This window comes from Novipirellula herctigrandis (genome assembly GCA_007859835.1).
Taxonomy (GTDB): Bacteria; Planctomycetota; Planctomycetia; order Pirellulales; family Pirellulaceae; genus Novipirellula_A; species Novipirellula_A herctigrandis.
The window spans coordinates 2589257-2646927 of record SJPJ01000001.1 but is presented as its reverse complement, the minus strand read 5'-3'; the positions used below and the strand labels follow the sequence as shown (position 1 = coordinate 2646927).

The 57671-nt window shown below is 52.6% G+C and carries 43 protein-coding genes (1 of these 43 cut by a window edge); 18 read left to right on the top strand and 25 right to left on the bottom strand.

Features of this window, described 5'->3' with window-relative positions; genetic code table 11:
• Both CA13_RS09830 and CA13_RS09825 read right to left on the bottom strand, forming a co-directional pair.
• A protein-coding gene (locus CA13_RS09830; protein ID WP_146395937.1) for a sulfatase family protein crosses the window boundary here: on the bottom strand, positions 1–3 show its 5' portion. The gene continues 1422 nt to the left of window position 1, outside the view; the window shows 3 of its 1425 coding nt (coding positions 1–3); its start codon is at positions 1–3; its stop codon lies off the left edge, out of view.
• Between the two features lie 163 nt (positions 4–166).
• The gene (locus tag CA13_RS09825; RefSeq protein WP_146395935.1) at positions 167–3058 is read right to left on the bottom strand and encodes a sugar-binding domain-containing protein; all 2892 of its coding nucleotides are present in this window, start codon (positions 3056–3058) and stop codon (positions 167–169) included.
• Positions 3059–3683: 625 nt separating this feature from the next.
• On the opposite strand from CA13_RS09825, the gene CA13_RS09820 reads away from it, so the two are divergent.
• Together CA13_RS09820 and CA13_RS09815 are read left to right on the top strand one after the other, a co-directional pair.
• Positions 3684–4823, top strand: a complete 1140-nt coding sequence (locus CA13_RS09820; protein WP_146395933.1) for a GNAT family N-acetyltransferase — start codon at positions 3684–3686, stop codon at positions 4821–4823.
• Positions 4824–5030: 207 nt separating this feature from the next.
• Positions 5031–5915, top strand: a complete 885-nt coding sequence (locus CA13_RS09815; RefSeq protein WP_419194136.1) for a thiazole synthase — start codon at positions 5031–5033, stop codon at positions 5913–5915.
• Between the two features lie 191 nt (positions 5916–6106).
• Here CA13_RS09815 and CA13_RS09810 read toward each other — a convergent pair whose 3' ends face one another.
• The 7 genes from CA13_RS09810 to CA13_RS09785 all read right to left on the bottom strand — a co-directional run bounded on the left by CA13_RS09810 (position 6107) and on the right by CA13_RS09785 (position 15584).
• Positions 6107–8902, bottom strand: coding sequence for a serine/threonine-protein kinase (locus tag CA13_RS09810; RefSeq protein WP_146395931.1), 2796 nt, complete (start codon positions 8900–8902; stop codon positions 6107–6109).
• A gap of 144 nt (positions 8903–9046) precedes the next feature.
• The gene (locus tag CA13_RS09805) at positions 9047–10732 is read right to left on the bottom strand and encodes a 4Fe-4S dicluster domain-containing protein (protein ID WP_146395929.1); all 1686 of its coding nucleotides are present in this window, start codon (positions 10730–10732) and stop codon (positions 9047–9049) included.
• Between the two features lie 105 nt (positions 10733–10837).
• Positions 10838–12109 carry a diaminopimelate decarboxylase gene (gene lysA, locus CA13_RS09800; RefSeq protein WP_146395926.1) on the bottom strand — a complete coding sequence of 424 codons (1272 nt, stop codon included), beginning with the start codon at positions 12107–12109 and terminating at the stop codon, positions 10838–10840.
• Between the two features lie 66 nt (positions 12110–12175).
• A complete protein-coding gene (locus tag CA13_RS09795) occupies positions 12176–12832 on the bottom strand; it encodes a potassium channel family protein (protein ID WP_146395925.1) in 657 nt (218 codons plus the stop codon).
• A 56-nt stretch (positions 12833–12888) separates the two neighbouring features.
• The gene (locus CA13_RS09790; protein ID WP_146395923.1) at positions 12889–14211 is read right to left on the bottom strand and encodes a TrkH family potassium uptake protein; all 1323 of its coding nucleotides are present in this window, start codon (positions 14209–14211) and stop codon (positions 12889–12891) included.
• Between the two features lie 153 nt (positions 14212–14364).
• Entirely contained in the window at positions 14365–14559 is a 195-nt protein-coding gene (locus CA13_RS34965; protein ID WP_419194135.1) for a hypothetical protein, read from the bottom strand.
• Between the two features lie 38 nt (positions 14560–14597).
• Positions 14598–15584: an aldo/keto reductase gene (locus CA13_RS09785; protein ID WP_146395921.1), complete on the bottom strand. Its 987-nt coding sequence runs from the start codon at positions 15582–15584 to the stop codon at positions 14598–14600.
• A 262-nt stretch (positions 15585–15846) separates the two neighbouring features.
• On the opposite strand from CA13_RS09785, the gene CA13_RS09780 reads away from it, so the two are divergent.
• Positions 15847–16776, top strand: coding sequence for a glycosyltransferase family A protein (locus CA13_RS09780; protein WP_146395919.1), 930 nt, complete (start codon positions 15847–15849; stop codon positions 16774–16776).
• A 34-nt stretch (positions 16777–16810) separates the two neighbouring features.
• Here CA13_RS09780 and CA13_RS09775 read toward each other — a convergent pair whose 3' ends face one another.
• The 5 genes from CA13_RS09775 to rpsL form a co-directional block, all read right to left on the bottom strand.
• The gene (locus tag CA13_RS09775; RefSeq protein ID WP_146395917.1) at positions 16811–17119 is read right to left on the bottom strand and encodes a carbon storage regulator; all 309 of its coding nucleotides are present in this window, start codon (positions 17117–17119) and stop codon (positions 16811–16813) included.
• 354 nt (positions 17120–17473) lie between these two features.
• Positions 17474–18490: an S-methyl-5-thioribose-1-phosphate isomerase gene (gene mtnA / locus CA13_RS09770; RefSeq protein WP_146395915.1), complete on the bottom strand. Its 1017-nt coding sequence runs from the start codon at positions 18488–18490 to the stop codon at positions 17474–17476.
• Positions 18491–18521: 31 nt separating this feature from the next.
• Positions 18522–20615 carry an elongation factor G gene (gene fusA, locus CA13_RS09765; protein WP_146395913.1) on the bottom strand — a complete coding sequence of 698 codons (2094 nt, stop codon included), beginning with the start codon at positions 20613–20615 and terminating at the stop codon, positions 18522–18524.
• Between the two features lie 182 nt (positions 20616–20797).
• Positions 20798–21268 (bottom strand): 30S ribosomal protein S7, encoded by a 471-nt coding sequence (gene rpsG, locus CA13_RS09760; RefSeq protein WP_146395911.1) that lies wholly within the window; start codon positions 21266–21268, stop codon positions 20798–20800.
• A gap of 139 nt (positions 21269–21407) precedes the next feature.
• Positions 21408–21773 carry a 30S ribosomal protein S12 gene (gene rpsL, locus CA13_RS09755; RefSeq protein WP_145420219.1) on the bottom strand — a complete coding sequence of 122 codons (366 nt, stop codon included), beginning with the start codon at positions 21771–21773 and terminating at the stop codon, positions 21408–21410.
• A 327-nt stretch (positions 21774–22100) separates the two neighbouring features.
• Here rpsL and CA13_RS09750 point away from each other — a divergent pair, with 327 nt between their 5' ends.
• A complete protein-coding gene (locus tag CA13_RS09750) occupies positions 22101–23384 on the top strand; it encodes a hypothetical protein (protein ID WP_146395909.1) in 1284 nt (427 codons plus the stop codon).
• 170 nt (positions 23385–23554) lie between these two features.
• Here CA13_RS09750 and CA13_RS09745 read toward each other — a convergent pair whose 3' ends face one another.
• The 4 genes from CA13_RS09745 to CA13_RS09730 all read right to left on the bottom strand — a co-directional run bounded on the left by CA13_RS09745 (position 23555) and on the right by CA13_RS09730 (position 27730).
• The gene (locus CA13_RS09745; RefSeq protein ID WP_146395907.1) at positions 23555–24298 is read right to left on the bottom strand and encodes a hypothetical protein; all 744 of its coding nucleotides are present in this window, start codon (positions 24296–24298) and stop codon (positions 23555–23557) included.
• Positions 24295–25239 carry a formylmethanofuran--tetrahydromethanopterin N-formyltransferase gene (fhcD, locus tag CA13_RS09740; RefSeq protein WP_419195102.1) on the bottom strand — a complete coding sequence of 315 codons (945 nt, stop codon included), beginning with the start codon at positions 25237–25239 and terminating at the stop codon, positions 24295–24297. Before fhcD ends, CA13_RS09745 begins: the two co-directional genes overlap by 4 nt.
• On the bottom strand, positions 25218–26867 hold the full coding sequence (locus tag CA13_RS09735; protein WP_146395903.1) for a formylmethanofuran dehydrogenase subunit A: 1650 nt from the start codon (positions 26865–26867) through the stop codon (positions 25218–25220). The genes fhcD and CA13_RS09735 overlap by 22 nt, the downstream gene beginning before the upstream one ends.
• 113 nt (positions 26868–26980) lie before the next feature.
• A complete protein-coding gene (locus tag CA13_RS09730; protein WP_146395901.1) occupies positions 26981–27730 on the bottom strand; it encodes a hypothetical protein in 750 nt (249 codons plus the stop codon).
• Between the two features lie 114 nt (positions 27731–27844).
• On the opposite strand from CA13_RS09730, the gene panB reads away from it, so the two are divergent.
• The 3 genes from panB to CA13_RS09715 all read left to right on the top strand — a co-directional run bounded on the left by panB (position 27845) and on the right by CA13_RS09715 (position 30185).
• Positions 27845–28702 (top strand): 3-methyl-2-oxobutanoate hydroxymethyltransferase, encoded by an 858-nt coding sequence (gene panB / locus CA13_RS09725; RefSeq protein ID WP_146395899.1) that lies wholly within the window; start codon positions 27845–27847, stop codon positions 28700–28702.
• 120 nt (positions 28703–28822) lie between these two features.
• Entirely contained in the window at positions 28823–29530 is a 708-nt protein-coding gene (gene pgl / locus CA13_RS09720; RefSeq protein ID WP_419194134.1) for a 6-phosphogluconolactonase, read from the top strand.
• A gap of 10 nt (positions 29531–29540) precedes the next feature.
• On the top strand, positions 29541–30185 hold the full coding sequence (locus tag CA13_RS09715; RefSeq protein WP_146395897.1) for an RNA polymerase sigma factor: 645 nt from the start codon (positions 29541–29543) through the stop codon (positions 30183–30185).
• Positions 30186–30188: 3 nt separating this feature from the next.
• Here the strand turns inward: CA13_RS09715 and CA13_RS09710 are convergent, their stop codons facing one another.
• Positions 30189–33179, bottom strand: coding sequence for a hypothetical protein (locus tag CA13_RS09710; RefSeq protein ID WP_146395895.1), 2991 nt, complete (start codon positions 33177–33179; stop codon positions 30189–30191).
• A 493-nt stretch (positions 33180–33672) separates the two neighbouring features.
• Here CA13_RS09710 and CA13_RS09705 point away from each other — a divergent pair, with 493 nt between their 5' ends.
• The 4 genes from CA13_RS09705 (at position 33673) to CA13_RS09690 (ending at position 37981) form a co-directional block, all read left to right on the top strand.
• On the top strand, positions 33673–35505 hold the full coding sequence (locus CA13_RS09705; protein WP_146395893.1) for a UbiD family decarboxylase: 1833 nt from the start codon (positions 33673–33675) through the stop codon (positions 35503–35505).
• Between the two features lie 59 nt (positions 35506–35564).
• Positions 35565–36812 carry a peptidylprolyl isomerase gene (locus tag CA13_RS09700; RefSeq protein ID WP_419194133.1) on the top strand — a complete coding sequence of 416 codons (1248 nt, stop codon included), beginning with the start codon at positions 35565–35567 and terminating at the stop codon, positions 36810–36812.
• 105 nt (positions 36813–36917) lie between these two features.
• Positions 36918–37472 carry a hypothetical protein gene (locus CA13_RS09695; RefSeq protein ID WP_419194132.1) on the top strand — a complete coding sequence of 185 codons (555 nt, stop codon included), beginning with the start codon at positions 36918–36920 and terminating at the stop codon, positions 37470–37472.
• Positions 37473–37774: 302 nt separating this feature from the next.
• Positions 37775–37981 carry a hypothetical protein gene (locus CA13_RS09690; RefSeq protein WP_419194131.1) on the top strand — a complete coding sequence of 69 codons (207 nt, stop codon included), beginning with the start codon at positions 37775–37777 and terminating at the stop codon, positions 37979–37981.
• 4 nt (positions 37982–37985) lie between these two features.
• On the opposite strand, the gene CA13_RS09685 is transcribed toward CA13_RS09690, so the two are convergent.
• The gene (locus CA13_RS09685; RefSeq protein ID WP_146395890.1) at positions 37986–38891 is read right to left on the bottom strand and encodes an efflux RND transporter periplasmic adaptor subunit; all 906 of its coding nucleotides are present in this window, start codon (positions 38889–38891) and stop codon (positions 37986–37988) included.
• A 130-nt stretch (positions 38892–39021) separates the two neighbouring features.
• Between CA13_RS09685 and cutA the strand changes: the two genes are divergently transcribed.
• Entirely contained in the window at positions 39022–39348 is a 327-nt protein-coding gene (gene cutA / locus CA13_RS09680) for a divalent-cation tolerance protein CutA (RefSeq protein WP_146395888.1), read from the top strand.
• Between the two features lie 64 nt (positions 39349–39412).
• Here cutA and CA13_RS09675 read toward each other — a convergent pair whose 3' ends face one another.
• The 4 genes from CA13_RS09675 to CA13_RS09660 are packed head-to-tail and all read right to left on the bottom strand — an operon-like array spanning position 39413 to position 45640.
• On the bottom strand, positions 39413–43312 hold the full coding sequence (locus CA13_RS09675) for an FtsK/SpoIIIE domain-containing protein (protein ID WP_146395886.1): 3900 nt from the start codon (positions 43310–43312) through the stop codon (positions 39413–39415).
• Positions 43313–43341: 29 nt separating this feature from the next.
• Entirely contained in the window at positions 43342–43590 is a 249-nt protein-coding gene (locus CA13_RS09670) for a hypothetical protein (RefSeq protein WP_146395884.1), read from the bottom strand.
• Between the two features lie 26 nt (positions 43591–43616).
• Positions 43617–45011, bottom strand: a complete 1395-nt coding sequence (locus tag CA13_RS09665) for an anti-sigma factor family protein (RefSeq protein WP_146395882.1) — start codon at positions 45009–45011, stop codon at positions 43617–43619.
• A complete protein-coding gene (locus CA13_RS09660) occupies positions 45011–45640 on the bottom strand; it encodes an RNA polymerase sigma factor (RefSeq protein ID WP_146403555.1) in 630 nt (209 codons plus the stop codon). Before CA13_RS09660 ends, CA13_RS09665 begins: the two co-directional genes overlap by 1 nt.
• A 304-nt stretch (positions 45641–45944) precedes the next feature.
• Between CA13_RS09660 and CA13_RS09655 the strand changes: the two genes are divergently transcribed.
• From CA13_RS09655 to CA13_RS09640, 4 genes are all read left to right on the top strand, one after another.
• Positions 45945–49274, top strand: a complete 3330-nt coding sequence (locus tag CA13_RS09655) for a mechanosensitive ion channel domain-containing protein (protein ID WP_146395880.1) — start codon at positions 45945–45947, stop codon at positions 49272–49274.
• A gap of 247 nt (positions 49275–49521) precedes the next feature.
• The gene (locus tag CA13_RS09650) at positions 49522–51501 is read left to right on the top strand and encodes a hypothetical protein (RefSeq protein WP_146403553.1); all 1980 of its coding nucleotides are present in this window, start codon (positions 49522–49524) and stop codon (positions 51499–51501) included.
• Positions 51502–51600: 99 nt separating this feature from the next.
• The gene (locus tag CA13_RS09645; protein WP_419194130.1) at positions 51601–53019 is read left to right on the top strand and encodes an aminotransferase class III-fold pyridoxal phosphate-dependent enzyme; all 1419 of its coding nucleotides are present in this window, start codon (positions 51601–51603) and stop codon (positions 53017–53019) included.
• Positions 53020–53209: 190 nt separating this feature from the next.
• Complete coding sequence (locus CA13_RS09640) at positions 53210–55276, top strand: ATP-dependent DNA helicase (RefSeq protein WP_146395876.1); 2067 nt, start codon at positions 53210–53212, stop codon at positions 55274–55276.
• A 77-nt stretch (positions 55277–55353) separates the two neighbouring features.
• Here CA13_RS09640 and CA13_RS09635 read toward each other — a convergent pair whose 3' ends face one another.
• Positions 55354–55794 (bottom strand): YkgJ family cysteine cluster protein, encoded by a 441-nt coding sequence (locus CA13_RS09635; RefSeq protein WP_146395874.1) that lies wholly within the window; start codon positions 55792–55794, stop codon positions 55354–55356.
• A 6-nt stretch (positions 55795–55800) separates the two neighbouring features.
• Between CA13_RS09635 and CA13_RS09630 the strand changes: the two genes are divergently transcribed.
• Positions 55801–57096, top strand: coding sequence for a glycosyltransferase family 4 protein (locus CA13_RS09630; RefSeq protein WP_146395872.1), 1296 nt, complete (start codon positions 55801–55803; stop codon positions 57094–57096).
• Between the two features lie 377 nt (positions 57097–57473).
• Positions 57474–57671: RNA recognition motif domain-containing protein (locus CA13_RS09625; protein ID WP_419194129.1), on the top strand; the 198-nt coding region annotated here is incomplete at its 3' end.

The window sequence follows — 57671 nt, the reverse complement described above, 5'->3', positions numbered from 1 at the left end:
CATGCTATTTCGATTCGTATCAGGGATTGAAGCTTGGTAGAAACAAATCAGCGAGCCGTTGACTTGGGATCATGATTTAGAACGTATCCCAATGTGATTTTCTGGGAACCACGAAATGCGGTGGTCGGCAAATACGGTAATGACGGATCGGTTTTGTGCTTGCCGTTTAGTCGTTCGCAGATTGCGAAGTTGATCTACTCAGCAAGCGATGGATCGATGCGACATCCACACTTTTAGTTGGGGCAAAATTGTCACTCGCAGCGTATTTCAAAATACTTTGGCGTAATTGGCGTGCGACAGGCCGAGCCTCTAATTCGTTTTTCAAATCGATTGAACAGACTAGAAGTTTGCCGTCACCAACTTTCACTTCAAAGATCAATCCGAGTCGCTGTGGGCGGAACCAATCAGGCACGACTTGGACGATTGGCCTTACATCAGGTGGAAGCGAGTCAAGCTCAATGGGCTTCGATCGACTGACGAGTTCCCACCACTGCCAATTGCTGTGGAATTCGGTAGGGAACGCGGATAGCGCAGGATGTTTTGGATCGCACAATACGCCCAGCGTATGTGGCGATTGTCCACTGGTCCAAGCCGTGTTCCAGAAGATCGACGAAAAACCGATTTGCACCTTCGAATCCAAGTTTGCAGGGTCGACTAGCAAAACGACCTTTCCGCCGTTTTTAAGATGCGACTCGGTGGTTCCCTTTAGAGTGTCTACGACGAGAATGTCTTCGGTGGGTGGTGTATCGATTGCCGGCGGGTAAACCCAGAAATCCCAATCATTGCCATGTTCTTGCTTGCCGTCGCTTAGCCAAACTCGCAATGTCAGCTTCGCTGGCTCGCCGAGTTTCCCAAGCGGAAGTTCGATGCGCCCGAGCCTCGCGAGTTTCCCCGTAGGAATGTCGAGGGTCGGAAGCGAGCCTGATTCGATCATCTCGGCATCGCAACTCACGCTCCATTTGGGTTCGACTGCGCTTAGGTCATTCGGACCAAAATGAGAGACTTCGATGTCTGCAGCGAAGACTTCGTCGCTGGTCCATGTTCGCTTCGCCATTCTCGCAAGCGGAGTGATGGGACCACAAAAATGGCTGAATTCGCTCGCTGTCATATAGGGTTTTGAATCCCAGAAAGGATCAAGCATACCCACTAACGCAGTTCCTTGGCCTGGGAAATCGTGAAGGTCTAGTAGTTGGAAACCGCCAAAACCAGGGGTCCGCAAAGCCGACTCAATCTCTTCCTTGTAGCACAGCTTTTGTAGCATGCCTGATGCCATCAAAAAATCGTGGTCTTGGTCTGGCATTTGAGCTTCGGCGAGCAATTCGCGGAAGATTTCAAAGTTGCGCGGCTGCAGAGAACCAACGTACTTTTTCATTTCGTCAAAGTTGGGATACACGCACCATTGGCCAATTTCGTGACTAATAACCGGGATCTCAAACTGGTTCACAAAGTCTCGGTAGTCGACCATCGTGCTGGGCGGCAGACCGTTAATGCGACTGCGTAGTCCTTGTCCCCACTGCTGTATTCTTGGATCAGGTCTTACGTGAAATTCATTCTCGGCAATACTTGGCCATCCCGCACCGCTTGTGACGAGTTGCCGTTTCGTAAGGGATTTGAAGTGTTCCACCCAAGGTCCAAGGTACTTGCCCCCTCGTTGTGGTCCACCGGGTTCGTTACCCATGGCGAGCAATAAAAAGGACGGGTGGTTACCATATTCGGTAAGGACTCGTTCTCCTTCACGATACAGCCATTCGTCAATCGGTTTTCCAATACCGAGCGACGTGCTGCTGTTAGGCCACGTTGAACATTCCACTTGAAAGTAGAAACCCAATTCGTCGGCTGCAACAAACGCAGCCTCGGGCGGGCACCAAGAGTGAAACCGAATGTGATTGAGTCCATGGGCCTTGCAAATCCGAATGATCCGTTTCCAGGATTCAACATCCGTCGGCGGATATCCGGTTAGTGGGAAGATACAGCATTCGAGCGTTCCGCGGAGAAACAATGGACGCCCATTCAAAATGAACCGCGTGCCCTTGGTTGTGAGATGACGAATACCAAAGGAAATTTGTTTTGTTGCTACTGAAGATTTGTCGGATCTTAACGTCACTTCAAGCAGGCATTGTTGTGGATTGAATTCGTCCCATCGCTTTGCTTCACGACTAAACGGAATTGATGTTTCAATGTTTCCGTCTTGATTTACCGCCGTAACGTTCAGGGATCGTGTACCAAGGACTTCGTTTTGTTGAGTGACACGGAACGTGATTTTGCCATCACGTTTTTTCTCGCCTAAATTCTTAAGGTTCAAAGTGACTGTTGCGGAACGGCCGTCAATGGCAGGAAAGACCTGTACGTTGTGGATCGCTTGTCGAGGTTCTGCGCGTAGCTCAATCTTGCCGACAATGCCGTGCCAAGCACTTTGCGTATGATCGCTGACACTATGCGAATTGATTCCAACATCCAGCGGTTGCAGGGAGTTGTCGACGAGGATGGTCAGCGTGTGACGGCCGGGCGTGAGTTGGTTGGTCAAATCGTAGACGTGTGGCGTGGAGAGCGAATCGTCTTCGCCCCCAGGTTTTCCATCGACCCACACTTGAGTGCGCCAATGAGGACGCTCGAGGGACAGAGAGACTTGTTGGCCTTGCCACGTTTCCGGGATCTCGACGGTACGTTGGTAAAATGCCGAGCCAACATAATGCAGTTTGGGTTGCAGCCAAAACGGGATTTTGAATTGATCAGGAGCTTGATGTTTTTTGAACTCCGGTCGCTCCAATAAGGCTGGTTTGCCTTGCGCGATCCATTTCGTGTTTGGTCCAACAGGATTGCCTAAACCGCTATCCCGCAGTGTGCCGGGAAGCAGAACCGGTTGAAACCCAGCTTCATTGTGCGTCTGGTCTGAAAGGGGGGGCGTCTGGTCCGAGATGGGAGTGTATTGCCGATCGGGATCCATCCGTACGAACCAGCGGCCCGAGAGATCCATCTTCGTTTGGGCCTCTGCACCCGATGTGATAGTCAAGCATGTGATTAAGCTCGTAAAGAACACTTGCCAATAGTGAGTCGTCATGGTGTTGTTTGAGTATTTGGGAGGTTGTGTTGTCAATCGTGACTTTGGTGGGATTCTTTCGAAGGTACTTCAGCCCTTTGGGGGATCCGGAGTGATGGGACAATCGCTTCTTAGCCTATGCGAAGTGACGATTTCGTATTTGGATCAGTGAAGTAATTTCGGTGGGCGATATCTCGAACGCCTGTTACTCCTTAAACACAGAAGTTTGCAGTCCTCGTTTCCTGAGAATGCCTCTTGGCAAGGCCCGGAATGCCTCTTGGTGAGGCCCGGAATGCCTCTTGGTGAGGCCCGGAATGCCTCTTGGTGAGGTTAGTATGCTCCTTTGGGTGAATCGTAAAAGTGTCATACTCTCCGTTGACTTTTGCATGGCCGATCGATTCATCGAGTCGCCACCAAACCAACGCTTGAGTGCGTCTTATTGTAACGGAATTGACCTGCTTGGTGGCTAACCCCGAAAAGGGGTTCCGAATACGCCGATTGTACAACTTGCGTGACTCAACCGGGCGGTCATTGTGTGTGATTTGCTGCGATCGTGCCGTGTTCGGGTTATTGAGAGGGCTAGGTTTTCAGATGAACACTTTCATCGAACTCTGACTTCCATCGAACTCTGTTTTCTGGTCACAACATGTATCGCGTCGAACGGTTCTGCAATATCGAAGAGCTCTTGGAGGACCGCGACAAGTGGAATTTGCTTGCCCAAGGCATCCCCTTTCGGGAAACGTCTTGGCTACATGCTTGGTGGAAACAGTTTGCCGATGGCCAAGAGCCGTACGTCTTGGTTGCTCGGGATTCGCAAGGTGATGTTTGCGGCTTAATGCCATTCTATCGCAAGGCCACGTCGCCCAAAACGCTTCGCATTCTTGGTGACAACAATGTTTGCGGCGATTTTGTGTCGGTGCTTGCTAAGCCCGAAGATGCTAAAGCCATTGCTGAATCGATGGCCTCGTTTCTGATTCGCGAAGCCAATAGTAAGTCGAACGATTGGGAGACAATCGAGATTGGTGGTGTCAGCGAAGAGGACGTCGTGATGAAACATTTTGCATCGGTATTGAGATCGGGTGGTGCGATTGTTCATGCTCAATCACGTATGCATACATGGCTGTTTCAATGCCATGATACATGGGAAGATTGGCTCGGCAGCCTGAGTCGGCGAACCCGTCGAAAGTACAGTGAACTCTCGAAACGAGTTGGAACAATCGATGGACTTGAAGTGCATGTTGCAACGTCGCACGACCAAGTGACGGAGTGCTTAGATGGTTTGATCGAATTACACCAACGACGTTGGAACACGGTTGGGGAACCTGGGACCTACTCTGACGAGCGACTGCGTGACTTTGTGCATGATGTGGCCCGTGACATGTGCGACCGCGATCGATTGCATTTGCTAGAACTGCAACTCGACGGGAAATCAATTGGTAGCACATTGAACTTTATGGGGGGCAATGGCTGCATGTATGTGTATAGCACTGGCTACGATATTGATGCATCGAAACATGAACCAGGTCGCGTGCTAACGGCATTAAGTCTCAAGTTTGCTCACGACCATCGAATGACAGGCGTGGAATTTTTGCGAGGCGATGAGCCCTATAAGCAACGGATTGGTGCCGAACCCACACGATTGTTAGAATTGCGGATCGTCGCACCACGCTTATGGGCGAAGGTTTGCCATACGGCTTGGGCCGCTCAGTTCGAGCTAAAACAATGGGCACGACGAAAAGCGGGTCGTGACGTGATCGAAGTCGTTGAAATGGCTTTGACCTCCTAGTGCGAAATTTCCGCAAAATCCGGTGACTGCTCGAAAGCAAAATTGTCGCACAAAACCTAAAGTTCGCGTGAGTGCGGGTATACTCAAAATGGACGGGAGGTAAACCCGCCTCTTTCTGAATCGTCCTTGAATCTGGTATTCTCTGGGTTGGGTCAGCTCTTCGCTGACGCGATTTTTCCGCTACCTTTGAAACCCCAGACTTGTCACGTGTCGACACCAGCATCTGAAAACGAAATCCCTACCGATCCAGCCGCCGATAGCCCTCTTGTGGTTGGCGGGCATTCTTTTTCCAGTCGTCTTTTCGTTGGAACGGGGCGCTATGACACGATGGAACAAATGCGTGATTCGCTCGACGCTTCCGGAAGCGGGTGCGTGACGGTGGCTGTTCGCCGTGAAAGGCTTTATGACCGCCTCGGCCAAAACATCCTCGACTTTATCGATCTTGATCGTTACGTGTTGCTCCCCAATACCGCGGGCTGCTTCACGGCCGATGATGCGATTCGTACCGCCAAATTGGGCCGCGAAATTTTGCGAACACTTGGTAACCCTGGTTCCGATTGGGTCAAGCTCGAAGTGCTTGGTGATAGTAAGACATTGTTGCCTGATCCTGTGGAAACGATCACTGCCTGCAAAGAACTTACTGCCGAAGGTTTCAAGGTCCTCTGCTATACCAACGATTGCCCCGTCACGGCCCAGCGACTCAAGGCGGCTGGCGCAACAAGTGTGATGCCCGCGGGCAGCCCGATCGGTAGTGGTCAAGGGATGTTAAATCCCAATAGCTTCCGAATCATCATGGAATACCTCAAAGAAGACGATCCCGATTACCCCGTGATCGTCGATGCAGGGGTTGGTAGTGCGAGTGACGTGAGTGTTGCGTTTGAACTTGGGGCCGATGGAGTGCTGCTTAACACAGCGATCGCTTACGCACGTGAGCCCGTTCGAATGGCGACGGCAATGAAACATGCGGCGATCGCAGGGCGACAATCCTACTTGGCTGGCCGGATTCCAAAGAAGCTTTACGGCAGCGCCAGTAGCCCCGAAGAAGGCGTGATTAGCACGCGACCCTACGGTAGTGAAAAAGTATCAGGGTAATTTTCGGCAGGGCCAAATCACAAGGAGCGGTTTCGTTTTTATCAGCCGCGGTAGGGATTTGGAGCCAACCAGCAGATTGTCGGCAAAAATTCAAGCATATCATTTAAGGTACTGATCCGTTGATGCATCAGCGACCGCACTTCCCTTTTCGATAGGCCCTTTGCGCCGCGAGTGCCATTTTCGCCATCACGTCATACCGCTTCTTTCGTCCGACCCAAAATCAGTCCCACAATCAAGATCGCAAACGAGATAGCAGCACTGATCCACGCGGCACCGTGGGCGACTCCGAGCGAGGGGACACCCAACGATGGACCGAGCAATGCAATCACCGCCGCGGGAATCGCGAATAGACTGTATTTCCATCCGTAAACCAAGCTGCTACCAAGAACCAACAATCCGATCAAACCGGGGGCGAAGGAATCAAATAGCATTCCAATGACAGGCAGACTTAACGGACTCGTTTCGCTGAGTCTCGAAGCGACCGCCATGGCTGCTTGCGAAGGATCGGATACTTGATCCGACAAGCTTGTGGCTGCCACTTTGGCTTGGTCGAGCGATTCCGCATCGAGCAAGTGGTTTTCTCGCATCCAAAGTCCGCACAATGCAACCATCGTGCAGCCAATTGCAAAACGGACGGTTCCGCCGAGCAGCAGTCCGGCTAAACGTTCGCTTGTTCGTCGTGCGAGGGAAACATCCGGCTTTCGGTTGTTGGTTCGCGCATCGGCCATCATCGCTTTGATTCGATTCCGTTTTTGTTCCGCTGTTTCACCTGGCAACTCAATCTTAATCTCGTTTGCAGCATCGACCAACGACGTTGCTCTAGCGATGGCTTGGTCTCTGGCTTCGGCTTGACTCATCCCTTGGGCGACGAGACATTGACGTTCCACTTCTGCCAAGACATCTTGCGTATGTTCTTTCTGGTTCACGGTCAGTTTCGTATCCAATCGATCAACGACTCGGTCGCGAATGGTGAGGCTATGTTTGCCGCCGGATTGGTTAGACGTCGAGGCCGCCTTTTGTGCGTCTCGCATCTCGTCATAACCGAACAAGCCTTCGTATAGATTTCGCCAATACGGCACCGTTGACTCGGTGACAAAACGGCGAAGCGACTCTTCTTCCATGCCACCGAAACGCATTTGTCGAAGCAGTTTATTGGCCTGGTCTAGCAGCGGTTCTCGTTCTTTTTTCGCGGCTTGCTCAAGCCCGAAGTGATAGGCCGATGCAACGATCACCGCTAGCACGATCGCCACCAATCCGTGGATCGCCAATCCTAGGACAAACGTGATCAGAATCAAAAAGAGTAAGCCAAATCCCCATGCGATCCAATCGGTGATTCGGCTAGTCAATAGCAGTGAACGAAGTCGGCTGCCGATCGGCGTTTCATTGCCGCTCCACGCCGACAACCCGCTGGCGAAGCACGGGGTGCAAATTCCAAACAGGGCTACTGCGATCGCGATTTTCCAACTCACAAAAAAACTAGCGATAAACAACCCGGCACAGACAATGGCAAAACCTGGCAGGCCCAATTTTGTGAATTTGGTTTTCGGCAACCCGGCATACTGTTTGGCAATCGAGTTGAACTGCTCCGCCAATTCGAGTTTCTCACTCTTATCGAGGCCATCGGAATTCGTTCCAATAAATTGTTCTAAATCAACGATGCACTCAGCAAGGTCTTGGTACCGGTCGGCAGGCTCGTGAGCGGTCATTCGCTGGATGATGGTTGCCAATTCATCTGGCACATCCTTTGCGACCGTGTGGATGGGCTCAACGGGAACCGTGCGTCGTTTCGTTATGATCTCTTCCGCGGTGCCGTCACTTTGGGGGGGCGTTCCTGTGATCAGTGCATAGAACGTGCAACCAAGCGAATAGATATCCGAACGTTGGTCAACCTGGGAAGCATCGTTGGCTTGTTCCGGTGACATATAAGCCGGCGTTCCCATTGTCGATCCCATCCCGGTAACATGCGATCGGGCGGATGAGAGCAGTATGTTTCGGTCTTCTTTCGAAGTCGCTTCGTCCTCGTGGTACTCCGGCGTTTTCACTAAGCCAAGATCGCAAATTTTGATGATGCCGTCTTCGGTGATCATCAAGTTTGCCGGCTTGATATCTCGATGTACCATCCCGTGGTCGTGGGCGAATTTGAGCCCTCGTGCCGCTTGAACAATCATCACTGCCGCTTGGTTCGGCTCAATGCGTTTTTTAACTTTCAGCAGATCGTCGAGTGATCCACCATCCACTAATTCCATGCTAAAGAAATTGACACCACGTTCGCTGCCGAGGTCATAGATTTGGGTGACGTTGTGATGAGTTAATTGGGCTGCCGCATAAGCTTCGCGAATAAACCGTGCGATCACGCGTGGGTTCGATGCCCATTGAGCTTGAATGGTTTTTAGTGCCACATCGCGATCGAGCGAAATTTGTTTCGCGAGATACACCGCTCCCATTCCACCGGAGCCAAGAGGTTGGACGACACGATAACCACCAATGCGACTGGACGGTGAAAATGATGAGTCATCGGACGAGACGCCCGATCGATTTTCTGGGGACGCATCAAGGGTTGCATCAGTTTGATTGCCTTTCGTGCCGGTTCGTCCCGAGCTTGATTTGCCCGCGTCTGAAAGCCCCGCGCCTGATAGACCCGAGCCACAACGAACAACCGGTGTTTTGTCGACCGAAAATTCTTCGCCTTGTGTTTCCTCCACATCACCCGATGGCGAAGCGGTCTGGTCGATTGTCTCTTCCGCTGCGGTGACTTTCTCTGCTTGGATCGTTTCCGGGGGTCTTGTTACAGGTTGCTTATTTGCTGTGTTTTGTGCTGTCGATAGCGGCTTGATTTTGCCGACTCGTAAGCGAGGTTTTTCTTCATGTTGATCAACGACAAGTAAGAACGGTTCTTTGCACTTGGAGCACTTGAGCGTGAATTTGCCGTACTTAACCGTCTTGATGGTGTGAGCATGACTGCAAAGTGGACAAGTGATTTTCGCCATAATAAGAACCGGGAAAAGACCGCGAGTTGGATCGAAAGATGAGAAGTCGGGGGGATGCACCGAAGAATGCCTGAAACGAATGTACCAGATTGATTCAAACGGAAGTGGTTGGCAACAGGCAAAAAGAGAGGCCAAATCGGTGAATTATCGCATCAGCGAATCGAGCGGTGAGGGTTCTGTCAGGTCGATTCGGACTAGTGCATTGGTTCGGCATGCCGATACGCAGGCTGGTCCCCCGGGGCGCGAGTGGCAGCCGTCACACATGGTTGCTTTTTGAACAGGATCGCCCGTTTCTTGGTCGCAGTAAGGTTCGCCGTTCGATTCGCGAACAACGACCATGCTTATGTTTTGGTACGGACACGCATTGGCACAAACGCCACATCCCGTACAGATCGGTTCGTGAATTTGAACAATGCCGGTGCTTTCATCGCGAGCGATCGAACCGGTCGGGCATCCGATCATGCAGACGGGATCGGCACAGTGCATGCAGGCTTGGGCGAATTGCAGTTGGCCGTGGCTGGGGCCTTGGCGAGCGAAGCGTGCGTTCCCATCGTGGATGTCTGCACATGCACGGACACAGTCGTTGCAATCGGTGCATCGATCCATGTCGATGACCATCGCTCGATGCCCATTGTTAAACCGATTGGCGACTACGAAATCTAGCAAATGTGACGGGCATGTGGGGGCGTGTGGTTTCGGTGTTGCCTTTAGGTGAGGCAGAACTGCTTCGGCGAACACTTCTGCGGGGATGGATAACGTGTCGACAAATCCGACGGCACGGAGCGAATTCTGCAGAACCGATGGTGACGATCCGGCGGTGGGTTGCAAGTTGTTACATAGTTCATCGAACCCAAAGGCTTGCCCCTTTCCCAGGTACGATAACGTTTGCAGCGAGTCACCGTGACCAGCGGTTACTCGCGCGAAACCATTTCGGATGATCGTCAGTCCGGTCGGCGAGTGTCCTTCTTCGGCGATGATCGTTTCCGAGGCAATCTGTTTCGCGAGCGGGAAATTACGGCTGGTTGTATAGTCCGTATACCACTCTTTGTTTCCATACGAATTCAACTCGGCTGTGTTGACCAAACGGGCTATTGCTTCCTCGGGCAACTCGCTCAGTAGAGATGATTCTCGCAAATGGACGGCGAGCCATTTTTCCCGATAGCGTTTTTCAATGGATTCGCAAAAGGACGCATCCGCCTGCAGCAGTCGTAGGCCTTGCCAGCGGATTTCGATCAGCGTCGCTTCATTTTCGGCAACGATCGTTGCCGACCGAGGCAAGCGGTACATCGCCGCGACTTCGCCGAACATGTCGCGTGGGCCGAGGGTGACCCCCTGACGCTGTCCGAGAACCGCATCACAATCTTGTAGGAAAATTGCATGGCGATCGTCGACACGTCGAATGGGGGTGCCGTTGCTTGAATGGGCAAGCGAGACTTGTTCGGGGCGTCGAGTTTCCCTCGCCGATGGTTTGAAAAAGTGCCGATGCAGTTTTTGACGCCACGTCCGTTCGGCGGCCTGTGAGTGTCGGTAGAGTTGTTCATCGGGAAGATTGTTGACCAGCACGCGGACACTGCCGGCAAGAATCAACAGTGCGCTGCCACCATAGTCGCCTTGACGAGTAATGATTTCGCCAGGCTCGCATCGCAACAGGCGGCAGTCATTTCGAAGGATCTCACCGAGTAGTGCGGCGTGAGGAAAAGCACGTGAATCCATCGAAGAGAATGGTTCGCGTGAGCGCAGCCATGCAACATCGGTGTCGGTCATCGACACGTCCAGCGGATAGTCCCAGCGTTTGGGCCGGCGCACGGGGGTCCCTGTGATTAAGCTCATCGCCCTCTTGGTTACTAAGGAATAGGCTTCAGCGTCAAGAGAAACAAGTCGTGAAACAGTGTTTCACGCAATCGTGGCAGATCCGTCGGCGACTAGCTTGGTCCCCTAATCCGGGATTACTTCGCCTCGGACCAAATCGTCAAAGGTTTCTCGTTGTCGGATGAGTTTTGGTTGGCCGTTTTCAATCAATACTTCGGGAGCCCGCGTTTTGCTGTTGTAATTACTCGACATCACAAAGCCGTAGGCTCCGGCGTTCTCGATCACGATATAGTCGCCAATGAATGGCATCGGTAACGGGCGGCTTTCAACAAAGCCCCCCTCACGCTGGGTGAAAATGTCGCCTGATTCACACAGCGGTCCGCCGATAATCACTTCGACCGGTTCCCGACTCGAAACATCGCTTGTTGCTCCGCATACGGAAATGGGGTGGTGAGAACCGTACATGACTGGTCGAGCCAAGTCGTTGAAACCAGCGTCAACGAGAGCAAAAAGATTTTTTCCCACTTTCTTGATGCTGCGAACTTCGGCAATCAAAAAACCGCTCTCTGCACTCAAGTAACGTCCAGGCTCGATTTCCAAGTCCACTCGATGGCCGAATGTTTCACTCAGTCGATTCCGAGTTGCGTCCCAAAGCGCAAAGTATTCGTCGAGGTCCACATAAGACTCGTCACTTTTGTAGGGAACAGGCAAGCCGCCACCGGCGCTGATCGTGCGCAGGGTTCGTCCGACTTTCATCGCTACCTTCTCCATCGATTCGCAAACCGCACTGAGGTGTTCCAAGTCGGTGCCCGATCCGATGTGCATGTGAAGTCCGGTGATCATCATTCCGTCATGGTCGGCTCGCAACAAACAATCGTCTACTTGTTCGTGCCAAATACCGTGCTTGCTTTGTTCGCCACCGGTATTCGTTTTTTGGCTATGCCCGTGTCCAAAACCAGGATTGATGCGAAGAGTGATTTCGGCACCCGGGCGACGTACCCCTAGTTGGCCGATCATGTCGGGCGATCCGCAATTCACGTGCAGCGAATGTTCGACGGCCAAGTCGAGCGATTCATGATCGAAGATATCTGCCGTATAGACGATTTCGTGTTTGGCGGGGTCGGGTGAATATCCCGCCATCATTGCGCGGCGAACTTCGCCCGCACTGACCGCATCGACGACAACTCCCTTGCGACGCATTCGATCCAGGATCGCAATGTTGCTGCATGCTTTTTGTGCGTAGCGGATGCGATCAAATGCGGCCAAATCTTCGATTCGTTGATCGATCACCGATTGGTCGTAAACGTATAGCGGAGTACCATACTTGCGAACTAAGTCCGAAATCGAGCAACCAGCAATTTGGGTTCGTGCGGTCGAGAAGGTGGGCAACGTGAGCATCGAAACGTATCTTGCTTGGAAAAATGGAGTTGAAATGGAATTTGTTAATCTAAGGATATCGTCGCTTTAAGGCAACTCGGCGACGCGGGCGAGTGTTTCGTCACTGCCAGCTATCAGTAGCGTATCACTGTCTTTTAATTTGGCGTCTGGGTCGGGGGTCGACGAAATGGTGTCCTGCAAAATATCGTGAAGTGCAACCACCGTGATCTCGTATTTCTGTCGCAGAGCCAATTCGCGAAGCGTATGTCCTTGCCACGCCCCGGGCACCGCCATCTCTTGGATGCTAAATTCGTTGCCCAGTCGAACATGATTTAACACCGCTTTTCCGCCCATTCGTGTCCCTAAACTGATCGCCGATTCACGCTCGGGGAAAACCGTCTCGGTCACTCCGATACGGTCCATGACACGGGCGTGGTCACGCGAGTTCACTTTGACATAAACGTCCGCAACATGTAGATCTCGCAATGACATCGTCGCCAGGATACTGGCGGTGATATCGTCGCCAGTGGAGATCACAGCCGCATCGGCTCCTTCAGCCCCAAGTCGCTCAAGCGTTGCGATGTCAGTTCCGTTTCCCATTGCGGCTTTGGTAACATTCGACGCGATTCGGTCCACCGCATCGCCATCGAGGTCGACTGCAATCACTTCGGCGCCGTTAGCCGAGAGCGCCTCTGCAACGCTGGCACCAAAATTCCCCAGTCCAATCACGACGTAACGTTTCAATGGATTGTTCCCTTGTTCAGTTCTTCGTTAATCTATTTTTTTCCAACGGCAGCGTACTAACCAATTGCCACATCTTCATAAGCATATCGGAAATTGGCTTTGCGACCTCGGCCGATGACGAGTGCCGAAGCCAACATGAGAGGGCCTACGCGACCGACAAACATTAATACGATTGTCACGAATCGTCCCAAGTAGGAAAGCTCCGACGTCATTTGCATCGACAAGCCAACGGTGTTGAATGCGCTTACTGCTTCAAACATTCTTGCTAAAAAATGCCCGCGTTCACCAGCGATCTCGTCCGTAACGGCCAACGCAAAGACGCTGATGGTCATCAACATAAACGCAACCACCATCAAGCCGCTCGCTCGCTCGACCGTATCGTCGGGAATCGAACGGTTCGCAAACAGGGTCGTTTCATGACCACGAATTCGAGACCATGCCAGCAGTACGACGAGGGCAAACGTGGTCGTCTTCATTCCGCCGGCGGTCGAACCAGGAGATCCGCCGACGGTCATCAGCAGGATCGTTAAAAAATTCGTACTGTCCGAGGCGACCGAATAATCAATTGTGTTAAACCCAGCCGTTCGTGGTGTCACACTTAAAAACATCGAGTTGAAAAACTTGTCAACCAATGACATTTGGCCGAGCGTCCCGTTCCATTCAAAAGCCGCAAACATTGGCCAAGGCAAAATCAATAGAGCCGCTGTTACATAGAGCACCAAACGCGAATGCAACGACAAGTGATGAGGACGCGTTTGTTTGCGAGTTCGAAACGCTAGCCACGATTCTTCCATCGTTATAAAGCCAATTCCGCCCGCAATGACAAGTGCCGAGATGATCGTGATCGTCAGCGGTGCACTTTGAAAACCGATCAGCGAATCACTATGGGTCGAGAAACCGGCGTTACAAAACGCACTGATTGAATGAAACAATGCGGGCCACCATGCTTGGTCCAATCCGTCACGCGGTCCCCATGCACAAAGTAATGCAATCGTACCAACAAGCTCGATCATGAATGTGTATAAGACGACGTCTCGCGTCAAATGCCGAACGTTCACGGTGGGGCTTCCGCGCCGTGCTTCGTACGTTAACGACTCGGTACCAAGCGATAACCGAAAACCAAGTACTTGGATCACCAAACTCGTGAACGCTAACATGCCCAGCCCGCCAAGTTGAATCAGTAACAACATGAAAGCTTGACCGCGAAACGTGAACTCGGTTGCTAGATCTGAAACCGACAATCCGGTCACGCAGACGGCACTGGTAGCCATGAATAGCGAATCCGTCAAGTTCAATCGCTCGCCTGTGCGAATGCCAGGCAAGAACATCAGCCCCAATGTGCCGACGGTGATCAAGAACAAAAACGAACCAACAAACATTTGCGGCGGAGAGACTTTCCGCCAGAATATTTGGTTGCCTTCAAGCGAGGTATCCCAACGACCCCGGGTCCGCCCATGTGCGGGCGAGATTCGCGTTTGGGATCTCCAAGACGGCTTTGTGGACGATTTTTTTTTCAATGTCGTTCCGGCTGGCTACAAACAGAAAAATCCCGCGTCAGAACCACGTTGCTGGCCCGGCACAAGCGGATCACACGAAATCGTCAGTTCTGGTAACTCGCTGGCGGACGGAATTGTAATCGACTTTGCGATACCGGGGAGTAACCCATTGAACGCAAGCTGTTCGCAGACGTCATTCAATATCAACGATGTCACGATCAACGATGTCACGTGTTCGGATGGCGTATTTTGTACCGCTACGCGGAATTTTATTTCCCCGAATACCAAACGCCTCGTTGCCAATTGTGGCGGTGTAGGTGTGTGACCATTTCGCTTGGCAAATCTCGCAATTGACTCGTTCGTGTGTTTTGTTCGACTTGTTTCACGTTGCGCATCCCGGCGATGACGGTGCTGACTTCTGGCCGTGCCAATGCGAATTTCAAAGCCACGTCGGCCATCGTGTAATCTTCGCTAAGACCGAACGACTCGATGTCTTGGCGGATCGCTTCGACTCGCTCTGTTGTGCGTCTCATCCGGTCGCCCTCGAAATAGCGGTGGCGGAAGTCGTCTTCGGGGAATACGTGATCGGCGGTGTACTTGCCCGTCAACGCCCCTTCGTCAAGTGAGACGCGAACGATCACGCCCGTTCCCGTTTCTGCGGCGACTGGCAGTATCTGAGCTGCGGCTTCTTGGTTAAATAAATTGAATATCACCTGAACAACATCGACCAATCCATTTCGCATTAATTGAATGACGCAGTCCTGGTCCTGCTCAGGAGTGCTGACGCCGATCAGGTTGATTTTTCCTTCGTCACGGAGTCGATGTAGCACCATCAATGGCTGAGGGTCGTCGTTCCAGGCTCGTGTCCAGGTGTGTAGTTGAAGCAAATCGAGTCGGTCGACGCCAAGGTTATTTAGCCTCTCGTTAACGTTGGCTCGCAAGTAAGCAGCGGAGTAGCGGTCTTGCCAACGACAATAGGGGCTGGGTGGCCATGGCCCTTCAGCGGGAGCCGTCTTGGTGGCAACAAAAATCGACTCGCTTCGGTTTTTTAGTACTTCACCGATGATTTGTTCACTATGTCCGTCGCCGTATCCTTGGGCCGTATCAATGAAGTTGACTCCACGGTCGATCGCCATGTTCAATGCCCGCATCGATTCGGCATCCTCTTGTTTGCCCCATCCGCCACCGATGGCCCATGCACCAAAGCCAATCTCGGAAATTTGGGGGCCTGCGGTTGATAGCTGTCGCGTGTGCATCAATATGTCGCTTTAAAAAAGAGGGCATTGGGTTGAGAGGATGTTGGCCAACTGATCCGAAACAGCGCGACTGAAAATATGCCGATTGGGTTGTTGATTCGAATCGCCTATGAGTAAACCACAAATCTTTCCGCGCCACTTGGTGCGAAGATCTCATCTGTGACGGTCTTTCTACCGAAAAGTACTTAGAACGACGACCCTATCGTTTCGGTCCGTGAAAGCTGGCGCACAGATGCTAGCATTCTTTCTTGTAGGTGATTCGGTGCCAAAGACTCCTCTCACTGCTCGGCTTAGTATTGTAGTGCCCGTTGGTAAGGACACGATCGCTTTTGAAACCAGTTTGATTAGTGTGCTTGAGCACAGGCCAAGTGGTTGCGAAGTGATTGTCGCTCATGACGGCAGCTACGATGATCCCTTTGAACTTAGCGACGAAGTCCGATTTGTAGTGAGTGACACTTCGGAGGTATCGGGTTTGGTCGAATCCGGAGTCGAATTGGCCAAGGGCCGTTTCATTCACGTGATTTCCAACGGGCTCAAAGCGACTTCGGAGTGGGTCGATGCGGCACTCGAAAAGTTCGAGCACCAAGATGTCGCGGCGGTTGCGCCCGTGGTTCGGCAAACTCGGGACGGTGAAATTGTCGCTCTTGGATGGCACGATCATGCTGGTCGTTTGTGTGACCCGTCGTGTGCAGGTACGACTGAGGTAGACCGCCCGCAAGCGATGCGGACAGACGGTGTCTTCATCGACGCCTCATTTTGGCGCAGTGACGTGCTGCGAAGTGCCATGCATTGCTATCGAGGCAGCAACCTACTGGAAGCTTCCTACGCGGCTGGATTGGCCTTGAAAAAAGCAGGTTGGCGGTCGGTTAGCGCTGACGGCAGCGATTTGGTCTGTGAAGGTTTCACGCCAACTTGGAATGTCGCCTCTTTTACTCGCGGGAAACGATTGTGGGCGATTCGTCAGTCGATCACCAAAGATCGTAGAGCATTGCGAGATGGAGTACGCTCGGCGATGAGGAACCTAGCAAGCCCCGATAGGTTCATCGAATCACTTGGCCAGCTTTCAGGAAAATCAGTCGTCGCTGAAATGCAACGTCGCGTTCATTGGGACGAGATCCGGGAATTTAGCTCGTCAATCAACGTGATTCCAATGCGGGGTCAGAAATCGGAAGCCTATCGCCGTGCCGCTTAAAAAGAGCGGTTTATTCAAAGCTGACGGTTCCTCTTCAACGGTCGGCTTGGCTAGCGACCGAGACGCTTGAGTCGTGCATGACTGCCATGCCCGTCGACGCGAAGCTGCGTCCCATCTTGGTAGTATCAACGTAGTCGATTGAGGGCTCTCGCAGTTGCAATGGTTTCGACTGTGGTTGCATCGGCCGTGATTCTTTCGGCTGCAATTCTCCTCGTACCACACGTACGTCTTTTGGAGCATCGATTCCAATCGCGACACGATTTCCGGCAAGACGATTGATCGTCAAAACAATGTTGTCGCCGATTAGTAGTTGTTCGCCTTCTTTTCGACTTAATACTAGCATTTGATTACTTCCTTGTTTTCCTTGAACTGACTTAAGAATTAATTTAACCGTAATCGCAAATGTTGTACCAATGAGTCTCGCTTTGCCTGTTTTGGTTCGATATTGAATCGTTTCATTAACAAATCTTCGCAAAAAGCGGTGATTTGTTTTTTTGGGTTCTGATTCTATACGTTGCCAAGGCTTGGGCTGTTTGCGCTGTCGTTGGTCACCCGATACCGAAATGAACTCCAAGTCTCGTTTTGAGACATTGTTGAAGGCCACTCTCGGCTCGACAAGAGAAGTATCAGCGGTGCGTGTGACAAGTCTGGTCACTCGACAGTGAATTTTTTAAGAAAAGCAGAAATCTTTCCTGCTTCACGCGAAATGCTTTGCTAGCTTTTCGTGGTTTGGCTGCTCGACAACACCTCGCTCGGTCACAATGGCCGATACCAATTCTGCTGGTGTCACATCGAACGCAGGGTTCATTACATCGGCACTCGGCGGGACGAGTGTGACACCGTACGGTTCAGCAACTTCACTGCGACTTCGCTGCTCGATCGGAATCAAATCGCCACTCGCCAGATTTGGGTCAAACGTACTTGAGGGCGCGGCGACATAGAACGGTACATTGTGATAGCGGGCCAAGATCGCCAGCGGATACGTTCCGATTTTGTTTGCAACGTCTCCATTGGCAGCAATGCGATCCGCACCGACGATCACCGCATCGACGTTGCCGGTACGGAGCAAGCTTCCCGACATTGAATCGGTCAAAACCGTTACTGGAATTCCCGCTTGTGACAGTTCCCATGCGGTCAGGCGGGCTCCCTGCAGAAGCGGTCGGGTTTCATCGGCAAACACTTTGAGAGTGTGGCCTGATTCATACAAATGATAGATCGGGGCCAATGCCGTTCCCCAAACCGATGTCGCTAAGCCGCCTGCGTTGCAATGGGTCAAAACGCATTGGGATTTTTCCAACAGACTCGCTCCGTTTCGGCCAATCGCTCGGCACATTTCGCGATCCTCGTCATGAATCGTTTTTGCTTCGCAGAGCAAACTATCGGGTAGTCTCTGATCGTCATCGGTGCTTGCGATGACGTTTCGCATTCGGTCGAGAGCCCAGAATAGATTGACGGCCGTTGGACGGCTTTGGGCCAATCGATCGATGGCTTTCAAGTACGCATCGCGGCTTGGCTTGTCGGATGAGTCTCGAGCCAAACAAACGCCGTAGGCTGCGGCAATCCCTATCGCCGGAGCACCACGAACCACCAACCGCAAGATGGCGTCAAACACCTGTTCGACGGTCCGGCATTCAAAGGTTTCCAATATCGCAGGTAGCCGCGTTTGATCAATTAGGATCAACGTGTCATCGGCAAAAGAAAGCGTTTCGGTCATCGGGTGCTGGCTGTGTGAAGTTGCATGAACATCAATACGAAAACGCTTCGGCGTCTTCTTTGGGAGCTGCGTGGTAGCTGAAGGGTTCCATGCTGCTGCCGGCTCGGCCTTGGCTTAGGCTTCGCACCGCGCTGCTGTAGCCGAACAGCTCTTTTAGTGGTGCGTGAGCAGTGATCACCGTCATCGCTCCTCGCGTTTCCGTTGCTGCGATGATGGCACGTCGTTGTTGTAAATCGCCTACAATTTCGCCCATGTAATCTTCGGGGGTGGTGACTTCGACTTTCATTACTGGTTCAAGTAACAGGGGGCCAGCCGCTTCCAAGCCGCGGTCGAACGCATCCCCGGCCGCGATCCGGAACGCGACTTCGTCGCTTCCCTCTTCATGGACCTCTGCATCCACGGCTTCGATCTTGACGCCCGATAAGGGGAACCCGGCGATCAAACCGCCACCGCCCGCACGCTCGCGCAACTCTTCGATCGCGGCGGCCCGCGTGTTGCCTTGAAGTGGGCACTCCGGAGGCAATCGGTCAAATACCAAAACGGGGGCCGAAGGATCTTCGAGAGCCGAGACGCGGACCGTCAAACGAGCAAACATATTCGTTGCACCGATTTGGCGATTGCATTGGCCGACCACTTCGGCATCACCACCAATCGTTTCGCGATAATTAACACGCGGCTTATAGAATTTCACGTTCAAACCAAAGTCACGTGTCAGGCGATGTTGGATCACCTCAAGGTGCAATTCGCCCATGCCGCTAATTAGCATCTGGCCAAGTTCCGCATTCTCGACTGCTTGGAAGGTTGGGTCTTGTCGCTTGAGCATTTCGAGCGTCTCTTCTAGCTTTTTGCGATCCGCCGTGCTTTCGGGTTCGATGGCCATCGACAAGACCGTTTCGGCAAACTTGATGCTGGGTAGCTCGATCGGTGCTTTTGTATCACAAAGCGTGTCACCAGTGATGGCAAACCGAGGCCCAATCAGGCAACAGATGTCGCCCGCGCCCACCGCATCAATTTGTCCATCACGATCCTTTTTGGTGGCGTGAATTTGCCACAATTGGGCGACGTTTTCTTTCTTTTCGCGGTTGGGGCACTGGACACGCGAATTTTGTTTGAGGACACCGCTATAGACGCGTACCCAATAATTGTCGCCTGTCTTGGCGGGCAAAATTTTGAATACCAATCCGCAAAACGGTTCGTTCACATCGGGTTTGCGAACCAGCTTCTTGTCCTGCTTTTTAGGGTCGACTCCTTCGACGGGCGGGATATCGAGCGGACTTGGCAAAAAGTTGCCAACAGCCGTCATTAACGGCTGCACGCCAATCCCATGCAGCGCCGATCCGCACAGCACGGGTTGGACTGTCATATCGATACAACCTTTGCGAAGTGCCGCAATGATCATCTCTTTTGGCACTGGCTTTTCTTCCATCGCCAATTGCATTGCTTCATCGCTGAGCTCGTAAACCGCTTCGAGCATCTGTTCGCGCCATAGCGTTGCTTCGTCGATCAGGTCATCCGGAATTTCTGTTTCAGTGATCTGTTTGCCTTCGGTTTCCGGGTCGAACTCCAGCAACTTCATATCGACCAAATCGATCACTCCGCGAAACGGATTGCTGGTGTGCGGTGGACCTTGTCCCACCGGTAACTCGACCGCGACCGGGCGACCGCCAAGCCGAGGAGCGATGTCGTTAAAGACCGTTTCAAAGTCGGCTCCTTCACGGTCCATTTTGTTGATAAAGACAATTCGAGGCACGCGGTATCGGTCGGCTTGTCGCCAAACGGTTTCACTTTGAGCTTCGACCCCTTCGCGCGCGGAAAAGACGGTCACCGCACCATCGAGCACGCGAAGACACCGTTCGACTTCTGCGGTGAAGTCGACGTGGCCGGGGGTGTCGAGCAAGTTGATCGAATACTGTTGCCAGTTGTATTTGACACAAGCACTAAAAATCGTGATCCCTCGTTCTTGTTCCTCGGGGTCATCATCCGTGTCGGTTGTGCCATGATCGACCCGACCAACACGATGTTTAGCACCACTGAGATAGAGCATTCGCTCGGTGACGGTGGTCTTCCCAGCATCGATATGCGCGATGATGCCGATGTTACGAAGTTTGGAAATATCAGTGGCCATCGGAACAAAGGGGGCTTTAGAGAGTGGGTGAAATTCAGCGTTTAGGTTACACGCGCACTGCAAAAACCGCGACCCGGCAAATGGACGAAGTGCGGTGCGTTTCGTGCTTCAAAATGTCGCGCATGAAAAACCGCGACCCGGTTCTCCGGATCGCGGTCGATGAATTGGTTTGGACGCGTTTACTACCAAGCGAAGTGGGCGAATGCCTTGTTCGCATCGGCCATGCGGTGTGTGTTTTCGCGTTTCGTGTAAGCCGCGCCTTCCTTCTTGTAGGCGGCTAGCAGTTCGTCAGCCAACTTCAAATGCATCGGACGGCCTTTCTTGTCCCGGATCGCTGCGAGCAACCAACGAATCGCCAAGCTCTGTTGACGTGTGCGATTGACTTGCATTGGGACTTGGTAACTAGCACCACCGACTCGCTTGCTGCGAACTTCGATGTAAGGCTTGATGTTCTCAACGGCATCTTCGAAGATTTTGATCGGCTCATCGTCCGAGTTCCGTTTGCCGATTTCATCCAACGCGTCATAGAAGACTCTTTGCGCGGTGGTCTTTTTGCCGTCAAGCATCAAGCAATTGATGAACTTGCCTGCAAGCATCGAATTATGCTTCGGGTCCCCTTTCAAGGAAGTCCGGCTAGCTGTGATACGTCCCATAATTAATTTTGGCTATTCCGTTTTGGGTCGAGGCCAAACCGACACGATAGGATTTGGCAACGAAAGCGGTGAAATGGATCAAATGATGGATTGCTCGAAACGCCGAGGCGAAAGATCGTCGCGACAATTTCGCGAAAAACTATTTCTTCGCACCGTAGCGGCTTCGCGATTGTTTGCGTCCTTCGACGCCCAATGCGTCGCGAGATCCGCGAACGACTTGGTAGCGAACCCCTGGCAAGTCGCGAACACGGCCACCGCGTACCAACACGATCGAGTGCTCTTGAAGGTTGTGGCCTTCACCAGGAATATAAACGGTGACTTCTTTACCGTTGCTCAAACGTACACGTGAGATCTTCCGCAGCGCCGAGTTTGGCTTCTTCGGGGTCATCGTACGCACTTGCAAGCAAACACCCTGTTTTTGAGGGCATTTCTCAAGTACAGGCGACTTGCTTTGGCTCTTTTTCAGTTTTCGTCGCTTGCGGACGAGTTGATTAATCGTTGGCATAGAAGGTTTTGTGGATTTTACTACGTCGTTTCTTGGAGCAATTGAGAAGGGGCAAGTATCCGTTTCCACTGTATTCTGTCAATAGCTTCCGTGGGATTCGGCGTAGCGAAGCTGCAAAAAAGTGGATCTGGGCCCTCGATGGGGCGACTCCGTTAGGCTATCTGGCGAAAGAATGGCCGGCCGAGCCCAAGAAACGCTTACGAAAAACTGCCTAACCTTACCGTTTTCTATTGGAATGCGCGATTAGAATAGTGTGTCTACCTTACCCTGTTTGAACCTTTTGAACCCTCAATCGCGTCCGTCTCCGACCAGAACGGAAAGAAATCTATGATCCAAAACCTCTCGCTCCACTCGGTATTTTCACTACTTGGTCGTACCGCAGCACAACAGGCCGCAGCACTGAAGGCCGCAGCACTGAAGGCCGCAGCACTGAAGGCCGCAGCACTGAAGGCCGCGAGCTTTGCCGTCGCGGGATTGTGCTTGCTGGGCACATTTGCGTCGGATGTCTCGGCTCAAAGGGTTCGAATCGGCACTTTCGGCGGAGTCCAGGTTCGAGGTCCGTTTGTCGGCGTTGACGTCGCTCCTTGGGGGGCTGCGCGAGTGCGAGGCCCGTTTGGTGCTCCCTTTCCACCCCCCTTTCTAGCTCCTTATCCGACTCCCTATCCAACGACGCCCTTCACAGGCCCTGGGATCGGCTTCAGTTACGGTCCTTATTCGCCGTACTATGACCGTTTTGCACCGGTGATTCCTCGCGACTACGTCGATCGCGAATATGGCTATTCTGATGATGGGATCTACCCAAGCTACGGCGATCCGTCGCATCGAGTCCCAGGGTACAGTTACCCTGAATACGACTATCCCGATAATACGCCTGATTACAACTATCCGAACTACTCCGGCGACGTGATCGCTTCGGCCGTTCCCCGTCCTGGACCCGATTTCTCTGCGGATTATCCGCAATGGGCCGGTCCGGTTAACGGTAGCGGTGTCCCTGGCGAAGCGATTTATCCGCCAATTTATCCTCAAGGTGGAATGAATCCTCACGTCTCGGATACGACACTCGCGCGATCGGCGGCCCAATTAGTTGATGGTTTGGCGGCCATGGGAGACGAGGGCGAGGGTTGGGCGAACTATTTGGCTCCCCGGAAGATCGTGGATTGGGTTGACGCGGGGTCTCCTCCTTCCGATCTGCTCGCATCATTGGTGGCAAATTACGACGGAGTCGTTTCCAATCCCGAGCTTGGTTGGATTTCCACTTTGGCTGGTTTCGCCGAGACACGTCACCAATTGCATTTGCGTGTGGATTCTGCCGCGAGTTTTTATAGCCAACCAAGCGCCCAAACGCCAAGCAAGCAGACTCAAAGCCAACCCACTGAGCGTGACGATTCCGAACCATCGACGTTGCCCGCCCCAGAGCCCGACCCGCAAACCAACGCTGGTGCGCATAATGATCATGAGGACTCGTTGCCGGCAACAGACAAGACCGGCCAACCGACTTTAGCCGAACCGATCAAGCCAGCCGATGGGCCAGCCGATGGGCCAGCGGGCAAGCAGCCAGCAGATAAGGGAAGCGATACCGAATCTGATTCCCAAGCGGACACTGGGATCTAGTATTGGCATTAGGAGATGTTTTTGTTCTCGTCATGATTTTCGATGCTGTGTCCAGTTTCGGTTTTACGGTCGCGGGCAAATCCGAAACGGATTGTCGACAAAGCACTCGTTTCAATCCGGAGGTTTTGTGGCGTTGGCAAATAGAAGTGTTGCGATCGAGGCATTCGTGTTTAGTATCGCAACACAATCATTTCGCCTTGGCCGCCGACTGCGAAGTCACCGCGAACCGACGCAAAGTGGGTTTCCCTAATCTGGTCGAGTAATCTGGTAATCTCGCTGAGGTCGACTCCAACGCTACCGAGCGTCTGCAATTCTTCCTGCCATTGTTTTTGCATCAGCGAAAAGAAAGCCGTTTGAAATTGGGTGGGCTTGCCAAACCGTTTAGGGCACAAATCGGGAAGCTTCGATAGGCACAGCGTGCCCCGACGCATCGCATAGCCGCAGTTTCTTCCAACCTCGCCCGCTACGATGATCGTACCGGCGACCATGTGTGCAGCTAAGAGATTGCCTACCGATCCGTTGATTGCGATTTCACCCCGACGCATTCGATGGCCCACGGCGTCGCCCGCGGATCCGCTGACGATTAGCCGGCCGCCCGACATGCCCGCTCGTCGAGCACCCGTTGGTGCTGCCAAATAATCACCGACATCGCCACATACGATTGTCTGGCCGCGTTGCTGTGCCGATGCAATGTGATGAAAGTGGGAAAGGTCGCCCTCGAGCCGGATCGTATTATTCTGGTTCGATTTCTTGACCAAGAACAGGTCACCTATCGAGCAAATTTCTTTGCCAATCGACAGTGGAATCGCCCTCACTTCATCAATCGCTTTGCCCTTGAAAGTGTCCAAATGGATTGGTGATGCATCGACATCCTTTTCGACTTTCGGTTTCAGTTCAAACGTCCATCCATTCATCCAATCACCTCGATCAAATGATAGTGGTGTCTTCCCAAATTTCCACCAAAATTTCCTGCGGTGATGCGCCTCAGTGTGCCATCTTCGTTGCTTTGGCATGCTGCAAAAATGCCTGCTCGCATGGCGTCACGAATCGCAGCATCGGACAAGCCGTCGATGACAATTTCCATTGCCACCGTCTCAGCGTCGCGTAGAAGCGAGGCGGGACTGGTTTCACGTAGCGTTGGGCAATACGCGTCATTGGTCGATGCAAAGAGTGTGGCGTATTTTGAACCTACTTTGGAACCGCTTCGCGTCACACCGCCTGGGAATGGCATGATCACACTAGGGACGTTTCGCATCGCTTTAACAGCCGCGCGGCAGCCTCGGGTGACTGAATCGACGTTCTGACCTAGCAGGATAATATTTCCGCCACCGATCCCATCCACTTGAGCAACGTCATGGTCGCAAACAAATTCGCCATCCATGACCGGAATTCGCCAAAAACGCCTGCCCTGGATCACTTTGCTGATTTGGTGGCCATCCCCAAAATAACGAAGAGCCTTTCCAATCGGAATCCGCTGCTGCGACTTGGGCGTCGTTGCAGCGATGCCAGCGTAAAGGGCCGACGTGGGGCACGTTAGGACACACTGGCCGGCGCGACGTGTGATTTGCTTTTCCATCTCTTTGCTAGAAACCGCAAATGCGAGAATCGCCGCTCCCGGTCGACCGTCAGGCGTTCGCTCAGGCTCGAGCGGTTGTTCCATAGCGATTTCGATCCCGCATGCGATCACGCTGGTGCCAAATCCCGTCATCGCGGCAACCGCATCATTCACCCATTGTTGGTCGTCCGCAGTAACGACAAGCCGAGTCGCCTTCATGTCAAACGCTTCGGCATAAGTTGGCTCAATTTGGACTCCGTTGATCGTGACCGAATCGCTCATGCCAAGTTGCCTCGCGATCGAACTGCAGCTTGTTTTTGTGGCAGACTCCCTAGAACGCCTTCCATCTCATCATCACTAATGACCAGACGTTCCAATTCCATTGCTCCAAATTCACGGTAGCGAGCCGCTAGCAGTTTGACCGAGTTAGGATCGAAAGAAACGTCTGCGGTATGAGTTACGGATCCCAGAGTTTTCACATCAACCGCACCAGGACCACGCACCGTTTGGCCATGTTTGATCACGTATTTCGGCGTTGCGAACATGCTTTCGACATTTTTATGATTCTCATAAACGACCACGTCCGCAGTGGCACCACTGGAAAGCCGCCCAAGATCAGTCAAGCCAAGGATGTTGGCGGGTGCGGATCGAGTCATCGTCGCAATTTCGCTGAGCGTGTACTCGCGATCCATCCCTGCGAGTTGGCTAGCCGCCCGGGCTTCAGGATGGATTTCCGCCAACGCCGTTTCGCGAAACGAGCGGTCACAGAGTAAACGGATCAAATGCGGATAGGTCGTAAACGGTGCTCCGTTAGGGTGGTCGGTCGTCAGGAAGACGCGGTTCGGATCTTTGACCATTAGGAACAATTCTAATCCGATGGCCCACTGCAGCGAGTGCACAAATTGACGTCGTCGGTAGCGAAATGGCACCACACCACAACCCGCTTCGCATTCGATATCCAGCAATGCTGATTTACGAGGTTTGGCATAACGTGTGTTCGCAAATTGGTGCATCGAATCGGCACTGATTGTCGTGGTTTGGCCAAACATGACCTGGCCCACGTCGATCGTGACATTGGGGTGCTTCTCCATGGCTGCGACCAATTGTGAAGCCGCCGATGACATTTGGTTCGGCCCCTCGTTTCCGTAGCAGTGGAATTGGGCGTGTGTTAGATGAATTGGCAAGCCGTCGGCTGCTTCGATCGTTGCAATTGTCGATGCGATGTTCCCAGGGACCCCCAAATTGCTGCAGTGAATGTGTAGTGGATGAGCCAAGCCGATTTCATGGACCGCACGACATAAACGGCGGATGATCGTCGACGGAGTTACACCGTACTTTGGATGCGGCGTGTCGACGTCGAAGGATCGTGCATTGAATTTAAACGCACTGATGCCACCGGGGTTGACGACCTTTACGGCAATGCACTTGGTTGCGGCGACCATGAAGGCGACGTAGTCGTTAATGATCAATTGGGGTGAGTTTTTGGCCAGCAAACTCAGTAGCAAGTCATCGTTACCGATCAAACAATATCCACCCGTGTCGATGCCCGCGACGTCTGCCATTTCAGCATGTGCGGCGCGTGCGTTGCAAGGGATCACGGCCGGTTCAAAGCAAGTCGTGTATCCCATATCGAGATAGCGACTGCCGACAACACCGGCTGCTGGTAGAAACGGGCACAACGCTTCGCTGTCGCGTGGGAATTGGTCTTGCAGCAGCATTCGAGCTAGCGTCAATTTCCCACCACCGATGTGGGTGTGCAAATCGATGCCCCCGGCCATGACGATGCAAGTTGTGGCATCAATCGTGTGATCCGGGATTTTGCCAAGGGGCGAATCCGTGATTCGATCGTCATTAATCCACAAATCGCCAACCGAATCGAGATCCGAGGCAGGGTCGATTCGATGGCCACCGACGATACGTGTTAACATTGCGTGTGTTTGCTATTTCGATTTATGAATACGTCAGTGTCGGTTTGCTCGGTTCACTCTGTGCTGGCCGCTTCGGATTCTTTGTCCTTTTATTCTGCTTTTTCTTTGCGATCCTACTCTGCTTTTTCTTTGCGATCACGTGGCGATTTTCGCTCCGGCTTGGCATCGATGGAATTGGGGTCACCATACACCCGTTGGGTTGTGATCGTGATTCGTTCGGCTTTCACGTTTGTTTCATCCGGCGGTTGATAGAATCCAGCGACAGAAACCGAGTCGCCAGGTTGCGCTAAGGACAAGTTGTTGAACCGGATTCGGAATTTCACGTTCTCGGCCAATTGGGCACGTACTAGCATTTTTCCAGCTTGCACGGCCATGATTCCGTTGCCCATGATTCCCATCGGGACACCGACAATTTTGTAATTTGCGATTGGCTTGGGAGGTTTGTTTTTGGCGTGGCGGTCACCATGTACCCCCGGTGTAAAGTCCTCTTGCTGACTGCCCCGCAATTGTTTCGTTGGAATCGGTTGGATGATTTCCACTTTTTCAATTGGTGCTTGTGGGTTTCCCGCCAAATCAAACATTCCCGAGAAACGAACTAGCATTCCACGGCTGATAAATGCAGGTTTGGCTTCGGCTGAAAAAACGAAGGCAGGTAATTCATCGGGAAGTTGCACCATGACATCGGTCCCGTCGTCCTTCGTAACGGTCAATACGCCCGGTTGAAAGCTTTTGAGTTTTCCTTTGATGTTGGTCACCATGTTCGCGCCGGTTTGCTGCGTCTGAGCGAAGGATGGGGCGGCGATAAAGAGGGTGAGAAGACACACAAATATCGGTTGCATCGGCGATGAAAAGCATTTGCACATTTTGGTGTTTCCAACTTGGATAGGTTTGCCCGGCTTGGATAATCTTAATTGTACGGTTAGCTTGAATGCTTGTGAGCCTCCCTAAGCTGCGAAAATCGAACGAAACTTGCACTGATGAGTGACCCTGTGCCCTCCAAGCCGAAACCATCTGAGCCAGAACCATCTGCGCCGAAACCACCCAAGCCGATCTCGCGGGTAACCACGCGGACACTTCAAAAGATCCGAGATCGTGGCAAAACGATCTCGATGTTGACAGCTTACGACTATCCCACGGCAGCCATTTTGGACGAAGCGGGTATCGACATTCTGCTAGTCGGCGATTCGTTGGCAATGGTGGTCCAAGGCCATGAAACGACGCTTTCGGTGACGATGGATCAAATGTTATATCATGCCGAAATGGTTGGCCGCGCCGCTCGGCGCGCCATGGTTGTGGTCGATTTGCCATTCCCCGAAGGCCAATTGTCGATTCTTCGTAGTGTCGAATGTGGTGCTCGCGTGCTGAAAGAAACGAACTGCCACGCGGTGAAACTCGAAGGAGGTGCCGAGCAAGCCGAGCGGATCGAAACGATGGTCACAGCAGGGATTCCCGTGATGGCTCACGTGGGACTTCGGCCACAGAACGTCCACGTCGAAGGAGGCTACCGAGTGAAACGTGAAGTGGAAACCTTGGTCGCGGATGCCGTTGCCGCCGAGAAAGCGGGCGCGTTTGCGGTTCTAGTCGAATGTGTTTCGGTCGAAGTTGGCATGGCGATCACCGAAGCGGTTAAGGTACCAACGATTGGAATCGGGGCGGGGCCTTCCACGACCGGACAAGTGTTGGTAACCAACGATCTCGTCGGATTGACGTCGGGTTACTCGCCAAAGTTTGTCCGCAAGATGGCGGATGTTACGGTGACACTTCGTGAAACGGCAACCAAGTATCGCGAAGCAATCGCCGAGGGTAGCTTCCCCGGTGAAGCAGAATCGTTCTGAGCCGATCATCCATTAAAAACTTGCCGTTGCGGTGGCTTCCGCGTCGCGGCGTCCAGTGCCGAAAAATCACGCTGCGGCGAGCGTGGCAGTGAGAACAACCTTGATCAATCTTTCTCAACCATGATGAAACCCTATATCCAACTCACGGACCTGCACCAAGCCGCAACTGACGCGTTTTGCGATTTGGCGAATCAATGTATTGCGTCAAACGGTCTTTTTCGTGTTTCGCTATCGGGCGGTTCGACGCCGAAGCGGTTGTATGAAATGATCGCCCAACGCGATCTCGATTGGACTCGCATTCATTGGTTCTGGGGGGATGAACGCAATGTTCCTTCGGATTCGCCGGATAGCAATTTTAAGATGGTCCGTGAAGCGATTCTTGACAAACGGAAGGTGCCGCAGGCGAATATTCATAACGTGCCCGTGAACGTGGATGATCCTGCATCGGCAGCCCTCGCATACGAGCGGACGCTGCGAGAGCATTTTTCCGATCAACCGATGCCTGCTTGGGATTTGGTGTTACTCGGAATGGGCGACGACGCGCATACCGCATCGCTATTTCCGAGGACAAAGGCGATCGATGAATCGTCGCGGTGGTTCGTCGAGAATTGGGTCGAAAAATTTGATGCCTTCCGCTACACGTTGACGGCACCGGCAATCAACTCCGGAAAGGAGATTTGGTTTTTGGTAGCGGGCGATTCTAAAAAAACAGCGCTTGCCAACGTGTTTTCGGAGAACCAACGTCCAAACGAATACCCCTCCCAATTGATTCGCCCAACACGTTGGTTTGTTACTCAGGACGCTTGCCCTGATTCGCTAGTCCGTTAGTATTCACTATATGACGGATTCTCCCAATATCGACGCCGAACTGATTGACCGTATTCGCCAAGGCGATGGCGATGCATGGCAAGCATTGATTGATCGCTATGAAGGCCGGTTGTTAGCGTTTGTGAATAGCCGGATTCGTGACCGTGCGGCGAGCGAGGATATTGTCCAAGATGCTTTCGTCGGCTTTTTGATCAGTTTGCCAAATTATGACGGAACAAAGCGATTGGAGAGTTATCTGTTTTCGATTTGTGCCTACAAGTTAACGGACCATCTGCGCCGTGAAGGGCGTCGTCCGACGATGCAGATGCACCGTCGCGGTTCGAGTCATGCGGGCGACACCGATTGGGTGGGGCATGACCGAATGGCAAGTTCGATTGCCCGCAGTGTTGAGCGTAAGCAAATCGAGCGTGAAGCGATCCGTAGCGCGATTGCGGATCAAATCGACCGGTGGAAAAAAACGAATAGTTGGAGCAAACTACGATCCGTAGAATTGCTGTACGTCGTCGGGTTGGGCAATAAAGAGGTAGCCGAAAAGACTGGATTGAGTGAACAGCAAGTCGCTAATTTCAAAAGCGATTTTCAAATCCGGCTTCGATCGATCATTAGCCGGATGGATTTGGATGAATCGGTATTTCCAGAATTGTCAGATGGTTGATCATCAAGGGCTGGTTTCCACCGGTGAGGCAAGTAGATAGCCGGACCAGAACAGGGGTTCTTCGCCAGTCAATATTTCGCGATCTTCGTCCGCATTGGCCAGCAAAGGCTCGGCGTCGGGAACCAAGTCGCTGCGTCGGAGTACCATCTTTGCTCGGGTCCATGCTTGTGCCATTCCTGAAAACGGTAGCTCTTGGGCAAAGTCTCGCAGTGCAATCGCCGTCGATTCACCGCCGACTGCCCATCGACTGATCAGCACATCTCGCACTCCTGCGGTTTGCAGTGCCGCGAGCGTCAGAAATAGTTCGCGTCCGTCCCCCAATCGTCCTGATTCGGCAAGCGAACGGAAACCAGCCAACGAGACGGATCGGGGAACCTGAGACGGGAATCGCATCCATCCGCCAAGCGTTGCGCCTGAATTGGCTTTATCGTACGGCACGATGTTCATTGCGAATGGGACCTTGATATCCATGATTACCGGCGCCGCTACGATCAAATGCTCAACGGCTGTTCCTAAATACGGTGATGGTACTGTTGGTTCACCCGTCGGTAGCATCACGGATCCCTCGGTAGCGTCGACGATCGATTGCGCAATCGATTGATTGATATCCAATTCTCGCGGTGCGAAGAACCGGCTGGCGACCAACCCGACGGTTTGGTTTTCCGACGCTGCTGCGGCCCATTGCAGGGCCAAGCCCGGTGTGGCGGCATAGCGGATTTGAAACTTTTCGCCAAGCAAGGCTGGCGATGTCTCATCGATTGGCAACAGTTCAAAGGGCAAATACCAAAGCGGTCCATCGGGTACGATGATCAGCGAATCAAACGGTGCGTCGTGGAACGAACTTGGTTCCGGAAACAGAAGACGCATGATGGTCGCGGCATCTTTGCGCCATGAATCATCTTCGGGCAACTTTCCACCGCGACTCTTTCCGACACCAATCGATCTCAAAACCGATGTAATGCCCGCAGGTAAACGTCCGATCGGGGATATCCACGCATTGGTATTTCCGTCGAAGGTGAAGGTGGTATAGATGCGATTGTTTGAAACGGCAAACGTGACCATTGCCGTACCAGCGGGCAATTTTTCGGCTGGAGCTTTCGGATCCAGTCGCGGGGGCGTAAGTTGCGGCAGCGACAACCGGCTCAACGCAATCGTACTGGCGAGCGATTCTTGAACGATTCCCGCTTTTGTCAAAGCATCGCGGTCGAACTCCGCACCGGCGGGGACGCGTGAATCGAGAACGCTTTGGCGAAGACGATTGATCGCTGGAATACCCTTTCCTCGAAGTGCTACGGCATCAGCGGGCAAGGCGTCTTGTTCGCTTCGAGCCAAATGTCGGGCACTGGCGATACGTCCAGCCATCGGAAGCGTTTGCGAGAATCGTCCGGCGAGCAACGCGTCGCTGCGGGCGAGCACTTTGGAGCCGTCGGTCGACGCACCGGCAATGGCTAACCTAGCGTTCAATGCTGCCGATCGATCGATTGTCGAAAACGCCAACGCGTCGACTGGATCTCGTCGCCAAAGCGATTGCGGTGGATTGCTACTGTAGTATTCCAAGAACTCGTCACTTGAGGAAGTCCCGATTCGCGATCCAACCGCTTGCCCAATCAAGTTCATTTGGTAAAGGCTCGGCATCGAAACAAATTTGCGTTTGTTGATGTTGTTTTCGAAAGCAAACGACTGCATCGAAGCATATGCTTGATCCACTGTGGTGGATTTGCCAAAGCCAAAAGCATCTCCGCGAGCGGCAGCGAGCCGTGCGGCGACGTAGCCGCCATAAGCACTGATCCGAGGCTGTAAGACATCGCGACGATCGGCGAATGATTTCGCTTGACCGATTAACATGGTCGCGCCATCCAAGTCACCGGCGGTAATCGCGGCATCGGCGCCGGCGACAAAACTATGGACTGCGGCTAAGCGTGATTTGCGTGCCAACGCCGTCCCGACGCGTTCGGCTGTGACTCGGACAGCAACGGCTTCCTTTTCGGATGCGATTCCGGCAGCCAACTGCAACGCCTCGCCAATCCACTCAGGTTGTTCCATGGCGCCCGATGCGTGAACCGTCGCGAGAGCTCCGGCGAGCATCCCGTCGGCTCGATCCGATTCAGCTAACGCCGATGCTTGTAAGAGTAACGCAATCGGCGTGAGTGGATGAACGCCACCGCCGAGTGTGCCGTATTTGACGGTGTCATCTAAAGCACGTTTGTCGTCTTTGTTGCTGAACCGTGTCGATGCGCGAACACACCCAAGCAACGAACGAGCGATCGGTTGAGGGATACCGCCTGTCTTGATCGCTTCGGCCATTTCGGATGCAAGCGGATCGGTTTGAGCAAGCGGGCCCATTAAGATGCGTTTTCGGTAACATGCGATCGCGAGTCCTCGCATGATTTCGATAACGTCCAAGGTCTTGATGTTAAACTCTTCGATTGCACCGCCCCGTGCGATCGATTGTTCTGTCAAACGCTCACCCGAACTCATCTTCAAACGATCTGCGGTGACGATGCGATTGATGGCAGCCGCTTCGGGCCACAACCATTGCTGGGGCGAACGTTGGACACCTTGGCGAATGGCCGAGTCCCAATCGACGCGAGTTTGCCATCCGCGATGTCGAATCGCTAGCTGCAACGCCATGTCAACATTTTCACGGACCTTTGGCAAAGCACCGAGATGCCAATAGCACTCGCCTAGCATCGCGTAGACGGGAATCGCATCGATCCAACGCCCGTTGATATCGCGGCGCGTGCGGCGCAAGGCGATCTCAAATGCTTCGGTCGCGTCTTCCAAGTCGCCATCGCGATAGATTTCAAGTGCGGCAAAGTATTCTTGCGACGGGTACTGTCCGCGCGGTTCGAAGCCACCGAGCGTGCCGAAATTGCCTAGTCCGCCGCTTTGGGCGAAGCATCGACTTGCAGGTGCTAGGGCGAATAGGACAAGTAAAATCAGCAACCGATAGCGGACTGCCGGCGTCAAGCGATCGATCAAAGGAAAATCCATGATTTGCGTAGTTTCAGTCAGGAGCATTTACTCTATGGTAAGACCCAACAGGCATCGCGTCGATTGGATTCGAACAAACAACGAGCGGCATGTCCGGGTTTTGCCGGCATAACTGTTAAAATGGGTTGCAAGTTAGCATGGATAGCCTGATGCGGAAGATCAATAACATCACGCGTGGTGCGACTCGGACGCGACGCGATAGTGAGCGATCCACTATGGCGATGGGACCAGAGTTTGGGCACTTTGACATTCGCGTGCTATGACATTCGGGCACTCGGGAATTCGGGCACTCGGGAAGAGGATGCATAGGAAAAAAAGGGGGTGCATAGGGAAAACGGTCAAGTTCGGTTATCCGCAGGTTGCTGCTTTCGGTTTGCTTGGGTACACCACTAGTGCTTCCTCTAGATTGAAATGGGGTCGGCTCCGCTACCCTCAAATGCAAAGTTGACAGTGCCGAGTCCGTTCCCGACATAAATTTTGAGAGTAAACCTGAGTGAAACACCGAAGTACGAAAGAAGTTGTCGACGACCTGCGAGTTGACGGGCGTTTGATTGAAGTGAACGAGGAGGTCGATCCCTATTTGGAGGTCGCTGAAATCCAACGCCGCGTCTACCTGTCGGGGGGGCCTGCGGTGTTGTTCACGAACGTGAAGGGCACGCGATTTCCGATGGTGTCAAATTTGTTCGCCTCTCTCGAACAATCTCGATTTCTGTTTCGCCACACGCTCGAGTCCGTTCGACGGTTGCTGGAAGTCAAATCCGATCCGTCAGCACTGCCGAAGCATCCCTTTCGGTATGCGGGCGTTCCGCTAACAGCGATCCGAACGTTGCCAAGGTGGACATCGCGTGGTTCGGTTAAGGCAAACGAGTGCCGTATATCGGATTTGCCTCAGCTAACCAGTTGGCCCGACGACGGAGGCGCGTTTGTGACGTTGCCTCAGGTGCTAAGCGTGGATCCCAATGCACCTGATGATTTGATGCGTGTGAACCTGGGAATGTACCGGATTCAATTATCGGGTAATGAATATGACATTGATCGCGAGGTAGGGCTGCACTATCAAATTCACCGCGGCATTGGCGTTCATCATGGATTGGCTCTTGATCGAGGGGAACCGCTTCGAGTTGCTATTACCATCGGTGGAGCTCCGGCGATCTCCGTTGCCGCCGTTATGCCGCTGCCCGAAGGATTGACGGAATTGACATTTGGTGGCGCGTTGGCCGGGCATCGTATTGCGATGATACGCGGCGATCATGCGCCGGTGTATGCCGATGCCGATTTTGCGATTGTCGGAACCATTGATCCGTCTCGGCGAAAACCCGAAGGCCCATTCGGAGATCATTTAGGTTACTACAGTTTGCAACATGACTTTCCGATGATGAACGTGGAACATGTTTGGCACCGTGATGGTGCGATATGGCCATTCACCGTTGTTGGCCGACCGCCACAAGAAGACACGACATTTGGCCAATTGATCCATGAGCTGACGGATCCTATCATTCCGGATGTCATTCCTGGGATCAGAGCGGTCCATGCGGTCGATGCCGCGGGCGTGCATCCGTTGTTATTGGCGATCGGAAGTGAGCGGTACATGCCGTTCATGAAAAACGAGGAGCCACAGGAGTTATTGACACAGGCCAATGCGATCCTAGGGAACGGTCAATTGTCGTTGGCCAAGTATTTATGGATCACCGACGATCCGGCTGGGGATCTTGATATTCACGACATCGAATCGTTCCTGCGGTACGTTTTAGAGCGGGTTGATTGGCGACGCGATTTGCATTTCTATACCAAAACAACGATCGACACACTCGACTACAGCGGCAGCGGAATGAATCGCGGCTCCAAAGTCGTGGTCGCGGCAACCGGGGCGGTCAAACGAACGCTGCCGACGGAGCTGCCGAACGAGTTTTCGATGCCAAATGGTTTTTCGGATCCACGAATCGTATTTCCAGGAGTATTGGCATGCAATTCACCAAAGTACGTTTCCTCGTCCAACCGCGACGACTTGTTGAAGTTGGGCCAATCGATGGAGAACGATCCGCGACTAAGTGGTTTCCCCATTGTGACTTTGGTCGACGATAGCGATTTTGCATCCGCGACGCTGAACAATTGGCTATGGGCGACATTCACGCGAAGTGACCCTGCTGTCGACATTGGAGGGGTGCAACCGTACACAATTGATAAACATTGGGGGTGTCATGGCCCGCTTTTGATCGATGCTCGCGTGAAACCGTGGCACGCTCCGCCGCTAGTGGAAGATCCTCAGGTGCTATCGAAAGTGGATGCTCGAGCAAGCCGTGGCGGCGATTTGGCCAAGTATTTGTAAGCTGACCTTGCGACCAGGACTCTACGGTGACTACAAGACAAACATTGTTTTGAGTTCCATTGTCCGAATTTCCCCTTTCCCGCAGCGAAGAGCAAGGAATGCAATCGCCCGAAACCTTCCCATGTACCGTGTTTTGCCGGTCGACGAATGTTTTGATCGTTACGGTGATGCTTCTTGCCATGGCGTTTTTGAGCTCCGCTCGATGCTTAGCAGAAATTCCCACACGCGCGGAAATTGATGACGCTCAGAGCATCGAATTGCCTGACGATCCGGCGGCGATTTTGGCCGTAGTTGGCCAATCTCCGATTTTCCTAGGTGAGTTGTCGCCAAAAGTGCAGGCTCGTATCGATGACGTGCTCAGCAAAACGGGGCAAGAAATACCGGCGGATCAACTCCGCTTTGCTCGTATCAATCTTACTCGCGGCCTGCTCAACCAAGCCATTCAAAACAAAATGATGCGAGAATCATTTTTGCTCGATCAAGTCGGCACCCAAAACGCGGATAAACGAGCCGAGGCAGACGCGACATTGGCCGCGCGCGCTCGCCAAATGTTCTATGAATCGGAATTGCCGCAGCTGCAAAAGCAATACAAGGTCGATGATCTTACGGAACTTGACAACTTGCTACGGAAGAAAGGAAGTTCCCTGTCGGCACGCCAACGCGATTTCGCCGATGCGATGCTCGGGCATTTGTACATTCGCAGCAAAGTCGAGCAAGAGCCAACCGTTTCCCTTTCAGAAATTACCGAGTTCTACTTCGAACATCACGACGAGTACCTACAAAAGGCGGCGGCTCGATGGGAACAGTTGACGGTGTTACGGAGCAACTATCCGGATCTGGAAGCGGCCAAGAAAGTAATTTCCGATATGGGACGAGAGGCCTATTTCGGGGGGAATATGCAAGCGGTTGCACGCGAAAAGAGCGAAGAGCCGTTTGCCAGCAGCGGTGGACTACACGAGTGGACAAAAAAAGGTTCGTTAGCCTCCGATGTATTGGATAGCCAAGTATTTCAGTTGCCTCTAAATGCAATGAGTGAAGTGATCGCTGATGGCGATGGTTTGCATATCGTTCGCGTTCTCGGTCGACGCGAAGCTGGATTTACGCCACTGAGTGAAGTGCAAGACGAAATCCGATCGAAAATTCGCGAAGGAAAGATCGCAGAATCGCAAACGACGGTCATGAAGGAAATGGAGAAACGGATTCCCGTGTGGACGTTGTTTCCTTCGGACATTCCGGGCGCAAAACCTCTGCCGAAAAGCATTGCCTCAAGGCAAATCAATTCATCAGCAAAGCCGGAGCGGTTTTAGGTGATGGTGAGGCATCAAGGATCGTTTCTGTGGCCTCTGCTTCAGGTATCTACCTTCGTACTTGCGATCATTGCGATCTCCGGATGCGGACAATTAGCTTTTCGTTTGAATAACAATCCACCGCAAACCTTTGTTCCCAATCCACTCGAATTGCCTCCAGCACCCGATGGATTTGTTTGGTCGCAAGTCGTCGATGCGGTTGACGACTATTTTCGTATCGCTCGCGAACAACCGGTTCAAAATTCTGACGGAATGATTTTGGATGGGCGACTTGAAACGGCGTACAAAGTGGGCAGTTCATGGGCTCAACCTTGGAACAAAGATAGCACGCCTGGTTTCGAGCGATTGCAATCAAGCCTTCAATCGATTCGTCGGCGTGCGATCGTAACGTTGCGCCCCCAGGGAGCCGGGTATGTGATCGAAGTGGTGGTGCAAAAGGACTTAGAAGATACCGACCGAACCCAGTTTGCCACGGAAACGAGTGTTTCCCATCGACACGATGGGACCTTGGTTCGAGAGCAGGATCGTGTGGACGACAGCCCCCAAACGCTAGGGTGGATACCACTTGGCCGTGACGCTTCGCTAGAACAGGCAATCTTGGCGGACATTTTCGGTCGTATCACTCGCGGTGATAGTGGCGGTTCGCTACGGCATCATTAATCCTTGCTTTGGCGTTCAATTCACTCCGGATTGTCATAACCGCCACGCCTTACCAGATTCTCTCGCTGAGGAGCATTAGTCTTTTTTGCAGGCTAATCTTCTGGATACCTCGCGCCGATATCCATGCTGCCAAGCGATTATGCACTCGCTCCGTTTGGCCACGTGAAAATTCGGGTGCTCCCTCCTATAGCGGTATGTTAATGATTTGTGTTAAGCCTCCTCGAATCGACTTTGATTCATTTTGTGCCAATGTCGAACAACGACTTTGCGAATTGGGTCACCTCGAGCCGAAGGAATTTCCCATGACTCACCGTGAGGTGATTCGCGGTGGAAAAACGTGTGGAATCTACTTCTGTCTTCACGGACCTCGAAGCGTGAAACTGACAGCGATTTGTGATTTCACTAAGAACGCAGTCATCTATTACGGCAGTGATGGGATCCGTCGCGAATCGGCAACGGTTCCTGTAAGAGCTGCGAATCTTCTTCAATCAGACTTGAAAGCGGCCTGAATCGCTACTGGATTTCGATTCGACCGCGCATGCCACTCCGCAATAGACCGTCGGAGTTTCGCACGGTGGCCCACAATCGCACTTGTCCGGTAACGGGATGCAATTCGGGTGACACGAAGTCGACGATTCCTTGAAATTCAGACCTGCGTTTTTTAATGCCACCGATTGGTGGCATTTTCTCGCAAACGAAGTTCACTTTGCGGCCAACTTGCTCTGGCCCGTGCTGGCGTCCGTCGACAAAGCATTCGATGCGAATTGGATCGACCGAGATCACACGGACGACTGGTTTTCCGGCTTCGACCCACTCGCCATTTTGTGTCACGATTTCAACAACTTGGCCGCTCACACTGGCGCGAATCGCATGGTCGTCCACACGTTGTTTGGCGAATTGAACAGCGGCTTCTTTTTCACGCGTGTGAGCTTTGGCAACTTGCTGTTCATGCTCCGCCTGTTCAATGGCAAGCCGTGCTTGATCGACGACTAATCGCAGTTTCTCTACTTCGGAATCACTGACAGCCCCTGAGAACCGAGTATTCGCTTGTTGGCTTTGGCTCAGTTCACGCAGATGAAAGTCGAGAGCTCGCCGAGCATAGCGAGCATCGACATCGTTGTCGCTAGCCATTTTTGCCGCTTCCATCGCAGCCACCGCCGCTTCATATTCGGTTTGAACATGCAGGGAATCGAGCTGTATTAGCAAGGCATCTTTGTCCACGTTCTCGCCTTCGCTGACATGGATCGACTCGACAATGCCAGAGATAGGGGCAGCGAGAAAGGTGTTTTGGATATAAGAAACCTGAGCATCAGGAACGACAATCGTTTTGGTCGCAGGTTTGGCTTCTTGCGCATACGTTGTGATAGTGGCAAGAACCGTCAAGAGTGAAGCTGCACGGCAAGTTGCGAGGCGTTTCATCAATAGCTCTTAAGAATTGTGGGAAGGCAATCTAAAACGTAACGGAAGTTGGCAAGAAATCGAGGTCCGACAAGTCGGCATAGGCTCTACAATAGAGTGCTAGTGTTACACGAAAAAAGGAAATATCAACATGTCAGACTCTTCGTCGATTGTTTTGGTCCTAACGACGGTTCAGTCCGAACAGGACGCCAAGCGACTTGCCGATGACTTGGTGAGCCAATCTTTGGCGGCCTGCGTTCAGATTGATGGGCCGATCAAAAGCCATTATCGCTGGGCGGGCCGAATCGAGGAAAACCAAGAATTCCGTCTGATGATCAAGACAGCGATTACGACATGGCCAAAGGTGAAAGTCCGTTTGCTTAAAGAACACCCCTACGACGAACCCGAAATCATTATGATTCCGATCGCCGAAGCAAGTGACGGTTATCGTAAATGGATTATCGAACAGACCAATTAAGTACGTTGGACACCACCAATTGACGTGTCCGATGTACTCACAGTGGGAGCCCAAGCTCAGACGCTTACTCGCTGAGCCACTTTGCCACATCGCTAGCAGTCGGGCGGTCACATTGACGGAACTTTCGGATTTGTCCGTCGGCGTCATCGTACATTAGCATCGTCGCAGCCGATAATTCGGAGGCCATCGGGTTGTCAATTAATAGCGATGAATCTGCAGCGTTCATCCGGCCCAGAACTCGCAACTCCAAATCATGTTGTGCCGTTCGCGGCAACCATCTCGTCAAAGTTTCACCACTGCCACAAACGACACCGACAAACACGTTGACCGGTGGGCCGTCACGAAGCGTCTCTTGCAACGCTACCGATCCGCTCATGGGACTACTGGCAGCATCCAACGAGAAGTTAAACGATTCTTCTTGTCGTAATTCTCGGAACCGTTCGAGTGGATCAATTACTACTAGCACTGGTGGCGGCGTTCCTTCACTCTCGGTATCTCGTTCACCCCGTTCTTTGATCATCTGGCGAACCTTGATTATTTCCTGCTCCGCGTCCCGTAGCTTGACCGTCTTTGCGGAGATTCCGGCCTCGCTGAGCCAACCCGACAATGATTCGCCATCGTCCATTCGGTTGCCGTCAAAATAGATGACTTCTAATCGAGTGGCGTTGTGCTGGAAACTTGCTAAGCATGTGGCGAGCACGGCACCGCGAGAATCGGGAGGCGCGATGACTAACAAATTCCGCCCAGTGTCTCGTGTCAACTTCACCGAAACGGGCGGGCCAATTTCAACAGCTTCGCCCAATAGCCCTTGAAGCGTTTGCGGGGCGGCTGAATCTTCCGCGGCGTCGGCGAGCAGCGGCGTCCATCGGCAGGGACGGTTCCCTTCAAACACGACTGCGGGTGGCAATGATTTGACAAATTTCCCGTCGCGTTTTGCGATCTGGGACAATAGATTGCGGTGTGCCGACGAAGACAACCATGCAACTTGGAACGGTTGATTTCCTTCGATCAAACCACCCGCGTTGTTATAGATCGCTTCGCCTGGTCGATTGATTAAACGAGCAGCGGTGTTATCGTCGGCCAGAATCAACGCCGCATCCGATTCACTGCATTGCATGGCGATCCGCACCGCCATTTGGCCGAGCGTAGCACGTGGCAGCGAGTATGCACCGGCCAACGATTGGCTGCTTAACACCACGTGCATCCCGAACGATCGACCTTGTCGAACCAACCGATCAAGCAACATTGTACAATCACCTGCCAACCGGTCGTCGCGCACGAACAACTCTTGGAATTCATCGACAACCAACATGATTCTTGGCATGACCGAGCCGGTCTGCGCTCGATACTCGCCAAGCTCTTGAACACCTGCTGCCCGGAACTTTTCACCGCGATGTTGCAGTTCCGCGTCCAGTCGTTGCAATACACTGCGTCCAAATTCCCGTTCACTTTCGATTCCAATCACGCGTGCATGCGGAAAGCACTCGTCCGCGTACGGTTTGAATTCGACGCCCTTTTTGAAGTCCAATAAGTAGAATTGCAACTCATCGGGAGTATATCGGTACGCGCCCGAAGTGATGATCGCGTGAAGAAGGGTGCTTTTGCCGGACCCTGTCTTGCCCGCGATTAGGACATGTTGCCGGACCCCTTCGCCCAGATCCAAATCAAGGACGCGTTGTGCTCCTTGGCTACCGACAGGAATATCAACGCCATCGGAGGCATTTCCCAATCCGGCTTGGTCGGGGTTAAGAATACTTTCCAGCGGGATTTCCACTCGCGAAGCTTCAACCGCTTCGGTTCCAATTTTTTCGACTAATGCGTCGCGGAGTTTACCCGAAGGCAATTCCATCGGTGCAAACGGCAGTTCGTCGAGCCCATCGCTGGTGACATGCCAATCACCCGCCTGGTCGATCGCTAGACGCATCGCTTTTTCTGAATTGGGCATTGGCATATCGGCTGGCCACGGTCGCGTGGAGTCACACACAAGAATCAAAAAGATGCCACAACGAAGCCCACTTTCGACGAGGGCTAGTAAGTGCTTGTAGCCTTCGCGTGTCAACCCTTCCGGGAATCCAATCGCCGCAACGGCGCGGTAAGGTTCGGCCATCGATCCGGCCAACTCATTGTAATCTTCGATTCGCTCGAACCGATCGCGAAGGCTGGCTTGCAAAACGTCCTCGACATGCTGAGACAATTCCGCAAACCGCTCGTTGATTTGTGCGTCGCTTGTCCACACGCGATGCCCGACAATCGATGGATCATGATCGGCGAGTGCCATGAAGCTAGTGAAGTTTTGACCTCGTCCAAGCGGATCCAATAGCGTCAGTTTGCATTGTCCGGCCGGCGATCCGGATAGCAATCGCCAAAGGATTTGGTGGGCGGTTTCGATCGCTCGGTTCATAAACGAAGGCGGTGCTGTGATGATCAGTCCGCTATGCAAACGGCGGTGTAGTACAACCGGGCACGTCTCCGGAATCGGAATGCTATGAAACGAATCACCGAAAGTGGATTCCACGCCAGGGTGCTGGAAGACTTCCTTCAAATGGTGATTGACTTGCAATGAGCCTACTGGCACAAAATCGATGCCGTTCGCCGATAGCGGTGGTTGAGCGACTACCGTTTCCCATTTTGGAAATTGATTTTCAACTTGCTGTGTTGCTTGGGTCATCCGATCAAAGCCGTGCTCAACGCCTTGCTCGAGTCGTTGAACCAAATGTCTGCACTCATTCCGGCGGCGCGTCTCCGATGCATCGCGTTCGTTTTGCAGTTGTTCGGCGTTTCTGGCCAATTCGCCGGTGATTTGATTTGCGACTGCATCGGCACGCATTCGCATGCTATCCATGATGCGGGTCCGTTTGGCTGCAAAATTCTCGTTTTCGGTATGCAATGATTCAACAAGCGACCGGCGGGCATGCTGTTGTTCGATCTCCAAGTCTTTTTCAAGTTGATCAAGTTGTTTCGTTTTCCAACGCGCCGCAGAAGCAAGATGCGATTGCCGCTGTGCGAGCAAATCGGCCGAAGCGACGGAGGCGGTTTGTATCGAAAGCTCGCGACCGACTTGTGCGCACTCGTCCGCTGCGGCGGCCAGTCGTTCGACGATAGGATAGAGTCGACGGGTTAACTTCTTTAGCGGCCACATCAAAATGAAGTAAGCGATGAAGCCAATCAAAATCGTGATCACGGTCCCCACCCCAGCGACAACCAGTGATGGCGTTTGAGGTTGATAGAGATAAGTTCCGATGACCCAAAGGATACAAACGAGCACAACCGTGCCGGGTAAATAGTAGGAGTCGATGATTTTCGACGCCAAGCCTGCATACATTAGCAACACGGTTTCTTCGCACCGCTTTGTCAATTCATTGATGGAATTGACGGTTTCTTTCGTGTTTTTTGGCGGTGGAACCCGTTGGTCTTCTTCGGGCGTTTCCGGCGGAGGGACCGTTGGCAAATGGTCCAGTCTTTCCACTGTCAATTCTCGGCCAAGCTGCAAACTGCGGATGATTGGCTGGATCGCGTTGTCGATTTCCGAGAGCTCTTTATCGCGTTGTTGTCCTGGTCGGTTCTTTCGTTGGGCATATTGATACTCCACTGCCTGACAACGAGCCGCCACTTTGTGCTCAATTTTCGCTTTTCCTTCCGCAGACTTGCGACGAAATATCGCCGTCAAGCGGTTCTGCTCGTCGCGATTTTGGATTGCGAAAGCTTCGTATTGACGAATGAGGATTTCCTCGGCTTCGTCCCACGTTTTCAATGTATCGCGGCGCAGTAGACGACACTCGTCAGTCTTCTCTTGGCGGCGCAAATCGAAAGTTTGTTTCTGTTCGTCGATTTGCGAAGCATGACGCAGAGCAAGCGCACCATGATCGGTAACGCTTGATTCGAATCGCTGGCGGATCCCTTTGAGCAAACGTGATTGACGAGTCGGGCTAAGGAGCCCTGTTGGATGGACAGAGTTGTCTTTCATCCTTCCTAGTGTAATCGATGAATGAGCGGCTATGAATCCTTGCGGTCGTTATCTTGCAGCGCCTCGTCGGCACGCCGCACGACCTCATAGAATTCGCTCAGCGCGGCAGTGAACCGATTCAAGCTGGGGCCGAGTGAGGCAAGGTGTTTTTGTTCGAATTGGCGACACCGATCATCCAACCAATCTTGGCGCACATCGCCCCACAATCGAGCGAAATCGATGAAATCACGCCGGATTCGGTTCTCGGCGTCTCGGATAGGACCAAGTTTCACCGCCATCTTCAAATTTCTCGCGTTGCTAGGTGTTAGGGCCTGTGCCGCTCGGGGGTGAGTCGATCGAGCATCGCTTTTGGAGGCAACAAATCGAGTGTTTCTCGGTATTCAGGGTCATCGATTTGTTCGTACCGCTCGATCAAAGTTCGCGGGTCCTCTTCTCGCCAAGGCATTTTTCGGCGAAGCGTCTCTTCGGCCCAAAAACGCAATGTCTCCGATTCGATAAACGGGTCGCGAGGATTTCCGGCGATCATATCAAGCATCTCGCGGTCAGCATCGGTCAGCATTGATTCAATCATTGCTAATTCTCCGTGACTCAACGGATCCGGTCGATCGCTAACACCGCGAAGCAAGCCGAGCCGTCCGCTCGATCGGCGATCGGTTCGTCCCGGGTCGTTCGCGACCATCGCGCCAATCGATGCCATGTCGACGGCATCAGGGCTGAAAAACTTCTTTATCCGTGAACGAAAATCAATTAGATTTGGAATTTTCTGTGCAAGTCTCTGGTGCAATATTCGGTGTAACGCGTAATCGATTCGTTCGATCGTTTCGTCGGACAATATCGCTCCCGATTGACGTGACAATGCTAATTGCGATTCATCGATCGCCTGCCGGATCACATCACGTCGCTGATCGATATCGCTGTTTTTGATTTGATCCCTAAGGTCGCTTGAGAGTGTTTCTCGCCATCCCGCGTACGCTTGCATTGTCTCAAGCAATCGCTCGGGTTGAGGTTGACGACGAACCGCTTCGGCCGTTTCGCGAAGTCGCTGCTGATCTTCTGGTGCTAAACGTGTGAATCGTTTCCACCGCGAATCAAGTTGGGCACGGTCAGCCAACGGTAAGTTCGCAATCTGCTTTTCCCGTTCATCCAAATCGGTTGCCGCGACCAATGGCGTGTGGGTCGATACATCACCGATTTCTTGCATCGCCAAAATCATTTTGCTCCACGATTCATTGATCGCTAAATCACGCATCAATTGCAAATCGCTGCCGTAGTAATATGCATCGATATTTTCAGCAATCGCCAAATCAGCGAGTTGTGATTGATAATTGTGATTGCGAATCGCCCAAATCACACCTATCGTTGCAAGGATACCCGCTATGCATGCTGCGGCAGTCATGAGGGGCAGTCGGTACGCGGAAGCGATCCCCGGCTTCGCGATTTTTGGTGCCACCAAATCGGCTACGACCAACTCCATCGTCGACTCCACCAATTTTTCGTTTGGCGTCGCAGTGGCCAAATTGTCTAGCAGGTCCCAGCCTTCTTGTAGCTCTTGTAGACGTCGGCGAAGGGAATCGTCGCGAAGCAATCGCTCTTCGAGTTCATTGCGTGAAGGGCTATCGAGTTCACCGTCCACATAGGCGACTAGGAGTTCGTCATCGGGATCCACAGGAGCTTCGTCGGACAGCAGGCTGGTACTCATCATTGAACCTCCTTCGGAATGGTTCCTGATTCCATGTAAGGTTGGATCACTTCCTTCAAATTCACTCGTGCCCGACTCAGCAGCGATTTGACAGCCTTGGGAGTCAAATCCATCGCCTTGGCGATATCGGCGTAGCTCATGTTTTCAAAGCGAGACAACATCAGGGCCATTCGTTGTCGTTCGCTCAAAGAGGAGACGGCCATGCGAACGATCTCGGCCCGTTCTTCTCCTTCGGCCAATCTTGTTGGCATCAATCCACTTGCTTCCATCGCGGTATGGGCGAGAAGTTGGGCGTTGCTAGTAGCTGCGGGGTTTCGCGGTGCATCGACTTCATTGACTTCCTGACGCCGCGAAACCGAACGTGCGGAATTGCGTGCGACATTACCGGCGATCGTAAACAGCCATGTCGAAAACTTGGCTCCCGGTTCGTACCGTTTTCTCGCCCGGTAGACGCGCAGGAAGGTTTCTTGCGTTAGGTCTTCGGCCAATTCACGACTTGGCCCTATGGTTTGCATCAAACGCACCAATCTCGGTTCGTACCGTCGCACCAGTTCTTCGAACGCTCCGGCGTCATCGTCGCGTACGCGCAGCATCAAACGAACGTCCGGATCGGACTGTTGATAACGCATCGCAGTCGAATCGCTAACAGCCAATGCAGCGGAATCGCAAAAAAGTGGTGTTTGGGAAACCCCGTGAGGGAAGGAATCTATATTCTAATGTTTGTTCACCGGGCTGAACACGTCTGCTTTGGCATTGTCGCCTGTTGATTTCTGAAAAGCGAGCGAGGCTGCGTCGTGTACGGCGGTTGATTGACTAACCCCAACGGTGGTCTGGGGTTTCGCTGAAATCCGGATGGCGGTTGCAGAGAGGGGGGGCAATGGTTGAAAATGCACGCTGCTATCCAATTTGCCCAGCAACCTCGATGATTTCACCATGCTTTTGGCTCTACGAAACGCGATTTTTCTCGCCCTGCTAGTGATGTGCTTTTCAGCTCTTTTGCCGGCGCAAGGCCAGGCTCAGCTGACACAAGCATCGGAAAACGCCGATGGACCCGCTCCCGTGGTGGTCACGGAAGCGGACATCGATCAGGAGGCGGTCGCGACGGGGTTAGCAGAAGTCAAAGCAAACGATGGCCTCAAGCCGAGCGTCAAAACCGCGTTGGAGGATCTTTATCAACAAGCCCAGCAGAAATTGCAGGCCGCCGACGCCAGCGTGAAAAACGCTAGCGACTATGAGAAAATGGTTCTTGATGCCGCTGATCAAATCCGTCAAACGAAGCTGAAACTTGACGAACCGTTGCCTGCGCTTGGACCGCTGGATGCCGATGCAACCGTCGAGTCCATCAAGCAACGTTTGACGGCTAAGAAATCAGAACTGGAGCTTGCAACCAAACAGAAAAAATTGCTTGAGGATGAGCGGTCGCGTCGGCAAGAGCGACTGGGCGAAATTCCGGCTGAGCGGATCGCTACCGAAGAGGAACTCGAAAAAATTGATGAGCAATTGTCGCGACAAGCTCCGCCCAACGAGATTCCGTTGCAAACGCGTGCAAGAGTCATTCAGTTGAAAGCGAGCCGACAATCACGTGCGGCAAAATTGGCGGAGTTAAGTAAGGAACAAGCCGCCTATGGGTCCACGGTGGACCTGCTGCCGCTACAAGTTCAATTGTCCGGCCTGCGAGTGACGGCCTTGCAAGCAGAGGCGAACCAACTTGCAGCGGCTTTGATCGAGCGGCAGCGGGACGTGGTCGCTGATCGAATCGAATCTTTGACGGAAATGCTTGCTGAAACTCCCGAGCAACTCAAGCCGATTGCGAAACAGAACATCGAGATCGCTCGCCAGCAACAAGACCTCGTTAGGCAAGCGGCGGAAGCCTCGAGTTTACTCGCTGAATCCGAACAGAGTTATCGACTCGTCAAAGCGGCTCAAGAAAACTCCGAAGAGCGACTCGAAAAAGTTGGCTTGACCGACGCACTCGGTGTCATGCTTCGTGATAAACAAAGTGAATTTCAACAACTGCGTGCAAAGTTTCAGCCGCGAACCGATTTGCGTGAAAAAATCCAACAGTATCAAATCAATGCGTTTGAGTTGGAGGACAATCTTGATCAAGTTGAAATCCAGCTTGAGTCGCTTGGCGATTCACCGGAAAGCGTGCAAAAGCAGAAGCTACTACGGCAGCAAAAGTCATTGTTGTCGGACACTTTGGTGGCTCAAAATTCGCTGCTTCAAACAATGCTCGATGCTGACACCCACCGTCGGGAACTTCGGCAAGCGATCGACCACTACATTAGGTTTGTGGATGAAAATCTGTTTTGGATTCGTAGTTCACCCGCATTTTCGGTTGCCGAGTTGAAGGAAATCGTCCCTGCGACGGCATGGATGACGAAGCCAAGTCATTGGCGTGGTGTGTTGAGTCAATGGACTCTCGGTGCATTCAGCCAACCGATCTCTTCGATGCTTGCCGCCTTGGTGGCGATTGGCTTGTTTGTTTATCGGCCTCGTTGTCGGCATGTTTTGGAAAAGACCGCCAAGGAAGCTTCTCTCTATAGAACGACGTTTGCTCCGACCGCCAAAGCGTTGTTGGCAACCGTCATTTTATCGTTAGCATGGCCCGTCGTTTTTGCGGTTATGGGATGGCTTTTGAAAAGCCAAATCGGCGGCGGGGTGTTTGTGCATGGTGTTGGCAGTGCATGCGTCCTTACGGCCGTCTACGTTGCGTCTCGCGAATTGATGAAACATGTTTGCCGTCCCTATGGACTCGCCGAAGCACATTTTGGATGGGACGAACCGGTGCGTTCATTGATTCGGTTTCATTTGCGCTGGTACACGGTGACCGGAGCGATCCTCGTTTTCTTGATGTGGGTATTCCGCGAGCATCCTAATGAGGTGGTTCGGACGAGTCTTTCTCGCTTGACAGCGATCGCTTTGTTTATTGCAACCGCTACGTTTCACCATTTGATGTTTCGGGTGAATAGTCCGATCTATGTGCAAACACGCCGCGAGAATCCCGATTCGCAAAGTTACCGATGGCGGCGTTTAATTTGGTTGGTGGCCATCGGGTTGCCAATCAGTTTTGCGGTTTTCGCTTTTATGGGATTTCTTGATACCGCATTTACGTTTGGCGAATTGCTGCAAGCGTCAATTTTGTTTTTGGTATTTGTGTTGCTTCTAACTGCGTTGATTTTTCGTGTTCTAAGTCTGCATTACCGAGATGTCGCCCGCCGACAAGCGATGGAACGCCGCGAAAAGAAATTGTCCGCCCTGACAGCGTCGTCTGCCGAAGGGTTGACCAGTGACATTGGGATTGAGATTCAAGAGGAGGAGGCAGCGGATCTTCCTAAGCTTGATCGTCAAACGAGGCAACTGTTTCATGTCACCGCAGCTTCGGTTGCGTTTTTTGGGCTGTTGTTCATTTGGAGCGATGTGTTGCCAGCGATCAAACGATTCAACCAAGTTGAATTGTGGACGGTGGGTATGGGCGAAACCGTCGAAGCGGTGACGCTACGCGACCTGATATACGTTTTTGTGACGATCGTTGGTGCTATTTTTGCCGTGCGAAATTTGCCGAGCTTGTTGGAGCTGTCGATTCTGCGGCGAACGTCGCTTGATAGCGGTGCACGCTATGCATTGACCACCATTCTGCGCTACGTTTTGACTGTCATTGCGGCTATCCTGATTTTGAACTTGTTGAGTATTCCGTGGACTCAGCTCGGGTGGTTGCTTGCAGCCGCTTCGGTAGGTCTCGGTTTCGGGTTGCAGGAAATCGTGGCAAACTTTGTCTCGGGTATCATTTTATTGCTTGAGCGACCGGTGCGAGTGGGGGATGTTGTGACAATCGACGGAACCACCGGCATCGTATCGCGAATCCAAATGCGAGCGACGACGGTCACAAGTTGGGATCGAAAAGAGTTAGTCGTCCCAAATAAGGACTTGATTACGGAAAAGTTGCTAAATTGGTCGTTGTCTAACGTGATCAACCGGTTGACGATCAATGTTGGTGTTGACTACGACAGCGACCCTCATCAAGTCCAGGAAATTTTGCTGCGTGTCGTCAGTGAGCATCCGGACGTGATGAACGATCCCGCGCCACTCATCAATTTTGACAATTTTGGGGACAATTCATTGAATTATGCGGTTCGATTCTACTTGTCGAACTTAGATCGCCGCGTGGGGGTGACGCATGAAATCAACATCGCCGTACTTCAAGCGTTCCGCGAAGCAGGCATTTCCATCCCGTTCCCACAAAGGGACGTGCATATGAAGTGATGAACCGGCGATAAAGGCAAAAAAAAACACAGCTCCCAATTGGGAACTGTGTTTTTAAGAATAACTTGGTGCTTCCGAACGAAAAAATGATCCGTGTTCGAAGGTCAGAGCCAGGTTTCGCGGGAGGGCAATCGCCCATGGAGATGGGAATCTCTATGCGAAGGAATGCTGGAAATAATGCCGACCTTGGAGCGTTAGGATACGATGTTAGTTAATTTTGGTTCGCTAGAAAAGAGTGCTTTTCGTGATTTTTTCTCCCCATGACAAAACGCCACATCTGTTACAGATTGGCGACCGAATTTCGGTGTTGCCCGTGATCCACGGAAGCGGCCAATTTTCGTTGATCGTCCGACGTTGGTTTCTCGAAAATCCCTTCGATTGTCTCGCGGTTCCGTTGCCCGAATCGTTCCGCCATCCGGTTGAAACAGCGGTCTTGGAACTTCCTCGGCCTTCGATCGTCATTCAGCCGACCACCCCCCGCTTTGAGCCATTGGCAGGGGATCATGATTGGTCCGAACCGGCCTGGGGCGAAACGAATGAGGATGACGATTCCGATCTCGAAACATTTCCGCACAGCTACGTTCCTATTGACCCTTGCCAACCGGTGATCATGGCGATTCGGGCCGCGATGGGCGAGCATATTTCGCGTGCTTATGTCGATCTGGAAACCGATCCGTTTCTGCCTTGTTCAAGTGTGATGCCTGATCCGTTCGCCGTTCGTCATGTCTCTCCGGAGGTGTTTGCCGCGGCGGTTCTACCCAGTATTGCGAGGCCGTCGGATCATCAAACGCAGCAGCGGATCATGTATATGGCGATGCGACTGAAGGAATTGGAATCGCGGCATGAGCGAATCTTGTTCGTTTGCAGTGTCTTGCATTGGCCATGGATCCGTGAAGCATACACTCAGCTAAGCTCACGATCATACAATATAACCAACCAGGCGGCTGAGATTGAAATGCCTGAGCATGATTATGTCGAGCCAGCCGAGCGATTCTCGGTGGAAGATCGGACGCTGATGTTCCTGTTCGGTGAATTGCCCTACATCACCGGATTGTATGAACGTGCGCGTGCAGAGTTGGAAGAAGACGAGGATCTGCAAATTGACGGCGTCAAGGAATTGTTGATCGCCGCACGTGAAAGCTATCGTGAAGAGTTGGGCAGCCGAGCTCGCCGCATCACTCCACTGTTGCTGTCTAAATGTTTGACCTACATCCGCAACCTCTGTTTGATTCATCGCCGGATGACCCCCGATTTGGTGGCAATTGTCACGGCAACCAAACAGATCCTTGGCGATCAATTCTCGCTTCATGTGGCGGAAGTCGCGAACCAATACGCGTTTGGCAACGCTGAAACAGTGGACCGCGATCCGATGCACCAAGTCACCTTGGGGATTGACCAAGGCCGGTTGCCCGATGGCGAAACGGTCCCATTGGTTAGTCGATTACCGGGGCCGCCAATCACTTGGCAAACGATTAAGTTACAGCGTCGCCCTAATAAATACGAACAAGATCGATGGAAGTATCGATGGAATCCGCATAGCCAATGCAGTTATCCGCCCGAAGATGAACGCATCGAGAATTTCCGAACTCGCGTCTTCGATCGCGCTCGCGCGATTATCGGCAACGACTTAGCGCGTACCGAAAAGTTTACCTCTAGCGTGAAGGATGGAATTGATATTCGCGATACGCTTCGCCATTGGTACGAGAAACAAATCTACGTGAAAGTGGTCCCTCCAAGTCGCGGTGATTTGGATGCCTGTGTGATGATGTTTGATTCACCGGCGGATCCACGAGAGTATCCATGGCGAACAACATGGTTTGCCGAACACAAAGACGAATCAACGTTAGCGTTCTTTGCATCGGATTTTCAGGACGAATTGGTTGGGCCGGGGATCGGCTTGGGCATTTATGGCGGAGCGTTGTTTCTTTACCCTCCGGTGGTGATACCCGATATTTGGATCGACTCGCGACTTGATTATGCAGAGACGTTGGAAGAGCGTTTGATTGCGGCGGCGTGTTTGCATTCGCGAGGCCGCGAAATCGCACTGTTGTCGGCGTTGCCGCCCGGCAGCGGTTGGCAACGACTCGCTCGTCGACATCACAAGCATTTGGTGCATGTGCCGCTCAGTTCCTTTAGCGACGAACAAGTCCAACAGCTTCGCATGGTTCACGTTCTCAACGGCACCCAAGTGAGGAGTTATGCGGCCGATTTTATCCGACGCATTTAGAAACCGCATCCTGACTCGCCCAATTTCATTAACCGCGTCCAAACGGTACGATTCGGCATTCCAATGTTGCCAAATCTTTCCATCTTGGAGCCCGTGGCTGTGGTTCATCTAGTAGAAAATCGTCCCCATACACACGCCGACTCACTTCGCAGTGACCCACGTATCGCTGAGGCAAAGCGATTGATTGCCGAAGCAGTCGCCGAACATGCTCAGCCGCTCAAGCAGGTGCATCCCGCCGATGACGGGTTAAAGCCACATTACAATTCGATGCTTGAGCGATTCGGAAAGGCTCGCGGTGGCACGCTGATTTGGCCCTATTTGTCTTCGGGGCTCGGTAAGGGGCCGTTCGTGGAATTGGCGGATGGCAGCGTCAAGTTAGACTTCATCGGCGGGATTGGCGTCTATGGTTGCGGACATAGCGACCCGCGATTGATCGAGGCCGCGATCGACGGAGCACTCGAAGATGCCGTCATGCAGGGGAATTTGCAGCAACATCCGCCCAGCTTGAAAATGTGCGAACGGTTGTTGGGATTGGCGACTGAAAGTGGAGCCAAGTTGGATCACTGTTTGCTTTCCACTAGTGGTGCGATGGCCAATGAGAATGCATTGAAAATCGCCTTGCATCGCAAATCGCCTGCCGACCGAATCATCGCTTTTGACAACGCTTTTGCAGGGCGTTCATTAGCGCTTGCCGCGTTGACGGATCGTCCGAATTATCGTGCCGGTTTGCCGGTGGCATTGAACGTCGACTACTTACCCTTCTTGGACCCTGAGCATCCCCAGCGCAGTACGAGATGGGCCGTTGATGAGCTGCATCGTTTGCTGAAACGCCACCCAGGACGTTACGCTGGGTTTTGGGCGGAACTAATCGCCGGTGAAGGTGGCTACTATCCGGGCAGCAACGCGTTCTTTACCTCGCTATGCAAACCGCTCCGCGAAGCGGGGATTCCCATTCTGTTTGACGAGATACAAACTTTCGCGCGCACGACACGCCCGTTTGCGTTCCAGCACTACAGCCTTGACGCGTTCGCGGACATCGTCACGATCGGAAAAATAACGCAGGTATGTGCGACTCTGTACGGAAGTGATTTTGTGCCCAAAGGCCCGGTGTTAAGTCAAACCTTTACGGGGGCTTCGGCATCGATTGCCACAGGCTTGGCGACGCTCGACGCCATCGATGCAATGGGTTGCTATGGAGCGGATGGAGAGAATGTCCGTCGACACGATTATTTCGCAGCCGAATTGGAAAAATTAGCCAACAAGTACCCGGGGGTTTTGTCAGGGCCATTCGGCGAAGTGATGATGGTCGTGTTTACGCCAGGCAACGGAAGTTTTGAGCATGCGAAATCGATGATGGATATTATGTACGATGTCGGACTACTTGGTTTCGTGTGCGGCAGTGATCCAACGCGGATTCGTTTTTTGCCACCGCCAGCGATCACGACGAGAGAACATATCGATGCCGCCATTGTGCTGCTTGAGCATTCGCTCCTAAAGTTTCAGGAACAAACCGGTTAGCCAATGTTGGTGTCCAGGCTTTAGCCGCTAATCGCATTCGTTTTTTGCGAAAGTTTAGCCTTTGGGCCGCTTCAAGGACTTTGCGGTCGTCGCGTACCCGGTCGTAGTCTAAACGGCTGCACTCAAACATTCGGCGAAAAAATCGCATGTGCTTTTTCTTCCGCTCCCCCCTTAAATCGCAAGCAATCCATTGAGTGAACCTCTGCAAGCAGAATCGATTCTTGGTGAAGGTGGGAGCATTTCTCGGCGGTTGCCTAACTTCCAGCCACGTCCTCAGCAATTGGCCATGGCTGCCGAAGTGGAAAAGGCTCTTAGTAGCGACCAGCATTTGGTTGCCGAAGCCGGCACGGGGACTGGAAAGAGCTTTGCCTACCTCGTCCCCGCGATTCTCTATGCAACCGAGAAGCAGGGTGAAGAAGATCACGAGGACGAATTCGACGAAGAGTTTGGTGAGAAACCGGAACCGAAAGAAAACCGCAAACGCCGAATCCTGGTGTCCACTCACACGATTAGTTTGCAGGAACAACTGATCAACAAAGACATTCCACTGCTCAATAGCGTCATCCCTCGCGAATTCTCGGCAGTCTTGGTCAAAGGCCGCAGCAACTACTTGTCGATTCGACGAATGGAACGTGCATTGTCGAAAATGACTTCGACATTGGCAAATGAGATTCAGTACCAGCAGTTGCAATCGATCACCAAGTGGTCTAAGTCGACCAACGATGGCTCATTGTCTTCATTGCCGGTAAAGCCCGATTCGTCGGTATGGGATGAAGTCCGAAGTGACACAAGTAATTGTCTTGGTCGCAAATGCCCGCATTTCAAAGAATGCTTCTACTTTAAAGCTCGCCGGCGTGCAGCCAACGCGGAAGTGATGGTCGTCAATCATGCATTGTTCTTTAGTGATTTGGCATTGCGGCAACAAGAAGTATCGATTTTGCCTGACTACGATGCTGTGATTCTTGACGAGTGTCACACGATTGAAGCGGTCGCCGGAGACCATCTTGGCATTCGACTCTCCAGCGGCCAATTCGATTACACGTTTAATAAACTTTACAACGATCGAACTCAAAAAGGTTTGTTGGTCGAGCAGAAGTTGCAAGGTTTGCAGCGACAAGTCGATCAATGTCGTTTTGCCGCTTCAAATCTTTTCGCGGACTTGCTCGATTGGTGGGAAAACTCGGGGAGTCGTAATGGGCGTGTGATGCATCCCAAAGTCGTTGACAATCCGCTCAGCGAGCCAATGGAGATATTGGCCAAAGCGCTGATGCAACAGGCGGACGGACAGAATAACGAAGCGGATCGAAAGGATTTTGCGTCGGCAAGCGAACGGTTGGCGGTTTTATCGGGTGAATTGCGGCAATGGCTCAATCAGGATATCGATGCGGCCGTCTATTGGCTCGAACGATCGGGATCGCGACGGGGGCTCGATCGCCTCACGCTTGCGGCTTCGCCGATTGATATTGGTTCGACACTGCGAGAGATCTTGTTTCAAAACGAAATGATTCGCAGCGTCGTGATGACCAGCGCAACGTTGGCGACCGGCAATGATGATCGGTTCGAGTTCTTTCGCTCTCGAATTGGTTTAACCGATGGTTTGTCGATCCGTGTCGGCAGCCCATTTGATTACAAGCAGCAAGCAAAGTTGGTCGTCGTTCGCAATTTGCCTGATCCGTCGAAAGACCGTGAATTGTTTGAAAAATCGATCCCCGAACAAATCAAACGAGTCGTTGGGTATACCGACGGACACGCGTTTGTGTTGTTCACCAGTTACGACTTGTTGCGGCGATGTGCAACGTCACTGACGCCGTGGCTTGCAAAAAACAACCTGCAACTATATAGCCAAGCGGGTGAGCAGAACCGAACTCAATTGTTGGACGCGTTTCGCCGCAATCCGCGAGGCGTGTTGTTCGGTACCGATAGTTTTTGGCAGGGAGTCGATGTGCCTGGCGATGCTTTGACGAATGTGGTGATAACGAAGTTGCCTTTCTCGGTGCCCGATCATCCGCTTCTCGAAGCGAAGCTTGAAGCGATACGCGATGGTGGCGGTAATCCATTTAGTGACTTTCAATTGCCCGAAGCGATCATTAAGTTCCGGCAAGGTTTCGGGCGATTGATCCGAACTCAGGAGGATCAAGGGATGGTCGTGGTGCTCGATCCGCGAATCGAAAGTAAGCCGTACGGGCGGGCCTTCTTAAAAGCCTTGCCGGACGTGCCCGTCCAGTTCGTCTCGAAGACACCAAAAAAGAAACTCTAATAAACTCCGCTTCGTGCGCTCAACTTGGGATTCGGTTGTTAACGACGATGGTGTAGATATGGTGTAAACGAGAGGGCCTATTGTCCTTTCAATCGGTCGCGATAGTGGTTACGCCAATCGCGGCATGTTTTGCTGCCGACTTGGAAATCTCGGCAAACATTTGGGCGATGCTCATGGTGTCGACAGCGGCGTGTTTCCATGTCAAGCCAAATGCAGGGCCCGTCGAGTTCCCCGTCAGGCGTTTGGTAGGTTGCCATCGTCTCAAGTAGTTCTTGTTTGATCGCTTCGGGCATCGTTTCCCACCAAGGTTCGGCTGGTCGTGTTTCGGTGGCTTGGGTGTAAACGGGGTAGCCCATATGCATGCAGCAGACACCGCAGCCGCTACAATCAACGACCGAGTCACTTGAAACCGTGGGAAGAACCCGTTTGTTGATCCTCGGAGTAGAATGGTTCGATTCGTTGGACATACACAAACCGTATAGTGGAATCCCGTTGAGAAAAGCACGGGCGATAGGCATGAGGAAATGAGAGTTGTTTTTTTAACTGCGGGGGCTGCCGGAATGTACTGTGGCAGTTGTATGCATGACAATGCGTTAGCGCGGTCACTGAGAAATCCGACCGACGGTGCATCGGGGATCGATTGTCTTTTGCAACCGATTTATACGCCGATTCGAACCGATTCAGTCAGTGTCGCCCGCGAAAAGATTTTTTTTGGCGGCATTCACGTCTACTTGCTGCAACAAATGCCGTGGCTACGGTTTGTACCCAAATCGTTGCGCCGCATGCTCGATTGGCCACCATTGATACGACTCGCCACGCGCGGTGCCGCGTCGACCGATCCTGCAAAACTTGGGGCGTTAGCGGTATCGATGTTGAAAGGAACCGAGGGACGTCAAGCCGAAGAGGTCCAGCGGTTGGCTTGTTGGCTCGAACAGGAGATCAAACCCGATGTGATCGTCTTTAGCAACTTGCTGATCGGAGGTTCGCTGCCGTTGATTCGCCAGCGTTTGCCAGGGACAAAAACGATCGTGATGCTGCAAGGCGACGATATCTTCCTTGACCATTTACCGCAGGAAGCGCGGGCCGAAGCGATTCGATTGTGCAGTGACTTGGTCAAGTCGGTGGACCACTTTGTTGTCAACAGCCGGTTCTATGCTGACAGGATGAGTGCGCTGCTGAGTGTTCCCGAAGCAAAGATTGCGACGATCCCTTTAACGATTGACCTCTCGCCGTACAAGCCGCGGAGGCCAAGTGGCGAAGAGGCAAAACCATTTCGTATTGGTTACTTAGCTCGCATCTCACCCGAAAAAGGATTGCATCGACTGGTCGACGCGTTCCTGCATATGGCAGAACGTGATCAAGACGTGACGTTGGAAGTCGCTGGGTGGCTCGGGGAAGTGAATCGTCCCTATTTGAATTCGATCGAAGACCGAATTCGCGAAGCAAACTTGGCAGCTCGTTTTTGTTATCACGGCAGTCCGACGTTGGAGCAAAAGGTTCGTTTTTTGCAGTCCCTTGATTTGTTGTCCGTTCCGACGGAATACGAAGACCCCAAGGGATTGTTTGCACTCGAGGCAATCGCCTCGGGGGTGCCGGTGGTATTGCCAGACCATGGTGGTTTCGGAGAACTCGTCGCATCCACTTCGGGCGGCGTTGTGGTGCCGCCCAATGATCATTACGCGCTCGCAGACGCGATCTTGGCGTTGAAAAACGATCCGCAACGACGAACGGAGTTAGCGGAGAAAGGGGTGGCAATGGTTCACCAGAAACACTCGATCGAAGCAGCTTGTTCGGCTTTAAGAGCGTTGTTTGAGAGTTGAGTTTTGGTGAATTTTTGTGTGGCACGATTTGACTGCACGGATGAGCAGATTTGCGTGGTAAAAAACACTGCATCGAGTGGAGTTGACGTCAGCAGAATGGTATCCGAAGCTCATTTGTATCACCAACCGTTGTGATAAAGCGGAGCTGTGGGGGAAAAGTGCGACTATTTCCGCTCTCATTTCATCCGTAGTACCTATTCAACGGTTACTATTTCGGCTATCGTGATCGCTTGGTTGGTAGATTGTGCATCCGTCGCTAGGGTTTCTGGCCGGCTCGCGCCGCTTCCCTCCCCTGTTTGGTGAGTTTCCAAGCGGGATTCGTCTTTGTAAACCCGAATTGAAAACCGGGTTGTCCATCCTTGCACAGGAGTTTTGCGTTGGGCAGGAAATTGTATTGTGGGAACTTGAGCTTTAGTGTCTCTAGTTCGGATTTGGAGCAGCTATTTGCTCAGTTTGGCACGGTTGAAAGTGCGCAGGTTATTACCGATCGCGACAGTGGTCGAAGCAAAGGCTTCGGTTTTGTCGAAATGGGCAGCGATCAGGAAGCACAGGCAGCGATTACCGGATTGAACGAA

What these genes read in the sequence shown, in the direction of transcription:
- CA13_RS09635 (WP_146395874.1), bottom strand. Translation starts at nt 55,794, where the DNA reads ATGCCTATCGCCCGTGCTTTTCTCAACGGGATTCCACTATACGGTTTG.
- CA13_RS09690 (WP_419194131.1), top strand. Translation starts at nt 37,775, where the DNA reads ATGACTCACCGTGAGGTGATTCGCGGTGGAAAAACGTGTGGAATCTAC.
- CA13_RS09655 (WP_146395880.1), top strand. Translation starts at nt 45,945, where the DNA reads ATGCTTTTGGCTCTACGAAACGCGATTTTTCTCGCCCTGCTAGTGATG.
- CA13_RS09820 (WP_146395933.1), top strand. Translation starts at nt 3,684, where the DNA reads ATGTATCGCGTCGAACGGTTCTGCAATATCGAAGAGCTCTTGGAGGAC.
- CA13_RS09735 (WP_146395903.1), bottom strand. Translation starts at nt 26,867, where the DNA reads ATGTTAACACGTATCGTCGGTGGCCATCGAATCGACCCTGCCTCGGAT.
- CA13_RS09730 (WP_146395901.1), bottom strand. Translation starts at nt 27,730, where the DNA reads ATGTGCAAATGCTTTTCATCGCCGATGCAACCGATATTTGTGTGTCTT.
- CA13_RS09685 (WP_146395890.1), bottom strand. Translation starts at nt 38,891, where the DNA reads ATGAAACGCCTCGCAACTTGCCGTGCAGCTTCACTCTTGACGGTTCTT.
- CA13_RS09745 (WP_146395907.1), bottom strand. Translation starts at nt 24,298, where the DNA reads ATGAATGGATGGACGTTTGAACTGAAACCGAAAGTCGAAAAGGATGTC.
- rpsG (WP_146395911.1), bottom strand. Translation starts at nt 21,268, where the DNA reads ATGGGACGTATCACAGCTAGCCGGACTTCCTTGAAAGGGGACCCGAAG.
- mtnA (WP_146395915.1), bottom strand. Translation starts at nt 18,490, where the DNA reads ATGACCGAAACGCTTTCTTTTGCCGATGACACGTTGATCCTAATTGAT.
- CA13_RS09825 (WP_146395935.1), bottom strand. Translation starts at nt 3,058, where the DNA reads ATGACGACTCACTATTGGCAAGTGTTCTTTACGAGCTTAATCACATGC.
- panB (WP_146395899.1), top strand. Translation starts at nt 27,845, where the DNA reads ATGAGTGACCCTGTGCCCTCCAAGCCGAAACCATCTGAGCCAGAACCA.
- lysA (WP_146395926.1), bottom strand. Translation starts at nt 12,109, where the DNA reads ATGCTCACGTTGCCCACCTTCTCGACCGCACGAACCCAAATTGCTGGT.
- pgl (WP_419194134.1), top strand. Translation starts at nt 28,823, where the DNA reads ATGATGAAACCCTATATCCAACTCACGGACCTGCACCAAGCCGCAACT.
- rpsL (WP_145420219.1), bottom strand. Translation starts at nt 21,773, where the DNA reads ATGCCAACGATTAATCAACTCGTCCGCAAGCGACGAAAACTGAAAAAG.
- CA13_RS09670 (WP_146395884.1), bottom strand. Translation starts at nt 43,590, where the DNA reads ATGGCGGTGAAACTTGGTCCTATCCGAGACGCCGAGAACCGAATCCGG.
- CA13_RS09750 (WP_146395909.1), top strand. Translation starts at nt 22,101, where the DNA reads ATGATCCAAAACCTCTCGCTCCACTCGGTATTTTCACTACTTGGTCGT.
- CA13_RS09630 (WP_146395872.1), top strand. Translation starts at nt 55,801, where the DNA reads ATGAGAGTTGTTTTTTTAACTGCGGGGGCTGCCGGAATGTACTGTGGC.
- CA13_RS09785 (WP_146395921.1), bottom strand. Translation starts at nt 15,584, where the DNA reads ATGCACACGCGACAGCTATCAACCGCAGGCCCCCAAATTTCCGAGATT.
- CA13_RS09715 (WP_146395897.1), top strand. Translation starts at nt 29,541, where the DNA reads ATGACGGATTCTCCCAATATCGACGCCGAACTGATTGACCGTATTCGC.
- CA13_RS09810 (WP_146395931.1), bottom strand. Translation starts at nt 8,902, where the DNA reads ATGGCGAAAATCACTTGTCCACTTTGCAGTCATGCTCACACCATCAAG.
- fusA (WP_146395913.1), bottom strand. Translation starts at nt 20,615, where the DNA reads ATGGCCACTGATATTTCCAAACTTCGTAACATCGGCATCATCGCGCAT.
- CA13_RS09805 (WP_146395929.1), bottom strand. Translation starts at nt 10,732, where the DNA reads ATGAGCTTAATCACAGGGACCCCCGTGCGCCGGCCCAAACGCTGGGAC.
- CA13_RS09710 (WP_146395895.1), bottom strand. Translation starts at nt 33,179, where the DNA reads ATGGATTTTCCTTTGATCGATCGCTTGACGCCGGCAGTCCGCTATCGG.
- cutA (WP_146395888.1), top strand. Translation starts at nt 39,022, where the DNA reads ATGTCAGACTCTTCGTCGATTGTTTTGGTCCTAACGACGGTTCAGTCC.
- CA13_RS09790 (WP_146395923.1), bottom strand. Translation starts at nt 14,211, where the DNA reads ATGTTTGTTGGTTCGTTTTTGTTCTTGATCACCGTCGGCACATTGGGG.
- CA13_RS09660 (WP_146403555.1), bottom strand. Translation starts at nt 45,640, where the DNA reads ATGCGTTATCAACAGTCCGATCCGGACGTTCGTTTGATGCTGCGCGTA.
- CA13_RS09775 (WP_146395917.1), bottom strand. Translation starts at nt 17,119, where the DNA reads ATGCTAGTATTAAGTCGAAAAGAAGGCGAACAACTACTAATCGGCGAC.
- CA13_RS09675 (WP_146395886.1), bottom strand. Translation starts at nt 43,312, where the DNA reads ATGAAAGACAACTCTGTCCATCCAACAGGGCTCCTTAGCCCGACTCGT.
- CA13_RS09665 (WP_146395882.1), bottom strand. Translation starts at nt 45,011, where the DNA reads ATGAGTACCAGCCTGCTGTCCGACGAAGCTCCTGTGGATCCCGATGAC.